Source organism: Polynucleobacter sp. Latsch14-2 (genome assembly GCF_018881925.1).
Taxonomy (GTDB): Bacteria; Pseudomonadota; Gammaproteobacteria; order Burkholderiales; family Burkholderiaceae; genus Polynucleobacter.
In genome coordinates this window covers 1-51,840 of record NZ_JACVPL010000013.1, presented here as the reverse complement: position 1 = coordinate 51,840, position 51,840 = coordinate 1, and the positions used below count along the sequence as shown (strand labels likewise).

At 45.7% G+C, this 51,840-nt stretch carries 42 protein-coding genes and 5 tRNA genes; 11 read left to right on the top strand and 36 right to left on the bottom strand.

Translation table 11 applies throughout. The features are described 5' to 3' along the window. Window positions 1–95: IS3 family transposase (locus ICN46_RS10425; protein WP_216208003.1), on the top strand; the 95-nt coding region annotated here is incomplete at its 5' end. Window positions 96–150: 55 nt separating this feature from the next. Here the strand turns inward: ICN46_RS10425 and ICN46_RS10420 are convergent. From ICN46_RS10420 to gltX, 4 genes are all read right to left on the bottom strand, one after another. Beyond that, window positions 151–227 (bottom strand) — tRNA-Asp (locus tag ICN46_RS10420). Between the two features lie 54 nt (window positions 228–281). Then, window positions 282–357 (bottom strand) — tRNA-Glu (locus tag ICN46_RS10415). A gap of 33 nt (window positions 358–390) precedes the next feature. Continuing rightward, window positions 391–466 (bottom strand) — tRNA-Ala (locus ICN46_RS10410). Window positions 467–544: 78 nt separating this feature from the next. Continuing rightward, window positions 545–1,942 (bottom strand): glutamate--tRNA ligase, encoded by a 1,398-nt coding sequence (gene gltX / locus ICN46_RS10405; RefSeq protein ID WP_216208415.1) that lies wholly within the window; start codon window positions 1,940–1,942, stop codon window positions 545–547. A gap of 68 nt (window positions 1,943–2,010) precedes the next feature. Here gltX and hslO point away from each other — a divergent pair, with 68 nt between their 5' ends. Next, window positions 2,011–2,976 (top strand): Hsp33 family molecular chaperone HslO, encoded by a 966-nt coding sequence (gene hslO / locus ICN46_RS10400; RefSeq protein ID WP_216208412.1) that lies wholly within the window; start codon window positions 2,011–2,013, stop codon window positions 2,974–2,976. A gap of 1 nt (window position 2,977) precedes the next feature. Here hslO and ftsB read toward each other — a convergent pair whose 3' ends face one another. From ftsB to pyrG, 4 genes are read right to left on the bottom strand one after another with little or no spacing between them, the layout of a single operon-like run. Beyond that, entirely contained in the window at window positions 2,978–3,283 is a 306-nt protein-coding gene (gene ftsB / locus ICN46_RS10395) for a cell division protein FtsB (protein ID WP_216208409.1), read from the bottom strand. Window positions 3,284–3,311: 28 nt separating this feature from the next. Next, entirely contained in the window at window positions 3,312–4,598 is a 1,287-nt protein-coding gene (eno, locus tag ICN46_RS10390; RefSeq protein WP_216208406.1) for a phosphopyruvate hydratase, read from the bottom strand. A gap of 33 nt (window positions 4,599–4,631) precedes the next feature. After that, window positions 4,632–5,495: a 3-deoxy-8-phosphooctulonate synthase gene (gene kdsA, locus ICN46_RS10385; protein WP_216208403.1), complete on the bottom strand. Its 864-nt coding sequence runs from the start codon at window positions 5,493–5,495 to the stop codon at window positions 4,632–4,634. Between the two features lie 9 nt (window positions 5,496–5,504). Then, window positions 5,505–7,166: a CTP synthase gene (gene pyrG / locus ICN46_RS10380; RefSeq protein ID WP_216208400.1), complete on the bottom strand. Its 1,662-nt coding sequence runs from the start codon at window positions 7,164–7,166 to the stop codon at window positions 5,505–5,507. A gap of 106 nt (window positions 7,167–7,272) precedes the next feature. Here pyrG and ICN46_RS10375 point away from each other — a divergent pair, with 106 nt between their 5' ends. From ICN46_RS10375 to ICN46_RS10365, 3 genes are all read left to right on the top strand, one after another. After that, window positions 7,273–7,725 carry a DUF2147 domain-containing protein gene (locus ICN46_RS10375; protein ID WP_216208396.1) on the top strand — a complete coding sequence of 151 codons (453 nt, stop codon included), beginning with the start codon at window positions 7,273–7,275 and terminating at the stop codon, window positions 7,723–7,725. A gap of 10 nt (window positions 7,726–7,735) precedes the next feature. Beyond that, window positions 7,736–7,870: a superinfection immunity protein gene (locus tag ICN46_RS12155; protein WP_216208393.1), complete on the top strand. Its 135-nt coding sequence runs from the start codon at window positions 7,736–7,738 to the stop codon at window positions 7,868–7,870. 193 nt (window positions 7,871–8,063) lie between these two features. Next, a complete protein-coding gene (locus tag ICN46_RS10365; RefSeq protein ID WP_216208389.1) occupies window positions 8,064–10,649 on the top strand; it encodes a bifunctional aconitate hydratase 2/2-methylisocitrate dehydratase in 2,586 nt (861 codons plus the stop codon). Between the two features lie 96 nt (window positions 10,650–10,745). On the opposite strand, the gene ICN46_RS10360 is transcribed toward ICN46_RS10365, so the two are convergent. The 3 genes from ICN46_RS10360 to ICN46_RS10350 are packed head-to-tail and all read right to left on the bottom strand — an operon-like array spanning window position 10,746 to window position 16,256. Beyond that, window positions 10,746–11,513, bottom strand: coding sequence for a spermine/spermidine synthase domain-containing protein (locus ICN46_RS10360; RefSeq protein ID WP_255538841.1), 768 nt, complete (start codon window positions 11,511–11,513; stop codon window positions 10,746–10,748). Window positions 11,514–11,516: 3 nt separating this feature from the next. After that, window positions 11,517–15,554, bottom strand: a complete 4,038-nt coding sequence (purL, locus tag ICN46_RS10355) for a phosphoribosylformylglycinamidine synthase (RefSeq protein WP_216208386.1) — start codon at window positions 15,552–15,554, stop codon at window positions 11,517–11,519. Window positions 15,555–15,575: 21 nt separating this feature from the next. Next, complete coding sequence (locus ICN46_RS10350) at window positions 15,576–16,256, bottom strand: ABC transporter ATP-binding protein (RefSeq protein WP_216208382.1); 681 nt, start codon at window positions 16,254–16,256, stop codon at window positions 15,576–15,578. Window positions 16,257–16,285: 29 nt separating this feature from the next. Here ICN46_RS10350 and ICN46_RS10345 point away from each other — a divergent pair, with 29 nt between their 5' ends. Next, window positions 16,286–16,942: an arylesterase gene (locus tag ICN46_RS10345; RefSeq protein WP_216208379.1), complete on the top strand. Its 657-nt coding sequence runs from the start codon at window positions 16,286–16,288 to the stop codon at window positions 16,940–16,942. 9 nt (window positions 16,943–16,951) lie between these two features. Here the strand turns inward: ICN46_RS10345 and ICN46_RS10340 are convergent, their stop codons facing one another. From ICN46_RS10340 to ispD, 9 genes are all read right to left on the bottom strand, one after another. Beyond that, complete coding sequence (locus ICN46_RS10340) at window positions 16,952–18,418, bottom strand: peptidylprolyl isomerase (RefSeq protein WP_216208376.1); 1,467 nt, start codon at window positions 18,416–18,418, stop codon at window positions 16,952–16,954. Window positions 18,419–18,509: 91 nt separating this feature from the next. Further along, window positions 18,510–18,585, bottom strand: a tRNA-Val gene (locus ICN46_RS10335). Window positions 18,586–18,689: 104 nt separating this feature from the next. After that, a complete protein-coding gene (gene lon / locus ICN46_RS10330) occupies window positions 18,690–21,122 on the bottom strand; it encodes an endopeptidase La (protein ID WP_216208373.1) in 2,433 nt (810 codons plus the stop codon). A gap of 180 nt (window positions 21,123–21,302) precedes the next feature. Then, window positions 21,303–22,664: an ATP-dependent Clp protease ATP-binding subunit ClpX gene (clpX, locus tag ICN46_RS10325; protein WP_216208371.1), complete on the bottom strand. Its 1,362-nt coding sequence runs from the start codon at window positions 22,662–22,664 to the stop codon at window positions 21,303–21,305. Window positions 22,665–22,700: 36 nt separating this feature from the next. Then, window positions 22,701–23,330 carry an ATP-dependent Clp endopeptidase proteolytic subunit ClpP gene (clpP, locus tag ICN46_RS10320; protein WP_216208367.1) on the bottom strand — a complete coding sequence of 210 codons (630 nt, stop codon included), beginning with the start codon at window positions 23,328–23,330 and terminating at the stop codon, window positions 22,701–22,703. A 19-nt stretch (window positions 23,331–23,349) separates the two neighbouring features. Next, window positions 23,350–24,687, bottom strand: coding sequence for a trigger factor (gene tig / locus ICN46_RS10315; protein WP_216208364.1), 1,338 nt, complete (start codon window positions 24,685–24,687; stop codon window positions 23,350–23,352). Window positions 24,688–24,743: 56 nt separating this feature from the next. After that, window positions 24,744–24,830 (bottom strand) — tRNA-Leu (locus ICN46_RS10310). A gap of 186 nt (window positions 24,831–25,016) precedes the next feature. Next, window positions 25,017–25,523, bottom strand: coding sequence for a 2-C-methyl-D-erythritol 2,4-cyclodiphosphate synthase (gene ispF / locus ICN46_RS10305; protein ID WP_216208362.1), 507 nt, complete (start codon window positions 25,521–25,523; stop codon window positions 25,017–25,019). Window positions 25,524–25,546: 23 nt separating this feature from the next. Next, window positions 25,547–26,293: a 2-C-methyl-D-erythritol 4-phosphate cytidylyltransferase gene (ispD, locus tag ICN46_RS10300; RefSeq protein ID WP_216208360.1), complete on the bottom strand. Its 747-nt coding sequence runs from the start codon at window positions 26,291–26,293 to the stop codon at window positions 25,547–25,549. A gap of 23 nt (window positions 26,294–26,316) precedes the next feature. Here ispD and mfd point away from each other — a divergent pair, with 23 nt between their 5' ends. Next, window positions 26,317–29,859, top strand: a complete 3,543-nt coding sequence (mfd, locus tag ICN46_RS10295; protein WP_216208357.1) for a transcription-repair coupling factor — start codon at window positions 26,317–26,319, stop codon at window positions 29,857–29,859. 197 nt (window positions 29,860–30,056) lie between these two features. Then, complete coding sequence (gene serB / locus ICN46_RS10290) at window positions 30,057–30,773, top strand: phosphoserine phosphatase SerB (protein ID WP_370625537.1); 717 nt, start codon at window positions 30,057–30,059, stop codon at window positions 30,771–30,773. Window position 30,774: 1 nt separating this feature from the next. On the opposite strand, the gene ICN46_RS10285 is transcribed toward serB, so the two are convergent. The 7 genes from ICN46_RS10285 to ICN46_RS10255 form a co-directional block, all read right to left on the bottom strand. Next, window positions 30,775–31,959: an acetyl-CoA C-acyltransferase family protein gene (locus tag ICN46_RS10285; protein ID WP_216208351.1), complete on the bottom strand. Its 1,185-nt coding sequence runs from the start codon at window positions 31,957–31,959 to the stop codon at window positions 30,775–30,777. A 68-nt stretch (window positions 31,960–32,027) separates the two neighbouring features. Further along, the gene (rimO, locus tag ICN46_RS10280) at window positions 32,028–33,386 is read right to left on the bottom strand and encodes a 30S ribosomal protein S12 methylthiotransferase RimO (protein ID WP_216208348.1); all 1,359 of its coding nucleotides are present in this window, start codon (window positions 33,384–33,386) and stop codon (window positions 32,028–32,030) included. A gap of 2 nt (window positions 33,387–33,388) precedes the next feature. Beyond that, the gene (gene phaR / locus ICN46_RS10275) at window positions 33,389–33,949 is read right to left on the bottom strand and encodes a polyhydroxyalkanoate synthesis repressor PhaR (protein WP_216208345.1); all 561 of its coding nucleotides are present in this window, start codon (window positions 33,947–33,949) and stop codon (window positions 33,389–33,391) included. 107 nt (window positions 33,950–34,056) lie between these two features. Beyond that, window positions 34,057–34,797, bottom strand: a complete 741-nt coding sequence (locus ICN46_RS10270) for a 3-ketoacyl-ACP reductase (protein ID WP_216208343.1) — start codon at window positions 34,795–34,797, stop codon at window positions 34,057–34,059. 36 nt (window positions 34,798–34,833) lie between these two features. Continuing rightward, window positions 34,834–36,465: a class I poly(R)-hydroxyalkanoic acid synthase gene (gene phaC / locus ICN46_RS10265; protein WP_216208340.1), complete on the bottom strand. Its 1,632-nt coding sequence runs from the start codon at window positions 36,463–36,465 to the stop codon at window positions 34,834–34,836. Window positions 36,466–36,584: 119 nt separating this feature from the next. Next, window positions 36,585–37,346, bottom strand: coding sequence for a peptidoglycan editing factor PgeF (gene pgeF, locus ICN46_RS10260; RefSeq protein ID WP_216208337.1), 762 nt, complete (start codon window positions 37,344–37,346; stop codon window positions 36,585–36,587). Continuing rightward, window positions 37,346–38,383: an RluA family pseudouridine synthase gene (locus ICN46_RS10255; RefSeq protein WP_216208335.1), complete on the bottom strand. Its 1,038-nt coding sequence runs from the start codon at window positions 38,381–38,383 to the stop codon at window positions 37,346–37,348. The genes pgeF and ICN46_RS10255 overlap by 1 nt, the downstream gene beginning before the upstream one ends. On the opposite strand from ICN46_RS10255, the gene bamD reads away from it, so the two are divergent. Beyond that, entirely contained in the window at window positions 38,377–39,297 is a 921-nt protein-coding gene (gene bamD / locus ICN46_RS10250; RefSeq protein ID WP_304608840.1) for an outer membrane protein assembly factor BamD, read from the top strand. The two genes, ICN46_RS10255 and bamD, sit on opposite strands and share 7 nt — an antisense overlap. Before the next feature lie 25 nt (window positions 39,298–39,322). Here the strand turns inward: bamD and alr are convergent, their stop codons facing one another. Beyond that, window positions 39,323–40,423, bottom strand: coding sequence for an alanine racemase (alr, locus tag ICN46_RS10245; protein ID WP_216208423.1), 1,101 nt, complete (start codon window positions 40,421–40,423; stop codon window positions 39,323–39,325). Window positions 40,424–40,497: 74 nt separating this feature from the next. Here alr and lplT point away from each other — a divergent pair, with 74 nt between their 5' ends. After that, window positions 40,498–41,817 (top strand): lysophospholipid transporter LplT, encoded by a 1,320-nt coding sequence (gene lplT / locus ICN46_RS10240; protein WP_216208332.1) that lies wholly within the window; start codon window positions 40,498–40,500, stop codon window positions 41,815–41,817. Window positions 41,818–41,834: 17 nt separating this feature from the next. Here lplT and ICN46_RS10235 read toward each other — a convergent pair whose 3' ends face one another. Genes ICN46_RS10235 through scpA form a run of 8 tightly spaced genes read right to left on the bottom strand, consistent with a single transcriptional unit; the run spans window position 41,835 to window position 50,950 of the window. Continuing rightward, complete coding sequence (locus tag ICN46_RS10235; RefSeq protein ID WP_216208329.1) at window positions 41,835–42,374, bottom strand: uracil-DNA glycosylase family protein; 540 nt, start codon at window positions 42,372–42,374, stop codon at window positions 41,835–41,837. Beyond that, window positions 42,371–42,916 carry a GNAT family N-acetyltransferase gene (locus ICN46_RS10230; protein WP_216208326.1) on the bottom strand — a complete coding sequence of 182 codons (546 nt, stop codon included), beginning with the start codon at window positions 42,914–42,916 and terminating at the stop codon, window positions 42,371–42,373. The genes ICN46_RS10235 and ICN46_RS10230 overlap by 4 nt, the downstream gene beginning before the upstream one ends. A gap of 14 nt (window positions 42,917–42,930) precedes the next feature. Next, entirely contained in the window at window positions 42,931–43,650 is a 720-nt protein-coding gene (tsaB, locus tag ICN46_RS10225; RefSeq protein ID WP_216860342.1) for a tRNA (adenosine(37)-N6)-threonylcarbamoyltransferase complex dimerization subunit type 1 TsaB, read from the bottom strand. Between the two features lie 10 nt (window positions 43,651–43,660). Continuing rightward, window positions 43,661–44,125: a VOC family protein gene (locus ICN46_RS10220; protein ID WP_216208323.1), complete on the bottom strand. Its 465-nt coding sequence runs from the start codon at window positions 44,123–44,125 to the stop codon at window positions 43,661–43,663. Between the two features lie 5 nt (window positions 44,126–44,130). After that, window positions 44,131–46,167, bottom strand: a complete 2,037-nt coding sequence (accC, locus tag ICN46_RS10215) for an acetyl-CoA carboxylase biotin carboxylase subunit (RefSeq protein WP_255538839.1) — start codon at window positions 46,165–46,167, stop codon at window positions 44,131–44,133. A 12-nt stretch (window positions 46,168–46,179) separates the two neighbouring features. Continuing rightward, window positions 46,180–47,712: an acyl-CoA carboxylase subunit beta gene (locus ICN46_RS10210; protein WP_216208320.1), complete on the bottom strand. Its 1,533-nt coding sequence runs from the start codon at window positions 47,710–47,712 to the stop codon at window positions 46,180–46,182. Between the two features lie 9 nt (window positions 47,713–47,721). After that, on the bottom strand, window positions 47,722–48,747 hold the full coding sequence (gene meaB, locus ICN46_RS10205; protein WP_216208317.1) for a methylmalonyl Co-A mutase-associated GTPase MeaB: 1,026 nt from the start codon (window positions 48,745–48,747) through the stop codon (window positions 47,722–47,724). 16 nt (window positions 48,748–48,763) lie between these two features. Further along, window positions 48,764–50,950 carry a methylmalonyl-CoA mutase gene (scpA, locus tag ICN46_RS10200; protein ID WP_216208314.1) on the bottom strand — a complete coding sequence of 729 codons (2,187 nt, stop codon included), beginning with the start codon at window positions 50,948–50,950 and terminating at the stop codon, window positions 48,764–48,766. 95 nt (window positions 50,951–51,045) lie between these two features. Between scpA and ICN46_RS10195 the strand changes: the two genes are divergently transcribed. Next, window positions 51,046–51,684, top strand: coding sequence for a GntR family transcriptional regulator (locus tag ICN46_RS10195; RefSeq protein WP_216208310.1), 639 nt, complete (start codon window positions 51,046–51,048; stop codon window positions 51,682–51,684). Window positions 51,685–51,840 lie beyond the last annotated feature (156 nt).

The window sequence follows — 51,840 nt, the reverse complement described above, 5'->3', positions numbered from 1 at the left end:
AATATATCGACTATTACAACCATGATCGGATCAAACAAAAACTGAAGGGATTGAGCCCGGTTAATTACCGAACTCAATCCCTCGTGCTAACCTAATTAAACTGTCCAACTTTTGTGGGTCAGTTCAATAAGGGCCTTTTTAATATGCATTTGGCGGAGCGGACGGGACTCGAACCCGCGACCCTCGGCGTGACAGGCCGATATTCTAACCAACTGAACTACCGCTCCAAATTACAACGCTTTCTACTTGTGTCACTTACTGCAACAACTAGCCAATATTTTTGGCGTCCCCAGGGGGATTCGAACCCCCGTACTCACCGTGAAAGGGTGATGTCCTAGGCCTCTAGACGATGGGGACCTGGACTGCTAATGCGCTACTTATTTTAAACCTTGGTGGAGATAAGCGGGATCGAACCGCTGACCTCTTGCATGCCATGCAAGCGCTCTCCCAGCTGAGCTATACCCCCTAAATCTCGCGATCAAACTACAAGACATTCAAAACAATCCAAGATTTTATCCTATTTTGCTGCGAATGCGCAAATTGCCTATTGAAGCACCTTGGATAAGCGCTTTATAGCCTCCTCTTTACCAAGCACAACCAAGACAGAATCAATGGCAGGCGTCTGTGTGGTGGCAAATAAGGCATAACGCACAGGCATTGCCAAAGCTGGCATCTTGAGCTGATGTTTAGCAAGCACAACCTTAAATGCAGCCGCATAACCCTCTTTTGTTGACTCAGAGGTTTGGATGGCCTCAATGAGATCACTCAAAGCGGGTCTGATAGCCTCTAGAATATTTGCGTTTATTTGATCGGCAGTGAATGATGGTGAGGGCAGATAAAAAAGTTTTGCACCTTCAGCAATCTCAATTAAGGTGTTAGCACGATCTTTTAGCAAGGCAACCACTTGAACAAAGTCAGGGCCATGATCAGTATCAATGCCTAGGGCATGTGCAAATGGTTTTGCAACTTCAGCCAACTCAATGGGATCAGCATTTTGGATGTATTGATGGTTTAGCCAGAGTAATTTTTCAGGGTTGTGTTGCGCTGGTGAGCGCCCAAGATTGGCTAAGTCAAACCAATCAACGAACTGCTCCTTGGTAAATACTTCAGCGTCACCATGAGACCAGCCAAGACGTGCTAGATAGTTGAGAACTGCCTCAGGTAAATAGCCAGCTTTTTGATAATCACGCACACTCATTGCGCCATTACGCTTACTCATTTTTTCACCGGCGTCATTAAGAACCGTTGGTAAATGGGCATAAACAGGCGGAGTACCCCCTAAAGCCTTCATGATGTTAATTTGACGCGGGGTATTATTCACATGGTCATCACCACGAATAACGTGGGTAATATTCATATCGAGATCATCAACCACCACACAAAAGTTATAGGTAGGAGTGCCGTCCGGCCTCGCAATGACAAGGTCATCAAGTTCCTCGTTGTTGATTTCAATACTACCTTTTACGGCATCATTCCAAATCACGGAACCTTCTAGTGGATTTTTAAAGCGAATCACTGGCTCCACACCCTGAGGGATTGGTGGAAGAGTTTTACCTGGCTCAGGACGCCATAAGCCGTTATAGCGAGGCTTTTCTTTATTGGCCATTTGCTGGTCGCGCAATCGATTTAGCTCATCTTCACTCATATAGCAGGGATAGGCCAGGCCTGAGTCCAGCATCAGCCTTAGGACCTCACGATAGCGATCAATACGTTGCATTTGGTAGATGGGACCCTCATCCAAATCCAGCCCTAACCATGCCATTCCTTCGATAATGACATCAACCGCTTCTTGGGAAGAGCGCTCCAGATCGGTATCTTCAATCCTCAGAATGAAATCACCTTTATTGTGACGAGCAAAGGCCCAAGGATATAAGGCACTGCGAAGATTGCCCAAATGAATAAAGCCCGTTGGACTGGGGGCGAAACGTGTACGAATATGCATAAACTACATTATCTCAGGTCAGTCTTGACCCAGTCTATTTTTCAAAAAATCGTGGATACTTTGAATATATGGACGAACTATTGGTTTTTATGTGTGATGGCGCCCCTGTTCGAGGGGAAATTGTCTCTATTGGAGCCGCCTGGCAGGCCGTTTTGGAGCATCGTAATGACCCCCCTGCCGTTCGCAAGATCTTAGGGGATTTTGTCGGTGCAGCCACGCTATTGACCGCTAACCTCAAGTTTGAGGGTACGTTGATTATTCAGGCTCAGAGCAAAGGGCCAATCCAACTGCTGGTTGTCGAGTGTAAGTCCGATCTAACCATGAGGGCAACCGTAAAACTATCGGTTGATGCCTCAGAAATTCCTTTGGATGCAAGTTTAGGTCAGCTGCTAGATGCTAGCAATACCGGTCGACTAGTCATAACACTAGACCCAGCCAAGCGCGAGCCAGGTAAGCCACCCTATCAAGGAATAGTTTCTCTCCAAGAGCATGTTGGCAAGTCAGTCAGGGCCGTTACAAACGTGTCTGAGGCCATTGCTCTGTACATGCAAAATTCTGAGCAACTAGATACCCGTATCTGGTTAAGCTCAGATGAAGAGCATGTTGGCGGTTTATTGCTGCAGCGGCTCCCAGATTCGGGCGGTCATGCACATTTAGATCCACTGGAGGCGGCTGAAGGTTGGAATCGAATTCAAATCCTTGGCGGAACTATTACGAATAAAGAGTTGTTAGGTCTGCCCCCGGAAGTTATTCTGCGTCGTCTGTTCCTTGAGGAGTCCACACACTATGGCGTTCGCAGCTTTCCTGCAAGAAAGATACAATTTTCCTGTAGCTGTTCCCGCATTAAAGTTGCAGACGTTTTGAGAATGCTTGGCGAACAAGAAGTTGAAGAGATTATTGCTGAGCAAGGAGAAGTGGAAACAGCTTGTGAATTTTGCGGAAAGATTTACAAATTTGATGCAGTTGATTGCCGCCAAGTATTTAAAACGGAATTATTAAGTGATGCAACTCGTCCGCCAACAAGGGGGCACTAGATTACTGCTTGATAGTGGTTGCCGTCTGAGATTTATCGTTAGGCAGAATTTGTACAAAAAACTCGCCATCTTTAATCATGCCGTGCTCAACTCTGGCACGCTCTTCAATTGCCCTTGTGCCGTCTTTTAGATCTTTGACGTCACCCGACAATTTAGCATTTCTTAAGCTTAAAGCACTATTCTTAGCTCCTTGGAGCTCAAGCTGGCGCTCCATCTCATAAACCTTAAGCCAACCACCCTTCCCCAGCCACAGAGGATATTGGATTGCCATGAGTAATACCAACATTGAGTAGATGACAATCCGCATAGTTAAAAATTGATCTGGCTGAAGTTTATTAATGCTTAAGGTTATAGAAAACTGATTTTCCAGGATAGCTGGCAATATCTCCCAAGTCTTCTTCAATGCGCAAAAGTTGATTGTATTTAGCAATCCGATCAGAACGCGATAGAGAGCCAGTTTTAATTTGGCCAGCGTTCGTACCAACAGCGATATCAGCAATCGTACTGTCTTCAGTTTCTCCCGAGCGATGGGAAATTACCGCTGTGTAATTAGCACGCTTAGCCATCTCAATGGCGGCAAAAGTCTCAGTCAACGTGCCGATCTGATTAATCTTGATCAGAATTGAGTTAGCAATCTCTTTCTCGATCCCTTCTTTCAGAATTCGGGTATTGGTAACAAAAAGATCATCGCCAACTAATTGAATTTTTTTGCCAAGCTTCCTAGTGATATCAGCCCAACCATCCCAGTCTCCCTCATGCATCCCATCTTCTATAGAAACAATCGGGAATTGGTCTGCTAAGTTGCCAAGATAATCAGAGAACTCACTTGACGTCAGTTGAAGGCCTTCGCCTGATAGGTGGTATTTTCCATCCTTATAAAACTCACTAGCAGCGCAATCAAGAGCCAATAAAACATCATCTCCGGCTTGGTAGCCAGCGCCCTCGATGGCTTTCATAATTGTTTGTAAGCACTCTTGGTTACTCTTAAAGTTGGGCGCAAAACCACCTTCGTCACCAACAGTTGTTGGCATGCCTTGAGAGCCAATAATTTTCTTCAGTTCATGAAAAATTTCTGCGCCGCAACGCAAAGCCTCTCGGAAGCTTTGTGCGCCAACCGGCATGATCATAAATTCTTGGATGTCTAAACTGTTATTAGCATGGGCGCCGCCGTTAACAATATTCATCATTGGGACGGGTAATTGCATGGAGCCAGAGCCTCCAAAATAGCGATACAAGGGCAAGCCAGCCTCTTCGGCCGCTGCCCTTGCTACAGCCATGGAAACAGCTAGAGTTGCATTGGCGCCCAAGCGTGCTTTGTTATGGGTTCCATCTAGTTCATTGAGGGTGTGATCTAAAAAAGCCTGTTCGGTAGCATCTAGACCCAAAATTGATTCTGCAATTTCAATATTAATATGCTGAACAGCCTTTAGAACGCCCTTGCCAAGGTAGCGTGCTTTATCACCATCACGCAGTTCAATGGCTTCACGAGAGCCTGTGGAGGCTCCTGATGGTACGGCAGCGCGTCCCATAACCCCTGATTCAAGGAGGACGTCACACTCCACCGTTGGGTTTCCGCGTGAATCTAAAATTTCCCTACCAATGATGTCAACGATAGCGCTCATCCAACTTCTCCTAATTACATAATTAATTAAATACTACTTAAAACTGTCTTCTAAGAATGAGCCAGTTCTCTTCACTACCGAATCAATTGCAAGCACGGACTCCAGTAGTTCGCGCATACGATTTAATGGAACGGCATTGGGACCATCGGAGAGTGCTTTAGCAGGTTCAGGATGGGTTTCCATAAATAAGCCGCTGATACCAACTGCAGCCGCAGCACGTGCAAGCACTGGAACAAACTCGCGTTGACCGCCACTGGAATGACCTTGTCCTCCAGGCAATTGGACGGAATGGGTTGCGTCGAACACTACCGGCGCTTTGGACTCTCGCAAAATAGCCAAACTGCGCATGTCAGACACTAAGTTGTTGTAGCCAAAAGATGCGCCCCGCTCGCAAACCATAAATTGATCAGGGAGACTTCTTTCTGCAGCAGCTACACGGGCTTTATCGATTACATTCAACATCTCATGAGGAGATAAGAACTGACCTTTTTTAAAATTGACCGGTTTTCCACTTTGCGCACATGCGCGGATGAAATCAGTTTGCCTACAAAGAAAGGCTGGCGTTTGGAGTACATCCACTACATTCGCTACAGGTGCAATCTCGCTAATGTCATGGATATCAGTAAGAACTGGAACGCCAATTTGACGTTTCACTTTAGCCAAAATTTCCAAACCTTTTTCCATGCCTAGTCCGCGAAAAGAGGTGCCGGATGAGCGATTGGCTTTATCGAATGAGGATTTATAAATAAAAGGAATCTGTAGTGCAGTGGTGATTTCCTTTAGCTCACCTGCTATGTCAATCGCAGACTGCTCAGACTCAATTACGCAGGGACCAGCAATTAGGAAGAAACGATGTTGTAAGCCAACATCAAAACCACAAAGCTTAAATGTACTCATGCCTCCCCCTTATGCCGAATTTTTCAAATTTGCATGTTGATGAGCAAGTGCAGCAGCAATAAATGCAGAGAATAAAGGGTGACCATCACGCGGCGTCGATGTGAACTCGGGGTGGAACTGAACCCCAAAAAACCACGGATGCATCGAAGTCGGTAACTCCATCATTTCAGGTAAAGATTCATTAGGGGTGCGAGCCGAAATAACCAAACCAGACTTCTCCAAGCGCGGAACATAGGCATTATTAACCTCATAGCGATGGCGGTGACGCTCATTAACCTCTGAACCATAAATTGTGTGCGCCAATGTACCTTCTTTAACGGGGCAACGCTGTGAGCCAAGTCTCATGGTTCCACCCATATCGGATTCATTGCTCCGCTTCTCAACACGACCTTCGCGATCAAGCCATTCGGTAATTAAAGCGACGACGGGGTTATCAGTTTCAGGAGCAAATTCAGTGCTATTAGCTTGTGCAATATTCGCTACGTGTCTTGCAAACTCAATCACCGCTAATTGCATACCCAGGCAAATACCAAGATAAGGTATTTTGTTCTCACGGGCATAGCGAATTGCAGCAATTTTGCCTTCGGTACCTCTTTTACCAAATCCGCCGGGAACTAATATAGCATCGAGCTTATTAAGACAGTCAATGCCATCCTTCTCAATTTGCTCGGAATCAATATAGTTAATATTCACGCGGGTATGAGTGTGAATACCGGCATGACGCAAGGCTTCAATTAAAGATTTATAGGATTCTGTCAACTCAACATACTTGCCGACCATGCCGATAGTGACCTCATGCTGGGGGTTAGCCATCTGGTAAACCAAGTTAGCCCAAACCGATAAATCAGCAGGTTTAGCATTGATTTCTAACTCACGACAAATCAGGTCGTCCATGCCTTGTGCATGTAACATCTCCGGAATTTTGTAGATCGTATCAACATCCCACACAGAAATCACGGCATCTTCCCGTACATTCGAGAATAGAGAGATTTTTGCGCGCTCGTCTTCGGGGATTGGGCGATCTGCGCGACAGAGTAAAGCGGTTGGCATGATGCCAATCTCACGTAATTTCTGAACTGAATGCTGGGTGGGCTTAGTTTTAAGCTCGCCTGCGCTAGTAATATATGGCACCAAAGTCAGGTGAACAAATGCGCAACTATGCAGAGGCAAGCGAAGGCTCATCTGCCTGGCAGCCTCTAAAAAAGGTAGTGACTCGATATCGCCAACAGTACCGCCAATTTCACAGATAGCAATATCAGCGCGCCCATCATGACTGGCTTTAGCACCCCGCTCAACAAATGCTTGAATTTCATTGGTGATATGCGGAATAACTTGCACTGTTTTACCAAGGTACTCTCCGCGGCGCTCTTTGCTAATAACGGACTCATAAATTTGCCCGGTGGTGAAGTTATTGCTCTTGCGCATCTTGGCCGAAACAAATCGCTCGTAATGACCCAAATCAAGATCAGTCTCTGCGCCATCTTCAGTAACAAATACTTCGCCATGTTGCAGCGGACTCATGGTCCCAGGGTCAACGTTAATATAAGGGTCTAATTTTAGGAGGGTGACTTTCAGGCCGCGGGATTCAAGAATCGCGGCAAGCGAGGCAGCTGCGATTCCTTTCCCCAAGGAAGAAACCACACCACCAGTGACAAAAACGTATTTGGTCATCGCTTAAGCTCTGTTGGAAAAAGTAATTATAACGATAGCCATGTCAGATTAAGAAAATTTGACTGCCGTAAGATGAATACCGACAAAAAGGGGGAAAAGTCTAAAAATGATCAAAAATTGGATTCAAATCCTCCTAGTTCTAGGTCTATCCTGTTTTCTTGGGCCTCAATCATCATTTGCCGAAGATGAAGGTGTAATTACTGGTATTTGGAAAACCTTTGATGACGAAACAAACCAGCCAGCAGCACTAATACAAATTACTCTAAAAGGTGGACTGTATAGCGGCGTTGTTAAGCAAATCCTTGATCCAAGTGCCCTGCCTACTTGTGAAAAATGCACAGATGAGCGCAAAGGAAAACCAGTCTTGGGTATGGAAATTCTCACTGGACTTAAAAATAATGGGGATCACTACAGCAGTGGGCGCATCCTTGACCCGGATGATGGTGAGATCTATCACGCAGAAGCGACTCTAAAAGATAGGGGAAATAAGCTTGATGTTCGTGCATACATAGGCATACCCTTGCTGGGGAGAACTCAAACCTGGGCCAGGGAAAGGTAACATCCTGAAAATGCGCCTAATATTTGCAGTTCTGATCAGCGTTATTTCGCTCTTTTATTTTCTGCCATTTGCGATTGCTTTTAATAGAAAAAGGGCTAATACGGGTGCAATTTTTGCCCTAAACCTATTTTTGGGTGGTCTTTAATTGGCTGGGTACTCGCCTTGATTTGGTCGCTTAAAGATGAACAGGTTATTTAAGCCCTTTTTTGGGTCATTTTGACGAAATTCAGTAGTAAATCCATATCCAGAGTAAGCCCAAGGATTTACAATGATGATGATCGGGAACGCTTTCCCGCTTGGTCTTTTCTGTTGATAACACTTACCCCATAGGAAATACGATGTTAGAAGCCTACAACGCCCATGTTGCCGAACGCGCAGCCATTGGCATCCCAGCCCTTCCACTCACCAAGGATCAAACAGCCCAGCTGGTTGAACTATTAAAAAATCCTCCAAAAGGAAAAGAAGCCGAGCTTGTAGAGCTTATTACCCACCGCGTTCCTGCTGGCGTTGATGACGCTGCAAAGCTAAAGGCTGAGTTTTTAGATTCTGTTGCCAAAGGTAGCGCAAAGTCGCCGCTTATTTCAAAATTGATGGCAACCGAATTATTGGGCACAATGCTCGGTGGCTACAACATCAAGCCATTGGTTGATCTGTTGACAGATGCTGAATGTGGCGCCGCTGCCGCAGAAGCGCTCAAGAAAACACTGCTGATGTTTGATTATTTCAACGATGTGCAAGAGCTTGCTGAAAAAGGCAACGCAAACGCTAAGGCAGTTATGCAAAGTTGGGCCAATGCTGAGTGGTTCACCAGTCGCCCTGCCGTCCCGGAAATCATGAAGCTCACTGTATTTAAAGTTACTGGTGAGACCAATACAGACGATCTTTCTCCAGCACCTGACGCGTGGAGTCGCCCAGATATCCCATTGCATGCAACGATCATGCTAAAGAATCCTCGCCCAGGTATTGAGCCAGACGAGACTGGTATTCGCGGGCCAATGAAGCAAATCGCCGCTCTACAGAAAAAAGGCAATCAAATTGCCTATGTAGGCGACGTTGTTGGTACAGGGTCCTCACGTAAATCGGCTACTAATTCTGTACTTTGGTGGACTGGTCAGGACATCCCCTTTGTACCAAACAAACGTTTTGGAGGCGTCTGTCTCGGTACAAATATTGCACCTATTTTCTTCAACACAATGGAAGACTCTGGCGCCCTGCCGATTGAATTAGATGTTTCACAAATGAATATGGGTGATGAGATTGAGCTTCGCCCTTATGAAGGCAAAGTATTTAAAAATGGTGCTGAAATCACTAGCTTCTCCCTCAAATCACCAGTCATTTTGGATGAAGTTCGTGCAGGCGGTCGCATTCCGCTGATCGTTGGTCGCGGCCTGACAGCTAAGGCACGTGCCGCACTTGGTTTGCCAGCGTCAACTGAATTCCGCTTACCAGTTAGCGCGCCTGACAATAAAAAAGGTTTTAGTTTGGCGCAAAAAATGGTTGGTCGTGCTTGTGGTCTGCCTGAAGGCACAGGTGTTCGCCCTGGAACTTATTGCGAGCCACGCATGACGACTGTTGGCTCTCAAGATACTACCGGTCCAATGACTCGCGATGAGTTGAAAGACTTGGCTTGCCTAGGATTCTCATCTGACCTCGTAATGCAGTCCTTCTGCCACACTTCTGCGTATCCAAAACCAGTCGATATTCGCACACAGCATGAATTACCGCCATTCATGACCAATCGCGGTGGCGTTGTATTACGCCCAGGCGATGGCGTAATACATAGCTGGTTAAACCGCCTCTTGTTGCCCGACACTTGCGGCACTGGTGGCGATAGCCATACTCGTTTTCCAATTGGTATTTCGTTCCCTGCTGGCTCAGGCCTAGTAGCGTTTGCTGCTGCTACAGGTGTTATGCCTTTGGATATGCCTGAGTCTGTATTGGTTCGCTTCAAAGGCAAAATGCAACCCGGCATCACCCTGCGTGATCTTGTGAATGCCATTCCTTTATATGCAATCAAAAAGGGTTTACTGACCGTTGAAAAACAAGGCAAGAAGAATGTTTTCTCAGGTCGCATTTTGGAGATTGAGGGTCTACCAGACCTGAAAGTTGAACAAGCTTTTGAATTGTCTGATGCCTCAGCTGAACGCTCTGCTGGTGGCTGTACCGTTCATCTCAATAAAGAGCCGATCATCGAGTACATGCAGTCAAACATTACTTTAATGAAATGGATGATTGCGAATGGCTATGAAGATAAGCGCACATTGGGTCGCCGCATCAAGGCTATGGAAGCGTGGATTGCAAACCCACAACTCCTCAAGGCTGATGAGAATGCTGACTACGCTGAAATCATTGAAATCAATATTGATGAAATTAAAGAGCCTATTCTTGCTTGCCCCAATGACCCAGATGATGTCAAAGTATTATCGGAAGTTGCTGGCGAGAAGATTGATGAAGTGTTTATCGGCTCCTGTATGACCAATATTGGCCACTTCCGTGCTGCAGGTCAGGTATTGCAAGGCAAAAAGGACATGCCTACGCGTTTGTGGGTTGCACCTCCAACCAAGATGGACGCCATGGTCTTGATGGAAGAAGGCTATTACGGCATGTTAGGTGCTGCAGGTGCACGGATGGAAAGCCCTGGTTGTTCATTATGTATGGGTAATCAAGCTCAAATCCGTAAGGGTTCTACAGCCGTCTCTACCTCGACACGTAACTTCCCTAACCGCTTAGGTATTGATACGCGCGTATTCTTGGCTTCTGCTGAGCTGGCTTCTGTTGCAGCTTTACTGGGTCGCTTACCTACCCCTGCTGAGTACTTGGAGCAAGTGCAGGCTCTGAATGCTAAGTCTGCCGAAGTTTACAAGTACATGAGCTTTGACAAGCTGAAGTCATTTAGTGATGTTGCGGATACGGTAACAATCTAGTACATTGAATTCTCCCCATCGTTGTTGGGGCGTAAAAAAGGCGATCATCTGATCGCCTTTTTTAATGCTTCACTCAAATTATTTATTGAGAATCCATTAAATAGAAAGCTTGCTTTCCTGGCGGGCATTTTCTCGAGCTATGCCCGATACCCAAGTATTTGTTGGTAAGCCAGTCTTTTCGAGAATTAGCCTTGCCCTCTTAGATACTTCCTTCCACTCAACCTCAAGTTTAGGGCCTTTAAATGCAATAGCCACAACATTACAATCATGTGACTCAGGAAACAGTAAGACTCTATTAGAAAAAGCTTCACAAATATTTTGCAGGTTAATATCAAAACTTTTGTGTCGCGAAAAGAGATTTACTGTCATTACACCTGGAGACTTGAGTAAGCTGTAACAACCTTTATAGAACTCTAGTGAGCTCGCTGCTGGGCCGTCACAAATTGCATCATAAAGATCAACTTGAACGGCATCATATTGATTTTTTTGCTTCTGAAGTTGAACGAATGACTTTGCATCGGCTTGTAACGTTTCCAAACGTCGATCATCATCCGGAGTAAAAAACATGCTCCGCGCAGAAACAATCACTGCGGGATTTAATTCGACAACAGTTGTTTTGACGGCAGAGCAGTAACGATGTTGGAATTTAGTTAGGGCACCAGTACCAAGACCCAATTGGGCAACACGCATACCGGGCTTAGTTTCAAGAAAGAGCAACCAAGCCATCATCTGCTGGTTATATTCCAGATAGATTTCATCTGGATCTCGAATACGCATTGCACCTTGAATTAATTCGCTACCAAAATGCAAATATCGCACGCCGCCACTTTCAGAAAAGGTAACTGGCTCCATACCTATGGGCATATCTTAATCTGCCCAGCGACGCGCATTACGGAATAGACGCAACCAGGGGCTTGCCCCACCTTCAATATTGAGCCACTCTGGAGGGCACCAGCTCATTTGAACTGAGCGAAATACTCGCTCGGGATGAGGCATCATCACCGTGAAGCGACCATCGGGGGTGGTAACTCCAGTCAACCCCTCAGGCGACCCATTTGGATTCATTGGGTAAGTTTCTGTTGGATTGCCGTGATTATCCACAAAGCGTAATGCCGTCAACCCCTGGTTCAGCAGGCTCACTAAATTGCCCTGCTGACTAAAATTTGCAAAACCCTCTCCATGAGCAATAGCAATTGGAAGTTGACTACCTTCCATACCCTGCGTAAAGATCGATGGTGAAGCCAAAACTTCAGCCATTACCAAGCGTGCCTCATACTGCTCTGATTGATTACGGGTAAATTTTGGCCATGCATCTGCGCCAGGGATAATCCCCGAAAGATTGCTCATCATCTGACAGCCATTGCATACTCCTAGTGCAAAACTATCTTGGCGAGTGAAGAAGGCGGAAAACTGATCACGCAATTGCTGATTAAATAGGATGGTTTTAGCCCAGCCCTCACCGGCACCTAAAACATCGCCGTAGCTAAAGCCACCGCAGGCAATTAAACCGCGAAAATCCTGCAGTCTTGCCTTGCCAGAGAGCAAATCTGACATATGCACGTCATAACTGTCAAAGCCAGCCCAATTGATAGCGTAGGCCATCTCAACATGGGAGTTAACGCCCTGCTCCCGCAAAATTGCAACTTTCGGCCTTATATTTTTGTGAATAAAAGGAGCTGCAACATCATCAGACGGATCAAATGTCAGTTTTGGCGACATCCCAGGATCCGTTGGGTCATCAAGCAATTGAAATTCACTATCAGCACAAGCTGGATTGTCACGTAGGCGCGCAATTTGATAGCTAGTATTGGTCCATAACTTTTGCAGGACCTCTCTAGGCTCGGCAAAGATATTTTTTGCATCACGCCAAATTTCAATGCGGCCATTAGCATTCGGTTTGCCGATCACATGACTAAATGCACTCAGACCGAGCTTGCGCAGGATTGCAAATACAGCATCCCGATCAATTCTGCGCACCTGAATTACCGCCCCTAATTCCTCATTAAATAGGGCGCGTAGTGTTTGTTCATGGCGGCGTCCTGAAATCTGCTGCGCCCAATTTTTGGCATCACCATAATCCGACTCCTGGTCAACATCAACTGCAATCATGTCCACATTAATGGAAATGCCGCAATGTGAAGCAAATGCCATTTCAGCTACGCAAGCAAATAAGCCACCATCAGAGCGATCGTGATATGCCAGAATCTGGTGTTCCTTGCGCAGTTCAATAACGGCAGAGGCAAGAGCGTTTATGTCTTCAGGATAGTCAACATTGGGCGCAGTCTTACCCGATTGATTTAACACTTGGGAAAGGATGCTGCCGGCCATGCGATTTTTACCGCGACCAAGATCAATCAGAATTAATTCAGTGTCCAAGGCGATACCGTCAGCATCTTTGGTCTGCAAGGTGGGAGTTAATGTTTTACGAACATCTATGACAGATGCAAAAGCTGAAATAATTAAGCTAACTGGTGAAACAACTTTCTTGGACTGATCACCATCACGCCATTCTGTAGCCATGGATAAAGAATCTTTCCCGACTGGAATTGAAATTCCCAATGCTGGACAGAGATCCATCCCGATAGCCTGAACAGAATCATAGAGCTTGGCATCTTCACCAGCCAAACCGCATGCCGCCATCCAGTTTGCGGATAGCTTTACATCTTGCAGGCTGTTGATATCGGCAGCCAATAAATTAGTTAAGGCCTCACCGACGGCCATCCGCGCAGCCGCTGGAGCATCAATCACGGCCAGGGGAGTTCTCTCACCCATAGTCATTACTTCACCGCGATAACCTTTGTAATCCATCAGTGTTACAGCGCAATCAGCAACGGGAACTTGCCATGGGCCGACAAATGGATCGCGCGAATTTAAGCCGCCAACAGTTCTATCGCCGATAGTAATCAAAAAAGATTTACTTGCAACGGTGGGTTGCTGCAATACCCAGGCGATGCACTGCGCCAGATCAACATCAGTCACATCAAGCTCTGAAAAAACTTGGTTTAGTCGAATCACATTGCGATGCATGCGCGGTGGCTTACCAAGCAGTACTTCCATCGGCATATTAATTGGGAGAGCTGCATCGGTGTTAGGGTCTTGATTTGAATCGCTTAACTGAAGCTGACGTTCGGTCGTAGCTTCGCCAACCACAGCGAACAAACAGCGCTCACGCTCACACAAAGATTTAAATAATTCCAAATCTTTTGATTCAATCGCAAGAACATAACGCTCTTGTGATTCGTTGCACCAGATTTCAGCAGGACTCATACCACTTTCTTCAAGTGGAATATTCCGCAATTGAAATTGTGCACCCAAGCCAGCACCATCTGCTAGTTCAGGAAAAGCATTAGATAGGCCGCCTGCACCCACATCATGGATAGAGACAATCGGGTTTTTCTCCCCCATTGCTCGACAGGCATTAATCACCTCTTGCGCGCGGCGTTCCATTTCTGGATTGCCGCGTTGAACTGAATCAAAATCTAAATCTGCCGTATTAGTACCGGTAGCAACAGAGCTACCAGTTGCGCCACCCATTCCGATACGCATACCAGGACCACCTAGCTGTATGAGTAGATGCCCAGCCTTAATTGGCTTCTTGTGCGTGTGAATAGAATCAATACTACCAATGCCCCCAGCGATCATGATGGGTTTGTGATAACCACGACGAATGCCGCCTAAGGTTTGCTCAAAGACGCGGAAATAACCACCCAAGATAGGTCGACCAAACTCATTATTAAAGGCAGCACCACCCAAAGGACCATCTATCATGATTTGCAAAGGAGTAGCAATGCGTTCGGGCTTGCCATACTTTTCACTTTCCCACGGTAAATCTGTACCAGGAATGTTCAAATTGGAAACGGAAAAACCGGTAAGACCCGCTTTCGGTCGACCACCAATTCCAGTTGCCCCCTCGTCCCGAATTTCTCCCCCAGCTCCTGTAGATGCGCCGGGAAAAGGTGCAATCGCCGTTGGATGATTGTGGGTCTCAACTTTCATTAAGGTGTGGACTAAGCGTATATCTTTTTCATAGCGCTGATTGCCGGCTTGGGGAGCCCAAGTTTCAGATTCGCACCCTTCCATAATGGCGGAGTTATCCGAGTAAGCAACAATCGTACCTTCAGGTCGTAATTGATGCGTGTTCCGGATCATCGCAAACAATGAGCGCTCTTGATCCTCGCCATCAATAGTCCAAGATGAATTAAAAATCTTGTGGCGACAATGTTCACTATTAGCCTGGGCAAACATAATGAGCTCAACATCACTAGGATTACGCTCCAAACGAATAAAGTTCTCAGTCAGATAAACAACTTCGTCATCAGATAACGCAAGTCCAAGCGTTTTATTAGCATTATCTAGCGCAGCCCTTCCATCCGATAAAACTGGAATGCGTAACAGCGGACGATCTGCCAAGGTTTGGTACAAGGCTTCTGCTTCAACGGGATTATGGATAACAGACTCAGTCATACGATCATGGATGGTCGCTAAAATAATGTCTGTTTGAGCTTGTGTTAATTCATGTTTTGACTGCCATGCAAATTGAATGCCACGTTCAATCCGCAAAATATTTAAAGCGCATTGACGCACAATGTCAGTGGCTTTACTTGCCCAGGGCGATACTGTTCCAAATCTGGGAATAACTACAGCAACTTCTTGAAGCTTAGAGTCTTTGCTAAACCAAGATTTACGCGCACTTATTTTTGATGTGAATGGCTGACCGTAAGTCAAAAGACTTAAAAGCAGATCTTGATCTTTTGTAGCCAACTCTGATTCAGACCAAGAAAAATGGAGATATTGAGCTTCAATGGCGTCAAGCTCTACCCCTTGAGCTTTTAATAGTGCTAAAAGTCGCTGTTGGCGGAAGGTTGAGAGGGCATCGGCCCCTGCTAAGGAACGGAAAAATGACATTATTAGATTATAAGGTTTTGATTAGACCAATCGGCCGGCATGAAGGTGTAGCCGTCTAGCGCAGTGAGCCGCCAGCGCTTGGTCATGTGTCACCAAGACCAAAGTTGAGTTGCACTCCTGATTAAGTTCGAATAAGAGCTCAATCACCCGTGTACCACTGGCCTCATCCAGACTGCCGGTGGGCTCATCGGCAAATAGAATAGCCGGCTTATTAATAAAGGCCCTAGCTAGAGCTACACGTTGCTGCTCCCCTCCTGAGAGCGTATTTGGAAAGTGCTCAAGCCGGTGGGATAAACCAACTTTATCTAGCCAATATTGAGACTGGATACGGCAATCCTGTAAGTCCAAGCCCGAAATCTCAGCGGGCAACATGACATTCTCAAGTACATTAAGGTGAGGCAGCAGTTGAAAAGATTGAAAAACAAAACCAGTATATTGACTACGTAGCTTGGCTCGACCGTCTTCGCTTAATGTATTAAGACTTTGCCCCATCATGCAGACCTCACCAAGCGTTGGCGTATCAAGACCCGCCAAAAGACTAAGGAGTGTGCTTTTTCCGGAGCCGGAGCTGCCGATAACGGCAACGCTTTCACCAGCCCCTATCTCGAAGCTAATGTCGTGCAAAATAGGTAAAACATCATTGTTGGTAAAAACAGTTTTACCAAGTTTTTTAGCGCTAATTCTTGTAAGCGAACCGTCCATGTTGTATTTTTTATACCGATCTTAGAATCATGAAGCTATTGCGAAAAGCCTGTAAACCGCTGTGTAAATCCATCTTTGTAGGTCTATTTTGCCTGTTTCTGGGATTTAGTCCTGCCGTACAATCAAATCCGGTCATTTTGGTCGTCGGCGATAGTCTTTCGGCTGAGTATGGGTTGCCACGTGGCACTGGCTGGGTAAGCCTACTTCAGCAGCAGTTAGCAAAAGAGTCTAGCAAATGGGGTGTATTTAATGCGAGTATTAGCGGCGAAACAAGTTCTGGGGGCTTGTCACGCATTCAAGATCTTTTGACTCAAAAAAATCCAGAATTAGTTTTGCTTGAACTTGGGGCAAATGATGCACTGAGGGGGCTACCGATCATGGAGACGGAAAATAATCTACGCAAAATGATTCAAATGTGTAGAAAGTCTGGAGCAAAGGTAGTGTTGTTTGGAATGCAGATACCGCCCAATTACGGTCAACAGTACGCCAAGCAATTTCGTGATCTATACCCCACCCTAGCAACACAAGAAAATATAGTTTTATTGCCGTTCTTTTTGAACGGGATTGCCGGCAAATCATCACTATTTCAAGAGGATAGGCTTCATCCAAATGTAGAAGCTCAAGCTATTCTCTTTAAAAATGTATGGGGTGCAATAGCCCCATACAAAAAAATGCTGATAAATTAGGCCAATCTATTAACTACCGGCACTACCTGAAGCAGTAGACTTAAGAGGATTAATGAATTTAACAGCGCTGGCATCACGCCAATAAGCCATAAATCCTGCAAATTCAGATTGGGCGCTCAATGACTGAATTTGTTGCGCCTGAGCTTTGTGAACTTTGTCATCACCACCAGAAGGTTGTCGGACCTGAACAACTCTGTAGAGACTTACGCCCACACCGGGATTAAATACCGATATAACTGCTGGCAATTTATCGGCATTTACTGACATTACCTCATCCATGGCTTGACCAACCAAGTTGCCAGGCTTATTACGTGAAACCCATATGGGGCTAGCAAAACCAGTGGAATTTTTAGGGTCTTTTTGAAGGGTGGCGTAATATTCGGCTGCTGTGGTGCTAGCTAATTTTTCAGCAGCACGCTGACCAACTTGTCGCTTTACTTCAGCAGCAACATCATTAAATGGCAAAGTTTGGGCCGGATGAAAAGTAACAACTCGGGCGGAAACGAAAACGCCAGGGGCTACTTGAACAGCCTCAATATTGCGTTTATTTTTTAGCGCCTCATCTCCAAACAAAGACTGGATGACTTTGGGGTTACTCAGAGGATGGTCTTTAGTTAAGCCTGCAGTCCCATTGCGCGTTACATTCTTTTGGGACTGAATTGATAATTTTAATTTATCAGCGGTAGGCTTCAAGCTATCTGATTGGTCATAAGTCATGTTAGCGAACTGATCCGCCTTCTCACCAAATGCTTTTGCATCCCCCTTAGGATCGGCTTTGAGCACAATAAATTCGACATCAATAAATTCTGGGCTCTCAAAGAGCCTGGTATTGGCATCGTAAAAAGCCTGTAGCTCTTGCGAAGTGGGGTTTACCTTGCTTAGGTAGTCTTTAGCGTTAAATTGCAATAGCTGTACTTCTCGCTCTGTTTCATAGAGGGATGAAATGGCTTCAGAAATTTTTGGAGTAGCAAGCTCTGTACGGGCAACCGAACCCACCAATTGCTGGATTTTTAAATCAAAACTTTGACCAGCATAGAACTGCTCTTCACTTAAACCATTATTTGCTAAGAGTTGCTTAAAACGCTGCTCATCAAAGCTGCCATCGGATTTATACAGCGCCCGAATTTGCGGGATATTCTGCAAGCTCTTAATCAGTGCATCTTTACCAACCTGCAAACGGAGGTCATTTACAGCAAACCCCAAAATGCGCTGTTGTAATAATTCATTCAGAATGGCTTGACGAAATTCAAGGCTTTGGGCAATTTGTACGCTACCACCAACTCGCTCCGCTTGACGCTTGGCTGCAGAATCTACTTCTTGAACAGTAATGGCTTTTCCGTTGATCTTTACTATATCGGTCTCTTTATCCATAAAACCGGAGTAACCAGATATCCCGAACATGACAAAGGAGGGAACGATCAGGAGCATCAATATGAGTTGAAGAATCTTCTGATGCTTACGTACGGTATCAAACATGAGTTAGTCGCTAGGAAATGAAGTCAATGATGTGAGTGTACTAGGCGTTGGTATCTAGAGCAGCTAGCTAGCCTAAAAGCGATGAAGAATTTGGTGGGCGCTGAGAGGCTCGAACTCCCGACATTCTGCGTGTAAGGCAGACGCTCTACCAACTGAGCTAAGCGCCCCAAAAAATACTACAGGTGAGATTGTACCTCAAACAATTGGCAAAGCCAGGGTTCCCTTATCTAGTCATCTAAAAAGAAGGCATTGATCCAGGAGCCCTTGCGAACTAATGCTTGAGAACGTCAGTACCAGCTGATTTTTCATTTGCCTTGGTTGCCTCTGCAGCCCTTTTGGCAAGCTCTTCAGGCGTTGGATCAGGCAGCGCCTCGGGCATACGTTCTAGAGCAAGCTCAAGGACTTTATCAATCCAACGAACTGGGACAATCTCGATTGCATTCTTGACGTTATCTGGAATATCAATTAGATCTTTAACATTTTCCTCAGGAATGAGAGCAAGCTTAATCCCGCCGCGATGGGCTGCCAATAGCTTTTCTTTTAACCCCCCAATTGGCAATACCTCACCCCGCAGGGTAATTTCTCCAGTCATTGCGACATCAGAACGAATGGGAATGCCAGTGAGGACGGAAACTAAGGCTGTTGTAATAGCAATACCGGCTGATGGACCATCTTTTGGTGTTGCGCCATCCGGAAAGTGAATATGAATATCCTTTTTCTCAAAAGAGTCATCAGCAATGCCCAAACGTCTAGCACGCGAACGAACGACAGTGCGGGCAGCTTCAACCGATTCCTTCATGACATCGCCGATAGAGCCGGTACGTGTAATAACACCTTTACCAGACATTACTGCGGCCTCAATTGTCAATAAATCGCCGCCAACTTCAGTCCAGGCTAAACCCGTAACCTGACCCACCTGGTTTTCTTTTGCTGCTAAACCAAAGTCGTACATGCGAACCGATAAGAACTTCTCAAGATTATCTGCATTGACGGAAATCGGAGCGGACTCTTTCTTGAGCAGTAAAAGCTTAACCACTTTACGGCAAATCTTACTAATCTCGCGCTCTAAAGAACGCACACCTGCTTCGCGGGTGTAATAACGAATTATGCTGCGGACGGCACTTTCCTCAATCTTTAACTCTTCCTTTTTCAAGCCGTTATTTTTGATCTGTTTGGGAATGAGGTAATTGACGGCAATGCTTGTCTTTTCATCTTCTGTATATCCAGCCAGGCGAATAATTTCGAGGCGATCTAACAAAGGGCCTGGAATATTTAAAGAGTTAGCCGTTGCAACAAACATCACATCAGAAAGATCAAAATCAACTTCAACATAATGATCTTGGAACGTATGGTTCTGCTCCGGATCTAAAACCTCTAGCAAAGCACTTGCAGGATCGCCACGGAAATCCATACCCATCTTGTCCACTTCATCTAGTAAGAACAGTGGATTGCGGACCCCAACTTTAGTGAGGCTCGTTAAAATCTTTCCCGGCATAGATCCTATATAGGTGCGACGATGACCACGGATTTCAGACTCATCACGCACACCGCCCAACGCCATACGCACGAACTTACGATTAGTGGCGCGAGCAATCGATTGGCCCAGGGAAGTTTTACCAACACCAGGAGGGCCAACTAAGCAAAGGATTGGGGCCTTAACACGATCAACGCGCTGCTGAACTGCGAGATACTCCAAAATGCGTTCTTTAACTTTGTCCAAGCCATAGTGATCTTCATTCAATACTTTTTCAGCATTGGTGAGATCATTGTTAATCTTGTTTTTTTTCTTCCAAGGTAGATTGACCAGTGTGTCAATAAAATTCCTAATCACTGTTGCCTCGGCAGACATTGGAGACATGAGCTTCAGTTTCTTTAACTCTGACTCCGCTTTCTTGAGGGCCTCTTTGGGCATGCGGGCCGCTTTAATGCGCTTCTCAAGCTCCTCGAGATCAGCCCCCTCTTCACCCTCGCCCAGCTCCTTCTGAATCGCCTTCACTTGCTCGTTGAGGTAGTACTCGCGCTGACTCTTTTCCATTTGACGTTTAACACGTCCACGAATACGCTTTTCAACTTGCAATATATCAATTTCACTCTCAAGATCAGCCAGCAAACTTTCAAGCCTTTGAACAACATCCGTCATCTCTAAGAGTTTTTGCTTTTGCTCTAGCTTGACAGGCAAGTGCGCGCAAATGGTATCAGCTAAACGGCTGGGATCGTCAATGCCGCCCAAAGAAGACAAAATCTCTTGAGGGACCTTTTTATTAAGTTTTACATATTGATCAAATTGAGCCATGATTGCACGACGCAAAGCTTCAGTTTCATGGGCATCTAATGTGTCGATGGGCGTCGGGCTCGCTTCACAGGCAAAGTAGCCCAGACTATCCTCAACTTGAGTAACTTCTGCACGCTGAACACCCTCAACCAGCACTTTAACGGTGCCATCAGGTAATTTAAGCATTTGCAAGATGCTCGCAATACAACCTACCTCATAGAGGTCACCAACACTCGGCTCGTCCTTAGCGGCCGTCTTTTGCGCCACCAACAAAACATTTTTACCGGTTTCCATTGCGGCTTCTAAAGCCTTGATAGATTTAGGGCGACCCACAAACAGTGGTATCACCATATGAGGAAAGACAACCACATCCCTGAGAGGGAGCAATGGCAGTTGAATCGGTTCAGAGGGTAGTAATAAGTGGCCAGGCATAGGGCAAATCCTCCAAAGTAGTCAATTCTCGAAATATCACTATTTATTCAAAAACACTAAATAGGGACATTATTTATGGGTAGCATAATACCTATATGGGCATATGCAGAGAAAAAACAAGGGGGTGAAATGCTAAAAATGCCCGAAAATCTGTAGAAATCAACAAAAAAACCTTAAAAATTAAGCTTTTTTGATTAAATCTTCATTTTCTACATCGTGCTTGTATACCAAGAGTGGTTTTCCGCCCTCCTGAATGCTTGACTCATCGATAACAACCTTTTGGACATTTTTCAAGGAAGGCAAGTCGTACATCACATCCATTAGGGAGCCCTCAAGAATTGATCTCAAACCGCGTGCACCAGTTTTGCGTGCAATGGCCTTTTTAGCAATAGCTGATAGCGCCTCAGCGCGGACTTCAAGCTCTGCACCCTCCATGGTTAAAAGTGCCTGAAATTGCTTTACAAGCGCATTTTTTGGCTCGGTCAGAATCTGTATCAGAGCCGCTTCATCTAGCTGAGCCAAAGTAGCAAGCACCGGCAGACGACCAATTAATTCCGGAATTAATCCAAATTTAATCAAATCTTCAGGCTCAACTTCAATCAGAAGATCACTAATACCTCGATCATCCTTTCCTGGAACGGTAGCATTAAAGCCAATACCAGTTTTTGCGGTGCGCTGCTGAATAACTTTCTCAAGACCGTCAAACGCGCCACCACAGATGAAAAGGATATTGGTAGTATCAACTTGCAAGAAGTCTTGATTTGGATGCTTGCGTCCACCTTGAGGCGGAATGGAAGCCATTGTGCCCTCAACCAATTTCAGCAGTGCTTGCTGCACGCCCTCACCTGATACATCGCGGGTAATAGACGGGTTATCGGACTTACGAGAAATCTTATCGATCTCATCAATATAAACAATGCCACGCTGAGCCTTTTCAATGTTGTAATCGCAGGCTTGTAGCAGCTTTTGAATAATATTTTCTACGTCTTCTCCAACATAGCCCGCCTCAGTTAAGGTCGTGGCATCAGCCATCACAAAAGGGACATCAAGCATGCGGGCAAGGGTTTGGGCTAGCAGCGTTTTTCCAGATCCAGTCGGTCCAATTAGCAAAATATTACTCTTGGCAAGCTCAACGCCATCAACCATTGCTTTCGCAGGCTTTTTGGATTCTTTTTTTTCTGTGGCCTCGGTGGGTTTGCCGTCTTTATCTAACTTCTCTTTTTTGGGTTTAGGCAAATACTGTAGACGCTTGTAATGGTTGTATACAGCTACTGCCAAAGTCTTTTTAGCGTGATCTTGGCCAATAACGTATTGGTCTAAATTCGCACGTATCTCATGAGGCGTGGGAAGGGCATCATCACCTTCCGCCTTAGGCAGTTTGGCAATTTCTTCTTGAATGATGTCTGTGCATAAATCGATGCACTCGTCACAAATAAAAACCGATGGACCGGCAATCAGCTTTTTAACTTCGTGCTGACTCTTGCCGCAAAACGAGCAATACAGTGTTTTATCTGAACTGGCTGAAGGGGTTGTATCACTCAAGAGGGATGCCTAATAATGGTAAGTTATATAGAAACGTTAAGGACGCTTTTCAATAACTTTATCAATCAAGCCATAGTCACGTGCCTGCTCAGCTGACATAAAGTTATCGCGGTCGGTATCTTTGGCAATCGTTTCAATAGATTGCCCTGTACGATCAGCCAATATTTGATTAAGACGTTCACGTAGGTACAAAATTTCACGCGCCTGAATCTCAATATCCGAAGCTTGTCCACGCGCACCGCCTAAGGGCTGATGAATCATCACACGAGAATTGGGTAAGGCATAGCGCTTACCCTTTTCTCCAGCGCAGAGCAGGAAAGCACCCATGCTCGCAGCCATACCCATGCACAAAGTACTGACATGTGGCTTTATAAATTGCATAGTGTCGTAGATAGCAAGACCAGCTGACACAGAACCGCCTGGTGAGTTGATATACAGAGAAATTTCTTTGTCGGGATTTTCACTCTCAAGAAATAACAATTGGGCAATAACCAGATTGGCAGTTTGATCATTGACCTCGCCAACTAAGAACACTACACGCTCCCTTAGTAACCGGGAGTAAATGTCGTAGGCGCGCTCACCTCGACCAGAGGTCTCGATTACCATAGGAACCAAACCCAAAGCTTTTGGCTCTAAACTCTCAGAGTGGAAATGATTCTGGTTCATGTCATTGCGCCTTATTTAATCAATTTAATTTGCTAAGTTCTTCGAAATTCACAGCCTTCTCATTGACTTTAGCAAGAGAAGTGAAGTACTTGATAACATTGTCCTCAAGCACCAAGTTCTCAATATCTTTGAGGCGACTTGGGTTGCTATAGAACCAGCGCACCACTTCTTTCGGGTCTTCATAGGTGGCAGCCTGTTCATCAATCTCTGCCTTAATTTGATCGGCTGAAGCCTTCAAATCTTTTTGCTTTACAAGGTCGCCCAAAATTAAACCAAGGCGCACGCGCTTAGTAGCTTGCTCCACAAACATTTCAGCTGGAATGGGAGCGTCTTTCGCATTCGGAATCCCGCGTTGCATTAAATCCTGACGCGCAGACTCAACCAAACGTTCTTGCTCAGAAGCAATCAATGATTTAGGAACATCGAGCTCACAGTGTTTATCAATTTGATCCATCACTTCATTCTTCAGTAAAGATGTGATGCGACGCTTTACTTCGCGATCCAGATTTTCCTTCACTTCTTCACGCATCTTAGTAACGCCACCTTCCGTGACACCTAAAGACAATGCAAAGTTATCATCAACCACAGGTAAATGCGCCCAATTAACTTTCTTTACTGTGATTGTGAAATCAGCAGTTTTTCCAGCAACATCTTTACCATGGTAATCAGCCGGAAAACTTAACGGAAAAGTTTTACTCTCGCCAGTTTTTAAGCCAAGTGTTGCAGCCTCAAATTCTGGGAGCATGCGACCTTCACCTAGCACATACTCAAAATTCTCAGCCTTGCCGCCAGCAAACTCAACGCCGTCGATTTTGCCAATGAAATCAATGATGACTTGATCGCCCGCTTGTGCTGCAGTATTTGCTCCGCCATCACCATGCGGGCCAGCTTCGCCGCGTGGATGGTAATGCACTTGCTGTTTACGCAAAACGTCCAGTGCGCGATCAATCTCGGCATCAGCAATAGTGGTTGCGTATTTAGTTACTTCTGCTTTAGTAAAGTCGCCGATTTTTACTTCTGGCAATACTTCAAAGTAGGCATCAAAAATAATCTTATCTGCACCTAGCTCGCTCTTGGGCTCAAGCCGCGGTTGACCGGCTAACTGGATACCTTCTTTTTTGCTAAGTTCAAAAAATAGCTCAGATGCCTTGTCAAATTGGATTTCGAAATCCACTTGCATGCCATATTGTTTCTCAACGATGCTCTTAGGAACCTTACCAGGACGGAAGCCAGCCATTTTCATAGTCTTGCCTACCTTGGCTAACTGCGCTTCACGTGCTTTGGCCAAATCGGCACGAGCAAATTCCAAGGTCATTTTGCGGTCTAGTTGACCTAAATTTTCTATCTGCAAAGCCATTCTCGTCTCTTAATTAAAATCAGGGTATGTGAAGTCCAAGCCAAGTAGCTAACTTGTGGTGCGAGGAGGGGGACTCGAACCCCCACACCATTTCTGGCGTCAGGACCTAAACCTGGTGCGTCTACCAATTTCGCCATCCTCGCGATCTCCGCAAACGCTACCGAGCTTAAACTTCACTCTAAAGACCCTAATTCTACAATGCCCAGCGTATTTAGAGGGAGCTTACGCTGTTGAGCGACCGAGGAATGGGTCTGACTGCGGTCTAAATAAGGCTATTGATCTGGTAAATGAGCTATAAATAGGCGCCGCCCCTTGAAATCTAGAGGGTATCAAGCCTTGTAAAGCAAGGCAACGGCGTGAACAGCTACCCCCTCACCTCGCCCAAGATGACCAAGACCCTCGTTCGTCTTTGCCTTGAGATTTACATGACTTGCAGTCACTGCTAAATCTTCAGCAATGTTACGGACCATTGCCGGCAAGAAGTTTGCAAGCTTGGGGTTTTGGCAAATGATGGTGGCATCTACATTTCCAATATGAAATCCAGCAGCCTGGACTTTTTGTAATGCAGCACGCAATAAAATTCGACTATCCATATCCTTATAGCGTGGATCATTATCTGGAAAAAGTTGTCCAATATCGTTTAAGCCAGCTGCTCCCAACAAAGCATCAGTTAATGCGTGCAATAAAGCATCTGCATCGGAATGGCCCAGTAAGCCGAGTTCATATGGAATGTGTACCCCACCTAAAATTAGCTTTCGGTTGGCAACCAATGCATGGACGTCATAGCCCTGTCCGATACGAAATTGCGGAATATGCGGTGAAGGTGTAGAGGCCATTCGTTCTTGATGTATATGTATGATTATTGGTGAACTGACTGGAGAAGTAATTCCATTAATGCCCAATCGGCTGGATGTGTAATTTTAAAATTGCGCATGGCGCCTTCAATGAGCAGAGGATTGACGCCCGCCAACTCCATAGCGCTGGCCTCATCCGTAATGTCTGCCTCTAGGCGGATGCCGTCCGCTAGAGCATCGTGTAATTTTTTTAAAGGAAACATCTGCGGAGTTTGCGCTTGCCAGAGATGATTGCGGGAGACAGTTTTCTTTGCGTGAGCGTAATTACCGGCAATTGGGGTGTTTAGATCGGCAAGTTTTAGGGTGTCGGCAACGGGCAAAGCTAACAATCCACCTACATTTGTAATAGCTAGCGCTTGGATTAATTTGCGAATAAGGTCGGGAGAAATACCAGGGCGAGCAGCATCATGAACTAATACCCAGTCAGACTCTGGAATACCTGACTGCATCATTGCCTCCAAAGTGTTGCGAACAGTTTCCTGGCGGGTAGGACCGCCAGTAGGTAAAAAATGTAGTGGTTTATCAGTTTCTACCAAATGGCTCAAAATAGGATTGTCAATAAAACCTGGGTTAATGCCCACCCAAACAGACTGGATTTCAGGTGTATGACAGAAAGCATCTATGGCATAGGCCAACATAGGTCTGCCCGCCAATTTTTGGAACTGTTTTGGAAGATTACCGCCCATACGCGATCCAGAGCCTGCTGTGGGTAGTAAAGCATGGCATTGGGCTGATTGACTTTCAGAACTCATGCCTGATTCTATAATGAGCGCAGATGTCTGATGCATTAAATCCAGCACCCCCCATACCCGCTCCCCGGGTTGGGCAGCGCTTTACCTTTTCAGGGTTGATTGGCTCAGCAGATGCAGCCCTCATAGCCCAATCCGCCCTGAAGTACCGGAATCATTTTTCCGTCATGGTGATTTTTTGCGCTCAAGCGCAAGATGCGCAGAGGCTTTTAGAGGAAATTCCCGCTTTTGCACCAAAACTCAGGGCTAGGCTATTGCCTGATTGGGAAATTCTTCCGTACGATCATTTTTCCCCCCATCAGGACCTGGTTTCAGAGCGTTTAGCTACGCTATATGAGCTCCTTAATGGAAGTTGTGACATTGTCCTAGTTCCCGTTACAACAGCACTCCAAAGACTTGGTCCGCCAAATTTCTTGTCAGGCCATACTTTTTTCTTCAGGCAAGCTGACAAGCTAAATGAAGCAGCCTTAAAACTACAGCTGCAACAGGCTGGGTATGACCCTGTCAGCGCAGTAATGCGTCCGGGTGAATATAGTATTCGCGGCGGCTTAATTGATTTATTTCCGATGGGCTCCAGCCTCCCCTATCGCCTTGATTTATTCGGTGATGAAATAGAGCAAATTCGGGCATTTGATCCAGATACGCAACGCAGCCTATACCCCGTTAAAGAGGTACGACTGCTGCCGGGTCATGAGTTCCCATTTGATGACAATTCCAGAACAGCATTTCGCAGTCGCTGGCGAGAGGTGTTTGAGGGAGACCCAACGCGTTGCTCGATTTACAAAGATGCAAACTTAGGAATACCTAGCGCCGGGATTGAGTCCTACCTCCCGCTCTTTTTCGATGAATCTTCGAATTTATTTGATTATTTTCCTCGCGCTGGGGATCCGGTCTGGCTATTAAGCGTTGGTGATGTCGAGGAATCGATTCAGGGTTTTTGGAAAGACACTATACAGAGATATGAATTTTTAAAACATGATCTCGATAGACCTATTCTCCCCCCCAAAGAATTGTTCTTAGATGCGGATGAGTTCTTTATTCGACTCAAGTCCAATGCTCGCTTAACCCTCACGCGCGACAGCACTGATGCCAGCGAGTTTTTACCCGTTCCAGACATATCAATACATCGACGTGATGCAGACCCGGTTAATCAATTGCGCAATGCTGTAGCGCAAGAAGCTGTTCGTGTTCTGATATGCAGCGATAGTGCTGGTCGAAAAGAATCTATCCGCCAATTACTTGATGAAAGTAATAGTGTTATTGGGCAAGATGGTAAAAACCTTTTTCCACTTAAGCCTGATAACTTCGAGAGTATTGATGATTTTATAAAGAGTGATTCTTTATTTGGTTTAGTAACTGCATCGCTTTTTAATGGCTTTTCTTGGCCATCTCAAAACTTACTCATCATCACTGAGGCCGAATTATTCACCGCGACTGCGCGACAGCGACGCAAGAGTGCTGGCAGTGAAAGTGCCGATCCCGACATGCTATTTAAGGATCTATCGGAGCTCAAGATTGGTGACCCAGTAGTACATGCTGACCATGGTATAGGTCGCTACCAAGGTTTGGTCCTTCTTAATATAGCGCCACCAAAAGAAATGCCTATATTTGAAGAGTTTTTGCATCTTGTCTATGCGCGCGATGCTACGCTTTATGTACCAGTACAGCAATTGCAAATGGTGACACGTTATGCTGGATCAGATCCTGATTCAGCACCATTACATCAACTGGGGTCTGGTCAGTGGGATAAAGCTAAACGTAAAGCAGCCCAACAAATTCGCGATACTGCAGCAGAGTTGCTGGCACTTTATGCGGCTCGAGCAATTCGTAAAGGTCATGCCTTTGAATATTCAGCCCATGACTATGCGGCCTTCGCTGAGAGTTTTGGCTTCGAAGAGACTCCAGACCAAGCAAATGCTATTACAGCGGTTATTGGCGATATGACCAGTGGTACGCCCATGGATCGCCTGGTTTGCGGCGATGTGGGTTTTGGTAAAACTGAAGTGGCATTGCGAGCAAGTTTCATCGCAGTTATGGGTGGCAAGCAAGTAGCCATTTTGGCTCCAACCACTCTATTGGCCGAGCAACATGTTGCCACTTGGAAGAATCGATTTGCAGATTGGCCCGTTCGCATAGTTGAGCTATCCCGCTTCAGAACCGCAAAAGAAATCAACGCAGCGCTTGAGGCGATTTCAAAAGGTGCCGCAGACATCATCATCGGAACACATAAACTCCTCTCAAAAGAAACCCAATTTTCTAACTTAGGATTAGTGATTGTTGATGAGGAGCACCGCTTTGGGGTGCGTCAGAAAGATGCATTAAAGGCCTTACGTGCCGAAGTCGATATCCTCACATTAACAGCAACGCCTATACCAAGAACGCTAGGCATGGCAATGGAAGGACTGCGTGAATTCTCTATCATTGCGACTGCGCCCCAAAAACGCTTAGCAATTAAAACTTTTGTGCGTCGCGAAGGTGATGGCGTTATTCGTGAAGCAATATTGCGTGAGATTAAGCGCGGCGGACAAGTTTACTTTCTACACAACGAAGTTGAGACTATTGAAAATCGTAAGCATGCCTTGCAAGAGCTTATTCCTGAAGCTCGAATTAGTGTTGCGCATGGTCAGATGCATGAGCGGGAACTCGAATCAGTGATGCGAGAGTTTGTTACGCAGCGCACTAATATTTTACTGTGCACCACTATTATCGAAACTGGTATTGATGTTCCAACTGCTAACACCATTATCATGCACCGGGCTGATAAATTCGGTTTGGCCCAGCTTCACCAATTGCGCGGTCGTGTTGGTCGCTCACACCATCAAGCCTACGCCTACCTCTTGGTCCCCGACCCAGAGGCACTAAGCAAACAAGCCCAACTGCGTCTCAATGCTATTCAAGCAATGGAAGAGCTTGGATCTGGTTTTTACTTAGCCATGCACGATTTAGAAATTCGTGGCGCCGGCGAAGTGCTTGGCGATAAACAGTCGGGTGAAATTCACGAAATTGGTTATCAGCTCTATACCGAAATGCTCAATAGAGCAGTTAAATCATTAAAGAGCGGCAAGGAACCAGACCTGCTTTCACCATTGCAGGCTACAACGGATGTTAATCTAGGCGTTCCCGCCCTTTTGCCCGAAGCATACTGCCCCGACGTTCATGAACGGCTATCACTTTATAAGCGTTTTGCAGGTACCAATGATTTCTCTGAGTTAATGGGATTGCGTGAAGAGTTGGTTGATCGCTTTGGAGACCTTCCGGAACAAGCGAAATCTTTCTATGAGACGCATCGACTGCGCCTAGAAATGACAGGATTTGGTATTAAGAAAATAGATGCAACTCCAATCTCCATACAGATTCAGTTCATACCGAACCCGCCTATTGATCCAATGAAAATTATTCAGCTTATTCAGTCTTCTAAATATATTCAACTCAATGGACAGGATAGATTGAAGGTGTTACCTCAAAAAGAGCGTGATTTTGAAAAGCTCGAGCAGCGGGTAGAGCATATTCGCAAGATACTCAGGAGCCTAAATGAATCAGCCATGCTCACAAGCTCTGCTATCAATTAACCAGCCACTCGGATTATGATCGAATAATGTCGTCACACTTAACCCTAGTTTCCATATCAAACTATCCTATTTCAGAGGATTTGGGTCCTGCCCTGTCAAAACATGCCAAAGTCTTAGGCATTGAATTTAAAGTTAGCCAAAATCCAACCAGACATTCTAAATATTTCTCAGCACGATGGACATCATCAACGTCGCTTATGCCTGAAGCTCGAGTTGCGATGCGCGACATTGCCGCTACATATTCTGCGGACCTTGCTTTTCTTTCCCCGGGTTTCATATCGCAAGAGCTGAAAGTGCTTGCGATGGATATGGATTCAACATTAATCAATATTGAGTGTATTGATGAAATTGCTGATTTCATTGGCAAAAAAACAGCCGTATCTGATATCACAGAGGCAACGATGCGTGGTGAAATTAAAGACTTTAAAGAGAGCTTGCGACGTAGGGTTGCTCTCCTAGCTGGTGTTTCTGCAGATGTATTGGAGTCAGTTTATAGGGAGCGACTGCAACCAAATCCTGGCGCCACAGAACTCTTGGCGGGTGCAAGTCAACGCGGGCTCTATACGCTACTTGTATCAGGTGGTTTTACGTTCTTTACAGATAGACTTAAAGAGCAGCTTGGGTTTGAGCAAGCCCAAGCCAACACATTGGAAATCATCGATGGCAAACTTACCGGAAAAGTTCTAGGTGATATTGTTGATGGTGCAGCAAAAGCGGCATATTTGCATGGCGCTTGTACCATCATGAATTGCAATAAAGCTAATGCAATCGCAATCGGCGATGGCTCAAATGATTTGCCGATGATGGATGGCGTGGGTATCAGCATTGCCTATAGAGCAAAACCGATCGTAAAAGAAAAAGCCGACGCGGCTTTTGACCTCGTCGGCTTGGATGCTGCTTTGTTACTATTTTAGTTTATAGACGCTCGAAAATCGTTGCGATTCCCTGCCCTCCACCAATACACATGGTCACGAGAGCGTACTTGCCGTTAACACGATGTAACTCATGAATAGCCTTAGTGGCAATCGCCGCGCCAGAGCAACCAATTGGATGACCCAAAGCAATTGCCCCGCCATTCACATTAGTTTTAGCAGGATCCAAACCTAAACCTTTGGTTACTGCCAATGCTTGGGCTGCAAAAGCCTCATTAGATTCGATCACATCAATTTGATCCAACTTTAAACCAGCACGCTCAAGAGCCAGCTTTGTGGCAGGAATTGGCCCTTCACCCATAATGTGGTTTGGCACCCCAGCAACAGCGTAAGACACTAAGCGAGCGATCGGCTTATGGCCAGCTTTCTTAGCTGTTTCAGCATCGGCCAACACAAAAAAGGCCGCACCATCATTAATACCTGAGGCATTACCTGCCGTTACGCTACCACCTTCTTTTTTGAAGACCGCTTTCATCTTCGCCAAAGTTTCCATTGTTGTATCTGGCTTGCAATGCTCATCAGTATCAAATACAACATCACCCTTACGGGTTTTAATCGTAATAGGGACAATTTGAGATTTAAAGCGACCCTCTTTAATGGCATGCGCCGCACGTCGATGCGACTCTACTGCTAAAGCATCTTGCTCTTCGCGTGTTAATTTCCATTTCTCTACAAGATTTTCTGCTGTAACGCCCATATGACCAACGCCAAACGGATCGGTTAGAACAGAGACCATTAAATCAAGCATCTTGGTATCGCCCATCCGTGCACCACTGCGCATTGCTGGAGAACCATACATACCGCGTGACATAACTTCAACACCACCGCCAATACCGTAGTCGCAGTCACCTAGCATAATTTGTTGGGCAGTAGTTACGATTGCTTGCAAGCCAGAACTGCACAAACGATTTAAAGCCATCGCAACAGATTCCATTGGAAGGCCGGCCTGAATAGAGGCTACACGAGCAACATAGGCATAGCGACTGTCTGTGGGAATCGTATTGCCGACAGTGATGTAATTGATTAAAGCTGGATCCACACCGGAGCGAGCTACGGCCTCTTTCATCACAATGCCACCGAGTTCAGAGGGCTCCAAACTACTGAGTGAACCATTAAAGGTGCCAATTGCGGAACGCACCGCACTTAATACAACGACATCACGACTCATATTAATCCCCTTAGCAGAGCCCCAATTGGAGCAAATTTAGTAATTCAACCTCAATTTTTATGCGAATTTCAAGTTTCGGCTATTAGGTCATGCCCTTGGGAGCCAATCACTGTCACGCGGACAAATTCGCCGATGCGGTAGCGCTTTGATGGCTTGTTTGGGGGTAAAACCCTCACTAAACCATCAATTTCAGGGGCATCGCCAATAGTGCGCCCAACTCCACCCCCCTCATCAATGCGATCAATGAGGACCTGAATACGTTTGCCCACTTTCTTGCCAAGACGTTTAATCGAGATATCTTCAGCCTTAGCCATAAAGCGGGCTCTGCGATCCTCTCTAGTTGCCTCTGAAACAGGTTTTTCAATTAGATTCGCTGCAGCTCCATCAACCGGCGAATACGCAAAACAACCGGCACGATCGATTTGGGCCTCGTCAAGGAAATTGAGCAGGTATTCAAACTCTTCTTCAGTCTCGCCAGGGAATCCAGCAATAAAAGTGCTACGAATCACAAGGTCTGGACAGGAAGCGCGCCAAGCCTGTATGCGCTCTAAATTTTTCTCGCCACTAGCGGGTCGCTTCATCCTCTTCAGGACATCTGGATGAGCATGCTGCAAAGGAATATCAAGGTAGGGTAAAACGCCATAACCATGCTCAGAAAATTCCGCCATCAAAGGCAAGATGTCATCTACATGCGGATAGGGATAAACATAGTGAAGTCGCACCCACGCCTGATGTTTGCGAGCAATTTGATTTAAAGCATTCACCAAATCAAACATCCGAGTTTTGATAGGTTTACCATCCCAAAAACCAGTGCGATATTGGATATCAACTCCATAAGCGCTTGTGTCTTGCGAAACCACTAACAATTCTTTAACGCCAGATTCAAATAATTTATTTGCTTCGTGCAACACTTCGCCAATCGGCCTAGAGACCAGATCACCGCGCATGCTAGGAATAATGCAAAAGGTGCAACGGTGATTGCATCCCTCGGAAATTTTTAAATAAGCATAATGCTTAGGCGTTAACTTGACGCCAATTGGAGGAAGCAAATCTGTGAAAGGATCGTGTGGCTTAGGTAAATGCTGATGAATAGCCTGCATTACCTCGTCAGTCGCGTGCGGTCCCGTTACCGCCAGAACCTTGGGGTGTATGGTTTTAATGAGATCACTGCCATCGGCATTTTTTCTAGCGCCAAGGCAGCCAGTCACAATCACTTTGCCATTCTCAGCCAATGCCTCACCGATGGCAGAAAGACTTTCTTCTACAGCTGAGTCTATAAAGCCGCATGTATTTACAATGACAAGATCGGCGCCCGAATAATCTTTAGAAGTTTCATAACCTTCAGCGCTTAATTGAGTCAGAATTAATTCAGAGTCAACTAAAGCCTTGGGGCAACCCAAGGAAACAAAACCCACCTTACCAGCCACAACTATTCTTTTTCTGTTTTAGGGGTTTGTGCGGCAAATGGAAAACCTGTGAAAAGGTTTTGCGAGCCTTGCATTTGCTCCTGCATCTTCACAAAGAGATCCTTGCTTTGATCCATATAATTACCCATAAGATTTTGCATCATGGGATTCTGTAGATTTAACATTTGCGCCCAGGCTTCAGGACTACTACCTGCCCCCATCCCTTTTGATTGATCACCCAATTTGTTATGGATATCAACAAAAGATTGCATAGTTTTCTCAAGGTAATTACCCATCAAACCTTGCATAGAATTACCGTAGAAACGAATAATTTGAGAAAGCATTTGTGTTGAGAAAACAGGTGCGCCGCACGCCTCTTCTTCCAAGATAATCTGCAGCAGAATATTACGCGTCAGATCATCTTCCGTCTTGGCATCAACAACCTTAAAAGCCTCACCAGCCATCACCAGCCCCTTGATATCGGATAAGGTGACATACGAGCTAGTTTGCGTGTCGTAAAGACGACGATTTGGATACTTCTTAATGAGACGGTCTTCACCAACTCGTTTAGAACGGGCAACCATAAATTTTTTCCTAAATAGGTCTACTGCAATGCAACATCGGCATAGTTTATCCCTAGTCTGACCAAAAGGTAAATATGCCGATGTGATGTTCTACTTAGAGGCTCTGTTTAGCCTGTATGGATACCGCCATTCAAGGAGAAATCGGCTCCAGTAGCATAACCGCCGTCCTCAGAGGCAATCCAGCAGCAAATAGAGGCAATTTCTTCTGGGGTCCCCAAACGCTTGACGGGAATGCCAGAAACAATTTTTTCTAGAACATCCTCACGGATCGCCCTGACCATATCTGTACCGATATACCCAGGGGAAACTGTGTTGACGGTCACGCCTTTGGTAGCGACCTCTTGGGCTAAAGCCATCGTAAATCCATGCAAACCTGCTTTTGCAGTGGAGTAATTAGCTTGGCCAAACTGCCCTTTTTGCCCATTTACGGAAGAAATGTTGATAATTCGGCCCCAATTGTTATCGCACATACCATCGATCACCTGCTTGGTCACATTAAATAAAGAATTGAGGTTGGTATCAATTACAGCCTTCCAAGCATCGGGAGTCATTTTGCGGAAAACGCTATCGCGTGTAATGCCAGCGTTATTTACCAGGACATCAACACGGCCTACCTCAGCCTTAACCTTATCGAATGCTGCAACCGTACTGTCCCAGTCAGACACATTGCCTTCAGAAGCAATAAAATCATAGCCGATCGCTTTTTGTTCAGCAATCCAGCGATCCTTGCGAGGAGAATTTGGACCGCAGCCTGCAATAACTTTGAAGCCATCTTTAGCCAGGCGCTGACAAATAGCGGTACCAATACCGCCCATACCACCGGTTACATATGCAACTTTTTGAGACATGGATTTCCCCTTATAAATATGATGTTTTATGAGTAATTAAACCGCTGAACCTAATTTTTCTTTGACGTACTTACCAGGAGCAGCCTCTAATTCTTTATACTTTGAATTTCCAAATGTTTTCCTTGCGGCAATTTTTTTGCCACCATACTGGGCGAGCCATTTTGTGTAATCAGGCCACCAACTGCCTTTGATTTCTGTTGCGCCCGTGAGCCACTCTGGGCCAGTTTTGGCAATCTTGCTGTTTTCAAAGTAATAGCGTTTGTTTTTTGCGGGAGGATTAATAACCCCTGCAATATGTCCAGAGGCCCCGAGAACAAAACGATTCTTCCCTTTAAGAATTTGCGTGGACTCATATGCAGACTGCCAAGGAACAATATGGTCCTCTTGTGATGCATAGATATATGCTGGGCAATCAATCTTACCCAGATCAATCTTCTGATCGCATAAACTTACCTTGCCAGGTTTAACTAAATCGTTTTGTAAATAAGTATGGCGTAAATACCAACAGTACATCGCACCTGGGAGGTTTGTGGAGTCACCATTCCAATAGAGCAAATCAAATGGTGGAGGGGAATTACCCTTAAGGTAATTTTCTACAACGTAATTCCAAACCAAATCATTGGGGCGCAAGAAAGAAAAAGTGTTACCAAGGTCTAGCCCAGACATCATGCCAAACTTACCAGACTCACCGCCAATACTGGTTTCACGCATCTTGACCATGTTTTCATCAATAAAGACATCTAAGATGCCAGTGTTTGTGAAATCCAATAAAGTTGTAAATAGGGTCAAACTTGCAATAGACGCATCCTTTTTAGCTGCTAAGACAGCTAAAGCTGAAGCTGTTAGCGTGCCACCAACACAAAACCCAAGAATATTAATTTGCTCTGTACCGCCAATATTTTTAGTTACTTCAATAGCCTTAATCACACCATTGCCAACATAATCTTCCCAAGTTACCTTGGACATTGATTCATCAGGATTTTTCCATGAGACCAAAAAAACAGTATGGCCCTGCTCCACCATATAGCGGACAACAGAATTATCAGGCTGTAAATCTAAGATGTAATACTTATTGATGCATGGCGGGACCATCAAATATGGACGCTCGTAAACAGTCTCAGTCAGAGGCGTATATTGAATTAACTCAAATAGCTCACAACGAAATACTACCTGCCCTTCTGTGGTGGCTATATTTTTACCAACCTCAAATGCAGTTTCGTCGGTCTGAGAGACTTTGCCTTTTTTCATATCACCCAGCAAATTGACGATACCATTTTGTATGGACTGACCTTGTGAGCTAATAATGTTTTCCAACACTTCAGGATTGGTAGCTATAAAGTTAGATGGAGATAAAGCATCAATCATCTGCTCGGTTGTGAACAAAATCTTTTGTTTGGATTTTTCATCAGCTTCAACAGCTTTAGCCAAAGCCATAAGGTGCTTTGCATTGAGCAAATAAGTTGCGGCTATGGTTTTACTCCAAGAGGAGTGCCAAGCTTTCCCAGAAAAACGACGGTCTTTTACTTCAATTGCTTCTGGGTTAGTGGCAAGATGAGCTAATTCAGCAAAATATTCTTTTTGAATTTCTGCCAAACGTTCTGGCGGAATCATTGCCATGTGATGTGGTGCTAGTGCCGGCGATGCACCCGTATTCATACCTGCAAACATAGTCATCTCTTAAATTGAATTTAGACATTCTCCTTCTATAAGAGCTTCAGAGTTATACGCACTAACCCTAGCCCAAGGGCTAGGCTAGTAATTACCCGAAGTTAATAGGAGAAGGTGAGTCACTGAGTAAACCAAATTAGAGAAGCAAAGCGCCCAGAAGTGGCATCACGGCGGTGCGAAAAGAAGCGATTACGGTCTGCAAAGGTGCAGAAATTTCCTCCAGAAATATGCTTTACCCCTAATGCAGATAATCTGGCCTGTGCCAAAACATAAAGATTGGCAAAATATTTGCCAGGTTTGCCTGAAATAGCTTCAAATGCATTTGACGTAAACGTAAACCCCGACTCTGCAAAAGCAGCATAAACATCCTCCCCAACCTCAAAGGCGTCTGGTCCAATAGCTGGGCCCATCCATGCTATCAATTCATTGGCCGATGAATGAGGCATTAACTGCAGAAGTTCGGCAACTGTATTTTCAATAACCCCGCTACAGAGACCACGCCACCCTGCATGTGCTAAGCCAACAATGTTGCCCTCTTCGTTGCTAAAAAATATGGGCAAACAATCAGCAGTCATAACCGCTAAGACCTCATTTACTTGATTGGTAATTGCAGCATCTGCCTCAATGGCGTCGCTTGGCGAAAGGCTTCGCTTGGCAGGAGTACTCACAACGGTGCCATGAACTTGTTTAAGCCATAGCGGGTTAGCCGGTAAGAGCGTCCTGAGCAGTGTACGATTAGCAGCTACTGACTTTGGGTCATCACCAACATGATCGCCAAGATTCCAGGATGAGTAAGGCGCAATACTTACCCCGCCTTGTCGCGTTGTTACGAGAGCCTGAACAGATAGAGGGGCACTCCAATCGGGCTTGATGATAGCCATTAGCTTGAATCGCTATTAATGGAGGCCAGCACAATAGATTCTTGTGGCAGATCATCCCCAACCATCCCAACTTGATTTAACAGCAACATCAAATCATTGGGTGGCAACCTAAACCAAGTGATGATGTTTGCAGTAACTGGATGCTGCAAACTTAATGCAAAGGCATGCAAGGCCTGACGCTCAAATCCAAGTGACTTTGCGACACCAGGAGTTTTTTTACGGTAAACAGGGTCACCCAACAAGGGGTAGCCCAAGGACTCAAGATGAACTCGTATCTGGTGTGTCCGACCAGTTTCAAGGCGACATTCCAGCAAAGTGATCGGCGATCCTTCATATGCACCTTTAGCAAGGCGCCTAAATAAGGTGGCTGCTGGCTTGCCATGCGCAGAACCCGCCGCCATCTTTAACCGGTCCCGCTGATCTCGTCCCACAGAAGCCAAAACCTTTCCCTGTGTAGGGGCCTCACCCCAAACCCAGGCAATATAACGCCTTCCGACCGTGCGGTCTTGTAACTGCCTAACTAAAGCTGTTTGGGCTAAAGCGGTTCTGGCGACAACCATTAAGCCAGACGTGTCTTTATCCAATCGATGAACGATACCCGCCCTTGGTAGATTCTTAAGCTCTGGGTAACGAAATAAAAGTCCATTTAATAGTGTGCCCGACCAGTTTCCAGCAGCGGGATGCACAACCAAGCCAGGCGGTTTATTCACAACAATGATCGATTCATCCTCATAAACGACATCCAAAGCAATTTCTTCAGGACTAAAGGCAAATTGCTCAGGCATTTCTTGGGGGAAAACTTTAATACTCTCCCCGCCTCGAAGCAGATAGCGTGCTTTTGTAACTTTTCCGTCCACTGTGACGGCGCCAGCCTCCACCCAAGCCTTCAGGCGATTTCGTGAGTAATCGGGCAAAGAGGCAGCTAGAACCTTATCTAAACGTTCGCCGTTGACTTCCAGAGGAATTTCTATGGCTATGAAATCCTCATCATCGATATAATCAGAAGGATTCGAATCGGGAGTTTGCGGCAATGCCACGCTTAAAAGGCCTTTCAGTTATGTCAGATGTTATTTCAGACGCTAGTTTAAGGCTTGCTGCTGCTATCAAGTCATTTAGCGGCAAAAGCCCTCAAAAGCGTAGAGCCCTTATTTTGACTCTTTTCTTCTTTGCGAGCACCAGCGCCCTTCTGTTGAGTGGTTGCGCTGGTAGCGATGGGCAGAAAGACGATACAGATAAATGGTCCGAAACAAAACTCTATTCAGAAGCAACGGATAAATTAAATGATGCCGACTTTGCAAAATGCGGCAAATACTTTGAAAAACTAGAAGCCCGATTCCCTTTTGGGCCCTACTCTCAGCAAGCGCAAATTAATGCCGCTTACTGCTACTGGAAGGCTCAGGAGCAAGCGCAAGCGCTAGTAGCCATTGATCGCTTTATTAAGCTTTTCCAGGGCAGCCCTAACCTTGATTACGCCTACTATTTAAAAGGCTTAATTACCTTTAATGATGATTTAGGATGGCTAGGTAAATTTACAGGGCAAGACTTAAGTGAGCGAGACCCGAAGGCAGCCAAAGAGGCTTTTGAATCGTTCAAGGTTGTTGTAGAGCGCTTCCCTAATAGTAAATACGCTACGGACTCGTTAGATCGTATGCGCTACATCGTCAACTCTTTGGCAGAAGCAGACGTAATAGTTGCGCGTTTCTACTTTCAACGTGGCGCCTATTTGGCCTCCGCAAATCGAGCACAGCTTGTAATCCGTGACTATGATCGCGCTCCGGCCGTTGAAGAGGCTCTATACATTTTGGTGAAGTCCTATGAACGGCTGGGAATGCAGGATCTTAGTTCTGACGCCAATCGGGTTTTAGTATTGAACTTCCCAGATAGTCAGATAATGCAAACTGGTCAGCGCGTCAAAAAAGAACGTGAGTGGTGGCAACTTTGGAATAAGTAACTACTGCCTTACTCGCAGCCATTACTTATTTAATTTCAACAGCTACCCTAGGTGCTAAGGCGCAAATCAGTTCATAGCCAATGGTGCCACTCATCTGAGCGACATCATCGACTGGCACTTGAGTACCCCACAGTTCGACGCGACTCCCAATTTTGGCCTGTGGCGCCTGACGCAAATCAATCGTCAACATATCCATTGACACGCGACCAACCAATGGGCAAACAACGCCTGCGCCGTCGAATGCACCACCCTCAACCCATACAGGCGTTCCATCAGGTGCCTGACGGGGGTAGCCATCAGCGTAGCCACAAGCTATAACACCCACTCGCATAGATTCGGGCGCTTGATAGCGTCCGCCGTAACCGACCCGATCACCCTTTTTTAATTCCTGGATATCAATGATCTCGCTTTGTAAGCGCATCACTGGCTGCAAATTGGCATGCTCGATATCTTTATAAGATCCAGTCGGGGAAGCTCCATACAACATAATACCCGGCCTAACCCAATCACCTAGGACTGTGCGGTGCCATAAAATCGCGGCAGAATTGGCCATGGATGTTGGTGCCGTTAGATCGGCAATGGTTGCCTCAAAGCATTCCAGTTGTTGTCCCACTGTCGGCAATTGGTTGACTTGGTCTGCGTTAGCAAAATGGGTCATATGATGCATCTGATGCCCTAATGCGTGCAAACGATGAAATGCAATTCTGTACTTATCAGGGTTGAACCCCAAACGATTCATACCGGTGTTCATTTTGAGAAAAATGCTAAATCTCTTATGGCTCTGAGATTGATAATTTTCCAGCCACTCAATTTGACTGTCGCAATGAACCACCAGATCACAAGCCAAATCCTCTGCATTTGCCACTTCTGCTGGGTGAAATAGCCCCTCTAGCAATAAAATACGACCTTTCCAGCCGTTTTCCCTTAACCATCGGGCATCCTCAATATCTAGAAGAGCAAAGCCATCTGTAGCCTCTAAGCCTTTAAATGCAGCTTCAAAGCCATGACCATAAGATCTAGCCTTAATTACGGACCAAATCTTTGACTCTGGCGCAAGCTCCCTCACGCGAGTTAAATTATGGCGAAAGGCCTCGGTGGATATAGATGCCAAAATTGGTCTATTAATCAGGCTATTATCTGAAACGTCCATATCCACCCCTCCTTTCATGTTTTAATTGTGTCAATGACTAGATTGTACGAATGAACCGTAGTTTTTACATCATTATGGCGGCGCAATTTTTTTCGTCGCTTGCTGATAACGCCCTGCTAATTGCGGCAATTGCCCTCTTGGTCCAGCTCAACGCGCCGGCCTGGATGACGCCCCTGCTCAAACTCTTTTTTGTGCTTTCTTACGTACTCCTTGCGGCTTTTGTTGGCGCCTTTGCGGATTCCCGCCCCAAAGGCAATGTCATGTTCATTACCAATACGATCAAATTCGTCGGCTGTGCCGCCATGCTGCTAGGTGGACATCCAATCATCTCATACGCGATTGTCGGTCTGGGGGCCGCCGCCTATTCACCGGCTAAGTACGGAATTTTGACTGAATTGCTCCCCCCTGAAAAATTAGTAGCTGCTAATGGGTGGATTGAAGGACTTACTGTCGGCTCGATTATTTTTGGAACCGTCTTTGGAGGAATTTTAATAAGCAGCACGGTTTCTCAGAGCTTATTAAGTTTTGATATGCCAGCCCTTGATACTGGTATCGATACACCAGCTGAATCTGCAATTTTAGTCATCATGATGTTTTATGTCATCGCGGCACTCATTAATCTTCGCATTCCCGATACCGGAGCTCGATACGTAACCCAAAAAACAAATCCAATAGAGCTAGTCAAAGACTTTGCCGTGTGCTTTAAGACACTCTGGAGTGATCGTCTTGGTCAGATTTCCCTAGCGGTAACCACCTTATTCTGGGGTGCTGGTGCTACTTTGCAATTTATTGTTATCAAATGGGCTCAGGTTGCGCTACACATGAACTTATCTCAGGGCGCAATATTGCAGGCGATCTCGGCCGTTGGTGTTGCTGCAGGAGCGGTCTGGGCTGCTTGGCGCGTACCATTACGTAGCTCATTGAATGTTTTACCTTATGGAATTGCAATGGGCTTGGTCGTCTGCGTTATGGCACTCTATAACTCCAATATGTTGCCTGACATAGTGCTATTAACTGTTGGAAAACTGGAAGTCTCACTCAATTTGCTTCCAGCATATTTCTTATTACTCTTAGTTGGATGGCTTGCTGGGTATTTTGTTGTCCCCATGAATGCTCTTTTGCAACATCGCGGGCATGTACTAATGTCTGCGGGTCATTCCATTGCCGTACAAAATTTCAATGAAAATATTTCCGTTCTAATGATGCTATTAGTCTATTCACTGTTAATTTGGCTTGATGCATCTGTTCAGTATGTGATTATTGGCTTTGGCTTAACGGTGAGCCTAATTATGTGGCTGGTAATTAAGCGTCACATTGCAAATCAAGCAGAATATGACTCAATGCACCTTATCGGCGAACACAAGCACTAAACGCAGCAATATCTAGATCAAATATTTTGTAACACCGATCTCGCAAGAAGTAAATCCTGCCAGAGCAACGCTTTCTCTCCCGGCTTGGAAAGAAGATAAGACAAATCAAATGAGGCAATAAGAGGTATCTCATCCTCAAGTTGGCAATCCAAAGCTAAAACAGTTTCCCTAAGCTCCGGGAGTGAATCGCGTTCACCAGATAATTTTTGAGCCGCCTTCTCACCAAAAGCGACAGCAACGGTTGGTAGACGATTCGCAGAGGTATTCAGGGCGCTTAAATTATCAGATGGGTTTTTCCATTCCCACTCGTTTGGAGACAATCCCAAAGTCCGGATGACGTTTTGAAACAGGACTTCGGCATCACCCTGTGGCTTGCCTCCAAAAAACCACCAGGTGCCCATAGAGGACTTTTCCGGTAAATTGCTTGGATGTGCACTTTGAGGGACACGGTTTTGAGGAGCCGGCTCATCAGGCGATAAAACGACTGGCAGCTCACGGGGGACCCATTCAGTGATGCCCATCTCTTTTAAGAAGTTTGAATTTATTGATGTATTCATAGTGCTAGATTAATCGATTTTGCCATCACTGTTGCATCTTCACGTAGGCCAGTATTGGGATTATTAGGATAGTAGTTATTACGTGTGCCAATTACTTCATAACCCATGGATCCATACATATTGACTGCTGCCAAATTGGATGGCCTAACTTCAAGAATAATTCGCGGCATCCCTTGTTGAGCGGCAACAGATTCAATCGCATTCATCATGCGAACTCCAATACCCTTCCTGCGCAATCCTGGAGCAACGGTAATGTTGAGTAAGTGCAACTCATCAACCGCAGGAAATAATACGCAATAAGCCCATAAGGCCTGCGGATCGAGATAGGAGCCTTTGATAACCGAATCAACTTTGGGGCGAATGCAATATGCCCAATGACCTGCAGCCAAGGAGTCAGAAAAATTACCTCGAGTCCATGGGTGTATATGTGAAACAAGTTCAATTGCGAGGACTTGATCAAGATCTACAGGTAGCATCGGGATAAAAGAAAGCTCTTCACCACCTTCTCTTAGTACTTCAGTACGCTGCAAATCCTGAGTCATATTTTCGTCCAAACTCAGGAATGGGTTTGTTTACGTTCGCTAGCTGTATAGGCAACCTTATTGCGAATATAAACAGGTTCAAGTAGATGAACATCCTGAGCAAAACCCTGGGCCCAAGCTAGGGTTGCGCAAGAAAGGATGCCTAGAGCGCTCACGCCAATTTGAGAGTCAATAGATCCAACAGTAAATGATTTATTTACATGTCCTAACAATCGATCCCCGTATGCATCAATAGCGCTACCTGCCATAAATTCAACGTCATCTAAGTCAACTTTTTCTGGTGAGGACAAATGAATATCACCACAGCGGATAAAGCCTGAAGGGGTAGATTGATACTGTGCCCAGTAAACCTCATCCATCCGGGCATCACAAGTCACAATGAATCGATTGGGTTTGAGGGCTAAAAAATGCGGGGTTTGAACCAACTCAGCCGCAATAGCATCAAGACTAATAACCGGAATTACAGGCAAATTAGCGGACACCGCTAATCCCTGCGCAACTGCAACACCAAGCCTCACGCCAGTAAAGGCGCCAGGGCCAACACCAATTGCAATAGCATCAAGTGAGGCCAGCTCCAATTGGGCCGTATGAAGTAATGACTCAACCCAGGGCAACACTAATTGGCTTGCCCCAGCTGAAACTTTTTGATGCAACACTATAGGCTGATTATCATCGACTGACAGTGCAACTGAGCACCAAGCCGATGAAGTATCGATTGCGAGTAAGCGCGTCAACTGATAATCTCTATGAGCTTAAGCCTGCAATAACTTCAGCAGGGGCTTGTACTAACTCGATCAAAACGCCCTCTCCACAAACTGGAAACTCATCATTACTTTTGGGATGGATAAAAGTAATGTCGTACCCAGCGGCACCTTTTCGAATTCCACCTGGAGCAAAGCGCATTCCATTTGCGGATAGCCACTCAACAGCTTTAGGTAAATCATCAACCCATAAGCCAATATGATTCAGTGGCGTCTGATGAACGGCAGGTTTTTTATCAATATCGAACGGCTGCATGAGATCAACCTCAATCTCGTAGGCGCCAGAACCAATGGCGCAAACATCTTCATCTACATTCTCGCGCTCAGAAATAAAGGTACTTTTATATTCAAAACCTAATAAATCTACCCATAGCTTACGGAGGCGGTCTTTACTCTCACCGCCAATGGCAATTTGTTGTATGCCCAAAATTTTAAAAGGTTTAGTCATAATTCCTACGCAAAACGAATGATTAATTGATCGACAGCTAAGCTTTCTCCGACATTCGCACAAATTTCAGCGACCACGCCATCCTGAGTAGCAGTCAACGTATTCTCCATCTTCATAGCTTCAATGGCGGCTAATTTTTGACCAGCAGTGACCGATTCTCCAACTTTGACGGAAATATTCGTCAGCAATCCAGGCATAGGCGACATGATTAATTTTGAAGTATCGGGAGGTGTCTTAACAGGCATGCGGCGCTGCAACTCTGCCCCAAGTGGGCTCAAAACCATGCACTCATACTGTGCGCCATCCAGCACAAGGAAATACTTCCCACCGCGACGCTCCACTTGAGCAGTAACCTTGCTAGTGCCATTGATAGTAGCGCGTAAGCAAATTTCACCTGGGCGCCAGTTGCTTACGATATCGTAGCGACTTACACCATCAGCATCATCAATATAAACAGAATATGTTGAGTCTTTTAGTTCGACGCGAATTGGAATTTCAATGGGATTCTCTCTAGACCCGACTCGACTTCCGGTAACCACAACAAATTGTTTAGCAATCGTCATTTCATGACCAGCCAACTGGCCATCAATCATCTTAATGTGCTCAAGGTAGCGATACCGCATAAATGCTGCTAAAGCAACCAAGCGCTTTGAATCAGAAGGTTGGACTGAATCAGTCTTAAAACCTGCGGGGTACTCCTCAACAATAAACCCAGTTGTGAAATCACCTGATACAAATCTAGGATGCTGCAATAGAGCAGCCTGAAATGGAATGTTAGAGTGAATGCCGCGTATCACAAAATCATTTAAAGCTGAACGCATTTTTTCAATTGCTTCTGCACGATTCTTGCCATGAACGATAAGCTTGGCAATCATAGAGTCGTAGAACATCGGGATTTCTCCGCCCTCGTAGACCCCGGTATCGACGCGAACGCCACCAACCTCTTCAGGGGGGCGATATTTAACTAAACGCCCAGTTGATGGTAAAAAGTTTCTAAATGGATCATCTGCGTTGATGCGACATTCGATTGACCAACCATCCAACTTAATGTCTTTTTGCTCAAAAGTGAGTTTTTCACCGGCCGCCACCCGAATCATTTGCTCAACTAGGTCAATACCAGTGATATTTTCAGTGACCGGGTGCTCCACTTGCAGTCTTGTATTCATCTCGAGGAAATAGAACGACTTGTCCTTGCCGACGACAAACTCTACTGTACCCGCTGATTGATAGTTCACAGCCTTGGCAAGAGCTACAGCCTGCTCCCCCATTGCCTTGCGTGTTTCAGGGTCGATAAAAGGTGATGGCGCTTCTTCAATCACTTTTTGATGGCGACGTTGAATCGAACAATCCCGCTCATTGAGATAGACTACATTGCCGTGAGAGTCGCCAAGAACTTGAATCTCAATGTGACGCGGACCCTCAACAAATTTCTCAATAAAAATACGATCATCTCCAAAGCTATTCATTGCTTCAGTCTTGCAAGCAGCAAACCCTTCGGCAGCCTCCTTGTCATTAAAGGCAACGCGCAAGCCTTTGCCGCCACCTCCTGCCGATGCCTTAATCATTACCGGGTAACCAATGCCTTGAGCAATCTTAACGGCCTCTTCAGTCGTAGCAATTGCCTCATTGTGGCCGGGGATTGTGTTTACTTTGGCTGCAAGTGCGAGTTTTTTCGAGGCAATTTTATCGCCCATCGCCGCGATAGATTGGTGTTTCGGACCGATAAAAACAATGCCCTCTTCTTCGCAGCGTTTAGCGAATTGCTCGTTCTCAGACAAGAATCCATAGCCTGGATGCACAGCTTGCGCGCCAGTGTCTTTGCACGCCTGAATGATGCGCTCCATCAGCAAATAAGATTCTCGCGAAGGTGCCGGCCCAATACAAACTGCTTCGTCAGCCATTTGAACATGACGAGCTTCTTTATCAGCCTCAGAATATACCGCAACAGTTTTAATCCCCATCTTCTGTGCTGTTTTCATCACACGGCAAGCAATTTCGCCACGATTAGCAATCAAAATTTTCTTAAACATTTTCGTAGTCATGATTATTTAGCCTTAAAGAGGAATATTGCCGTGTTTACGAGCAGGATTCTTCAGTTCCTTATCCTTCAACATTGCTAGTGAGCGTGAAATACGTTTACGGGTCTCATGAGGCAAAATGACATCATCAATATAGCCACGACGTCCTGCAACAAATGGATTTGCAAACTTGGCTTTGTATTCTGCTTCGCGGGCTGCAATCTTTTCGGGATCCGACTTTTCTTCACGGAAAATAATTTCAACAGCTCCTTTGGGGCCCATCACGGCGATTTCTGCAGATGGCCAAGCAAAGTTCACGTCGCCACGCAAATGCTTAGAAGCCATCACATCATAGGCTCCACCATACGCCTTACGAGTAATCAGAGTAACCTTAGGAACGGTGCAATCAGCGTATGCATAGAGTAGCTTGGCACCATGCTTAATAATGCCGCCGTATTCTTGCGCGGTACCAGGCATAAATCCGGGTACATCGACCAGCGTGACAACTGGAATGTTGAACGCATCACAGAAACGAACAAAGCGGGCCGCTTTAATCGAGGCTTTAATATCTAAACAGCCAGCCAAAACTAAAGGCTGGTTAGCGACGATCCCAATTGAACGCCCCTCCATACGAGCAAAGCCTATGAGGATGTTCTTAGCATAATCAGGTTGCAACTCAAAGAACTCGCCATCATCCACAATCTTTGAAATCAACTCCTTCATATCGTATGGTTGATTTGGGTTGGATGGCACTAAGGTATCCAACGAAAAATCTGGCTCCTCAGTTCGCATTGCACCATGAATCATTGGCGCTTTTTCGCGATTTGATAATGGCAAATAATTAAAGAAACGGCGCAACATCATAATGGCATCAACATCATTCTCAAAAGCTAAATCGCAAACACCCGACACGGTTGAATGCGTGACAGCTCCGCCTAATTCTTCAGCCGTTACGTCCTCATGCGTCACAGTCTTAACAACCTCTGGGCCAGTAACAAACATATAGGAACTATCTTTAACCATAAAGATAAAGTCCGTCAATGCAGGTGAATACACTGCACCACCTGCAGATGGCCCCATGATCAATGAAATTTGTGGAATGACCCCTGAGGCTGTAACGTTGCGTTGAAAAATCTCTGCATACCCGCCTAGAGAAGCTACACCCTCTTGGATGCGAGCTCCGCCAGAATCATTTAAACCAATCACAGGTGCGCCAACCTTAAGAGCCTGGTCCATGATCTTGCATATTTTCTCAGCATGCGCTTCGGATAATGAGCCACCCAGAACAGTAAAGTCTTGTGAAAATACAAACACTAAGCGACCGTTAATCATGCCGTAGCCAGTAACAACTCCGTCTCCTGGAACGGTTTGATCGCCCATTCCAAAATCATGGCAACGATGCTCAACAAACATGTCCCACTCTTCAAAGGTACCCGCATCTAGCAATAGCTCAATACGCTCACGCGCCGTTAATTTGCCTTTTGAATGTTGAGCCTGAATACGCTTTTGACCGCCGCCTAGTCTGGCTAGCTCGCGTTTTGCTTCAAGCTGTTGAATAATATCCTTCATATTTACTCCCTAGAAAAATTCATGACCCATTGCTTCAAGTAAACGTCTCGCAGCAACAGAGGCGGCTATGGTTCCCTGATTAACTTGTTCACTTAAGCCGGGCAGAAGAGCTTGCACAGTTGGATGATTGCTAAAAGCATTTTTTAATCCTGCATCGATGCGATCCCACATCCAAGAGCCTGATTGTTGCGTGCGCCTAGCTTGCAGTAACCCATTTGCATTTTGTAATTTCTGAAACTGGAGTACTTTTTCCCAGAGCTCAGATATGCCAACTCCTTGTAGTGCACTCATACAAAGAACCAATGGGTGCCAATAGTCATGCTCATGCGAAGCATGCTCAGGATTTCCCTGAAAGCCTAAGAGACGTAGAGAGCTAGTAATAAATAGTTGCGCACGCATAGCAGCATCGGGGTCGATGTCCGCTTTATTGATAACGATCAAGTCAGCAATCTCCATCACGCCCTTTTTGATCGCCTGTAAATCATCACCAGCATTAGGAAGCTGTAAAAGCAAAAACATATCCGTCATACCAGCTACAGCAATTTCACTCTGACCTACGCCAACCGTTTCAACTATGACCACGTCAAATCCCGCAGCTTCTGCCACGAGCATTGCCTCACGAGTCTTCTCCGCTACCCCACCCAGCGTGCCGGATGAAGGGCTTGGTCGGATAAATGCACCATCCAATACAGATAGTCGCTCCATGCGTGTCTTATCGCCCAAGATAGAACCGCCTGAAATGGTCGATGAAGGGTCAATCGCCAATACAGCTACTCGATGCCCTTTTGCTATCAAGTAAAGGCCAAGAGACTCAATTAAAGTGGACTTACCAACACCTGGGACACCAGAAATCCCCAAACGAAAAGATTTACCAGTACTAGGCAGCAATGTATTAAGAACCTCATCAGCGCGGTGCCGATGATCTAAGCGCGTTGACTCTAGCAGGGTAATAATTTTTGCTAATGCACGACGCTGAGCGGGCGATGGGAGACCGGTAAGATCGTTTACTAGTGCCTCATCAGCGGCGTTGAGCATCTTCAACGATTCCTGTTTAAGTTAGTTTTACTGACTTGCGAATCTGCTCGAGTACGTCCTTGGCAGAAGCTGGAATGGGTGTACCTGGACCATAAATGCCTTTAACGCCAGCCTCATACAAAAATTCATAATCCTGACGAGGAATAACCCCGCCCACAAACACAATAATGTCATCGGCACCTTGGTTTTTAAGCTCAGCGATGATGGCTGGAACCAAAGTTTTATGACCGGCTGCTAATGTAGATACCCCAAGTGCATGCACATCATTCTCGATGGCTTGACGTGCACACTCCTCTGGCGTTTGGAACAAGGGACCAATATCAACGTCAAAACCGAGGTCTGCATAAGCAGTGGCTACCACTTTAGCGCCTCGGTCATGTCCGTCCTGGCCTAGCTTAGCAATCATTACACGAGGGCGACGACCAAAATCTTTTGCAAATTCGGCAATCTCTACTTTAAGTTTTTCCCAGCCTTCAGCTGAGTCATAAGCTGCTGCATACACACCGCTCACCTTTTGAGTATCGGCGCGATGGCGCCCGTAAACTTTTTCCAATGCATCAGAAACTTCGCCAACAGTAGCGCGGAGTCGAATAGCATCGACAGCCAACTCTAATAAGTTACCGGTGTTTTCTTCAGCAGCTCTTGTTAATGCACTTAGTGCATCTGCAACTTTTTTAACATCACGCTTCGCTTTGATGGCATTAAGACGAGCAATCTGACTGTCGCGAACTTGGTCGTTATCAATCATACGAACGTCAACCAAATCTTCTTTGTCGAGTTTGTATTTATTTACACCCACAATGACATCAGACCCAGAATCAATCTTAGCCTGCTTCTCAGCCGCAGCCGCTTCTATCTTAAGTTTAGCCCAGCCACTCTCAACGGCCTTAGTCATGCCACCCATACCATCGACTTCTTGAATAATTTCCCAGGCCTTATCAGCCATTTCTTGCGTGAGATTCTCCATCATGTAAGAGCCGGCCCATGGATCAATTACGCTGGTGATGTGGGTCTCTTCTTGAATAATTAATTGCGTATTACGCGCAATACGACTCGAGAACTCAGATGGTAATGCGATAGCCTCATCAAATGAATTGGTATGTAAAGATTGTGTGCCGCCGAAAACTGCAGCCATTGCCTCAATGGTCGTTCTGACGACATTGTTGTAGGGATCCTGCTCTGTAAGGGACCAACCCGATGTTTGGCAATGTGTGCGCAACATCAAGGACTTTGGATTTTGAGGGTTAAATGACTTCATAATGCGCCACCACAAAAGGCGTGCAGCCCTTAGCTTTGCGACCTCTAGATAAAAGTTCATCCCCATCGCAAAGAAAAAAGAGAGTCGACCTGCAAAGCCATCAACATCAAGACCCTTTGCTAACGCTGTTTTTACATACTCTTTGCCGTCAGCAAGTGTAAATGCTAGCTCTAAGACTTGATTAGCCCCCGCCTCCTGAATGTGATAACCCGAAATTGAAATCGAGTTGAACTTAGGCATGTTTTTGGCGGTGTATTCAATGATGTCACCGATGATGCGCATAGAAGGTTCTGGTGGGTAGATATAGGTATTACGCACCATGAACTCTTTCAGAATATCGTTCTGAATCGTGCCAGATAACTGCTCCTGTTTAACACCCTGCTCCTCGCCCGCAACAATATATCCAGCCAAAACCGGGAGTACGGCACCGTTCATCGTCATTGATACTGAAACTTTATCTAAGGGGATCCCATCAAACAGAATCTTCATATCCTCAACCGAATCTATTGCTACACCAGCCTTACCAACATCACCAGTCACCCGCGGATGATCCGAATCGTAGCCTCGGTGTGTTGCCAGATCGAATGCAACCGAAACACCTTGGCCACCTGCAGCTAAGGCCTTGCGATAAAACGCGTTAGATTCTTCAGCGGTTGAAAAACCGGCGTATTGGCGAATTGTCCAAGGGCGCACTGAATACATCGTTGCCTGAGGCCCTCGGACAAAAGGCTCAAATCCGGGCAAGGAGTTTGCGTATTGCAAGCCTTCGGTATCTTTAGATGTATAGAGGGCTTTTAGATGGATACCGTCGGGAGTCTTCCAACCCAAATCTTCTACATTACCCTTAGGGGCAGACTTTTGAGCAGCCTTGTTCCAAGAATCTATATTCGTCTCTTGAACTTTAGGCCAGGCACTAGACGCAGACTTTTTATCGCTACTACTCATAAAGCACTCCCAGTTGGCTTTATTGCTTATTAATAATATGGTTTTGCCATTTTGCTTGACATTTTTCCATTTGTCTAGATACTGTATACATAATTATGAATGCAAAACTGATTAATAGACCCTTATATGAGGACGTTGCAGAACGTCTTCGCACTCAAATATTCGCTCATGAGCTGGCGCCAGGAAGCTGGCTAGACGAGCAGAGTCTTGCGCAGCAGTTTGGAATTAGCAGGACCCCAATGAGAGAAGCTATAAAAGTATTGGCTTCAGAGGGGCTCGTTACAACAAAAATGAACCGCGGGGCTTATGTCACCGAGGTTGACAGGGGCGATCTGGAGCAAATATTTACAGTTCTCGCCTTGCTTGAGGGGCAAGCTGCCAGAGAAACGGCTGCCAAAGCCACAGAGGAAGATCTGACCAATCTTGATAACCTGCATCATCGGCTAGAAAAAGCCGCTGCAGATCGTGATGTGGAGCAATTTTTTGATGTAAATGTGAAATTTCATGATCTCATCCAAGAAATTGCAGGCAATAAATGGATGAATGAGGTTATTGGAGACCTCAGAAAAGTATTAAAGCTACAGCGGAGGGATTCACTGAGTCGCGCTGGCCGTCTACAAAACTCGCTCATTGAGCATCGAGCAATACTGCAGGCAATATTAAAGCGCGATGCGATTGCGGCGGAGCTAGCAATGCGCAAACACCTCACCCATGGGCTAGAGGCGACAAAGTAAGGTATGTGCAATAAAAAAGGCCTAGAGAATTTGAACTGACCCACAAAAGTTGGACACCCAATCCAACTCAACAGGGTCAGTCTCATGTCCAAATACAGCAAAGAGTTCAAGCTAGTAGTCATTGAGCATTACCTCTCCGGTAGGGGTGGTTTTAAA

Bases quoted from the DNA above. Each gene is read 5' to 3' on its own strand.
- gltX (WP_216208415.1), bottom strand. From the start codon at position 1,942: ATGCATATTCGTACACGTTTCGCCCCCAGTCCAACGGGCTTTATTCAT.
- hslO (WP_216208412.1), top strand. From the start codon at position 2,011: ATGGACGAACTATTGGTTTTTATGTGTGATGGCGCCCCTGTTCGAGGG.
- ftsB (WP_216208409.1), bottom strand. From the start codon at position 3,283: ATGCGGATTGTCATCTACTCAATGTTGGTATTACTCATGGCAATCCAA.
- eno (WP_216208406.1), bottom strand. From the start codon at position 4,598: ATGAGCGCTATCGTTGACATCATTGGTAGGGAAATTTTAGATTCACGC.
- kdsA (WP_216208403.1), bottom strand. From the start codon at position 5,495: ATGAGTACATTTAAGCTTTGTGGTTTTGATGTTGGCTTACAACATCGT.
- pyrG (WP_216208400.1), bottom strand. From the start codon at position 7,166: ATGACCAAATACGTTTTTGTCACTGGTGGTGTGGTTTCTTCCTTGGGG.
- ICN46_RS10375 (WP_216208396.1), top strand. From the start codon at position 7,273: ATGATCAAAAATTGGATTCAAATCCTCCTAGTTCTAGGTCTATCCTGT.
- ICN46_RS12155 (WP_216208393.1), top strand. From the start codon at position 7,736: ATGCGCCTAATATTTGCAGTTCTGATCAGCGTTATTTCGCTCTTTTAT.
- ICN46_RS10365 (WP_216208389.1), top strand. From the start codon at position 8,064: ATGTTAGAAGCCTACAACGCCCATGTTGCCGAACGCGCAGCCATTGGC.
- ICN46_RS10360 (WP_255538841.1), bottom strand. From the start codon at position 11,513: ATGCCCATAGGTATGGAGCCAGTTACCTTTTCTGAAAGTGGCGGCGTG.
- purL (WP_216208386.1), bottom strand. From the start codon at position 15,554: ATGTCATTTTTCCGTTCCTTAGCAGGGGCCGATGCCCTCTCAACCTTC.
- ICN46_RS10350 (WP_216208382.1), bottom strand. From the start codon at position 16,256: ATGGACGGTTCGCTTACAAGAATTAGCGCTAAAAAACTTGGTAAAACT.
- ICN46_RS10345 (WP_216208379.1), top strand. From the start codon at position 16,286: ATGAAGCTATTGCGAAAAGCCTGTAAACCGCTGTGTAAATCCATCTTT.
- ICN46_RS10340 (WP_216208376.1), bottom strand. From the start codon at position 18,418: ATGTTTGATACCGTACGTAAGCATCAGAAGATTCTTCAACTCATATTG.
- lon (WP_216208373.1), bottom strand. From the start codon at position 21,122: ATGCCTGGCCACTTATTACTACCCTCTGAACCGATTCAACTGCCATTG.
- clpP (WP_216208367.1), bottom strand. From the start codon at position 23,330: ATGAACCAGAATCATTTCCACTCTGAGAGTTTAGAGCCAAAAGCTTTG.
- tig (WP_216208364.1), bottom strand. From the start codon at position 24,687: ATGGCTTTGCAGATAGAAAATTTAGGTCAACTAGACCGCAAAATGACC.
- ispF (WP_216208362.1), bottom strand. From the start codon at position 25,523: ATGGCCTCTACACCTTCACCGCATATTCCGCAATTTCGTATCGGACAG.
- ispD (WP_216208360.1), bottom strand. From the start codon at position 26,293: ATGAGTTCTGAAAGTCAATCAGCCCAATGCCATGCTTTACTACCCACA.
- mfd (WP_216208357.1), top strand. From the start codon at position 26,317: ATGTCTGATGCATTAAATCCAGCACCCCCCATACCCGCTCCCCGGGTT.
- serB (WP_370625537.1), top strand. From the start codon at position 30,057: ATGCCTGAAGCTCGAGTTGCGATGCGCGACATTGCCGCTACATATTCT.
- ICN46_RS10285 (WP_216208351.1), bottom strand. From the start codon at position 31,959: ATGAGTCGTGATGTCGTTGTATTAAGTGCGGTGCGTTCCGCAATTGGC.
- phaR (WP_216208345.1), bottom strand. From the start codon at position 33,949: ATGGTTGCCCGTTCTAAACGAGTTGGTGAAGACCGTCTCATTAAGAAG.
- ICN46_RS10270 (WP_216208343.1), bottom strand. From the start codon at position 34,797: ATGTCTCAAAAAGTTGCATATGTAACCGGTGGTATGGGCGGTATTGGT.
- phaC (WP_216208340.1), bottom strand. From the start codon at position 36,465: ATGTTTGCAGGTATGAATACGGGTGCATCGCCGGCACTAGCACCACAT.
- pgeF (WP_216208337.1), bottom strand. From the start codon at position 37,346: ATGGCTATCATCAAGCCCGATTGGAGTGCCCCTCTATCTGTTCAGGCT.
- bamD (WP_304608840.1), top strand. From the start codon at position 38,377: ATGCCACGCTTAAAAGGCCTTTCAGTTATGTCAGATGTTATTTCAGAC.
- lplT (WP_216208332.1), top strand. From the start codon at position 40,498: ATGAACCGTAGTTTTTACATCATTATGGCGGCGCAATTTTTTTCGTCG.
- ICN46_RS10235 (WP_216208329.1), bottom strand. From the start codon at position 42,374: ATGAATACATCAATAAATTCAAACTTCTTAAAAGAGATGGGCATCACT.
- ICN46_RS10230 (WP_216208326.1), bottom strand. From the start codon at position 42,916: ATGACTCAGGATTTGCAGCGTACTGAAGTACTAAGAGAAGGTGGTGAA.
- ICN46_RS10220 (WP_216208323.1), bottom strand. From the start codon at position 44,125: ATGACTAAACCTTTTAAAATTTTGGGCATACAACAAATTGCCATTGGC.
- accC (WP_255538839.1), bottom strand. From the start codon at position 46,167: ATGACTACGAAAATGTTTAAGAAAATTTTGATTGCTAATCGTGGCGAA.
- ICN46_RS10210 (WP_216208320.1), bottom strand. From the start codon at position 47,712: ATGAAGGATATTATTCAACAGCTTGAAGCAAAACGCGAGCTAGCCAGA.
- meaB (WP_216208317.1), bottom strand. From the start codon at position 48,747: ATGCTCAACGCCGCTGATGAGGCACTAGTAAACGATCTTACCGGTCTC.
- scpA (WP_216208314.1), bottom strand. From the start codon at position 50,950: ATGAGTAGTAGCGATAAAAAGTCTGCGTCTAGTGCCTGGCCTAAAGTT.
- ICN46_RS10195 (WP_216208310.1), top strand. From the start codon at position 51,046: ATGAATGCAAAACTGATTAATAGACCCTTATATGAGGACGTTGCAGAA.